General features: G+C 33.9%; 65 protein-coding genes, 4 tRNA genes and 1 other RNA gene (2 of these 70 cut by a window edge). 55 read left to right on the top strand and 15 right to left on the bottom strand.

All coding sequences use genetic code 11. From position 1 onward, the window contains the following. The 7 genes from argJ to P8J93_05555 form a co-directional block, all read right to left on the bottom strand. Nucleotides 1–707: the 5' portion of a bifunctional glutamate N-acetyltransferase/amino-acid acetyltransferase ArgJ gene (argJ, locus tag P8J93_05585; protein ID MDG2061267.1), read on the bottom strand. It extends 466 nt beyond the left edge of the window; only the first 707 of its 1173 coding nucleotides appear in the window; it begins with the start codon at nt 705–707; the stop codon falls past the left edge of the window. Nucleotides 708–714: 7 nt separating this feature from the next. Beyond that, complete coding sequence (secA, locus tag P8J93_05580) at nt 715–3417, bottom strand: preprotein translocase subunit SecA (GenBank protein MDG2061266.1); 2703 nt, start codon at nt 3415–3417, stop codon at nt 715–717. A gap of 67 nt (nt 3418–3484) precedes the next feature. Continuing rightward, the gene (gene lpxC / locus P8J93_05575; GenBank protein MDG2061265.1) at nt 3485–4405 is read right to left on the bottom strand and encodes a UDP-3-O-acyl-N-acetylglucosamine deacetylase; all 921 of its coding nucleotides are present in this window, start codon (nt 4403–4405) and stop codon (nt 3485–3487) included. Nucleotides 4406–4430: 25 nt separating this feature from the next. Further along, complete coding sequence (gene rlmB / locus P8J93_05570; protein ID MDG2061264.1) at nt 4431–5192, bottom strand: 23S rRNA (guanosine(2251)-2'-O)-methyltransferase RlmB; 762 nt, start codon at nt 5190–5192, stop codon at nt 4431–4433. A gap of 12 nt (nt 5193–5204) precedes the next feature. Beyond that, a complete protein-coding gene (locus P8J93_05565; protein ID MDG2061263.1) occupies nt 5205–7151 on the bottom strand; it encodes a VacB/RNase II family 3'-5' exoribonuclease in 1947 nt (648 codons plus the stop codon). 88 nt (nt 7152–7239) lie between these two features. Next, a tRNA-Thr gene (locus tag P8J93_05560) sits at nt 7240–7315 on the bottom strand. 15 nt (nt 7316–7330) lie between these two features. Further along, nucleotides 7331–8125, bottom strand: coding sequence for a biotin--[acetyl-CoA-carboxylase] ligase (locus P8J93_05555; GenBank protein MDG2061262.1), 795 nt, complete (start codon nt 8123–8125; stop codon nt 7331–7333). Between the two features lie 118 nt (nt 8126–8243). On the opposite strand from P8J93_05555, the gene P8J93_05550 reads away from it, so the two are divergent. The 43 genes from P8J93_05550 (at nt 8244) to rplQ (ending at nt 37711) form a co-directional block, all read left to right on the top strand. Then, nucleotides 8244–8328 (top strand) — tRNA-Tyr (locus P8J93_05550). Nucleotides 8329–8503: 175 nt separating this feature from the next. After that, nucleotides 8504–8576 (top strand) — tRNA-Thr (locus P8J93_05545). Nucleotides 8577–8626: 50 nt separating this feature from the next. Further along, nucleotides 8627–9811, top strand: coding sequence for an elongation factor Tu (tuf, locus tag P8J93_05540; protein ID MDG2061261.1), 1185 nt, complete (start codon nt 8627–8629; stop codon nt 9809–9811). Further along, nucleotides 9810–9885 (top strand) — tRNA-Trp (locus tag P8J93_05535). The genes tuf and P8J93_05535 overlap by 2 nt, the downstream gene beginning before the upstream one ends. 22 nt (nt 9886–9907) lie before the next feature. After that, complete coding sequence (secE, locus tag P8J93_05530; protein MDG2061260.1) at nt 9908–10270, top strand: preprotein translocase subunit SecE; 363 nt, start codon at nt 9908–9910, stop codon at nt 10268–10270. A gap of 4 nt (nt 10271–10274) precedes the next feature. Continuing rightward, on the top strand, nt 10275–10808 hold the full coding sequence (gene nusG / locus P8J93_05525) for a transcription termination/antitermination protein NusG (GenBank protein ID MDG2061259.1): 534 nt from the start codon (nt 10275–10277) through the stop codon (nt 10806–10808). Nucleotide 10809: 1 nt separating this feature from the next. Further along, nucleotides 10810–11244 (top strand): 50S ribosomal protein L11, encoded by a 435-nt coding sequence (gene rplK / locus P8J93_05520; GenBank protein MDG2061258.1) that lies wholly within the window; start codon nt 10810–10812, stop codon nt 11242–11244. Nucleotides 11245–11250: 6 nt separating this feature from the next. Next, entirely contained in the window at nt 11251–11937 is a 687-nt protein-coding gene (rplA, locus tag P8J93_05515) for a 50S ribosomal protein L1 (GenBank protein MDG2061257.1), read from the top strand. A gap of 201 nt (nt 11938–12138) precedes the next feature. Further along, a complete protein-coding gene (gene rplJ, locus P8J93_05510; GenBank protein MDG2061256.1) occupies nt 12139–12669 on the top strand; it encodes a 50S ribosomal protein L10 in 531 nt (176 codons plus the stop codon). Nucleotides 12670–12694: 25 nt separating this feature from the next. After that, on the top strand, nt 12695–13075 hold the full coding sequence (gene rplL, locus P8J93_05505; GenBank protein MDG2061255.1) for a 50S ribosomal protein L7/L12: 381 nt from the start codon (nt 12695–12697) through the stop codon (nt 13073–13075). A 52-nt stretch (nt 13076–13127) separates the two neighbouring features. Next, nucleotides 13128–17201: a DNA-directed RNA polymerase subunit beta gene (gene rpoB, locus P8J93_05500; protein MDG2061254.1), complete on the top strand. Its 4074-nt coding sequence runs from the start codon at nt 13128–13130 to the stop codon at nt 17199–17201. Nucleotides 17202–17216: 15 nt separating this feature from the next. Beyond that, nucleotides 17217–21377: a DNA-directed RNA polymerase subunit beta' gene (gene rpoC, locus P8J93_05495; GenBank protein ID MDG2061253.1), complete on the top strand. Its 4161-nt coding sequence runs from the start codon at nt 17217–17219 to the stop codon at nt 21375–21377. 60 nt (nt 21378–21437) lie between these two features. Beyond that, on the top strand, nt 21438–21809 hold the full coding sequence (gene rpsL, locus P8J93_05490) for a 30S ribosomal protein S12 (protein ID MDG2061252.1): 372 nt from the start codon (nt 21438–21440) through the stop codon (nt 21807–21809). Nucleotides 21810–21820: 11 nt separating this feature from the next. Then, nucleotides 21821–22291, top strand: a complete 471-nt coding sequence (gene rpsG / locus P8J93_05485; GenBank protein MDG2061251.1) for a 30S ribosomal protein S7 — start codon at nt 21821–21823, stop codon at nt 22289–22291. 23 nt (nt 22292–22314) lie between these two features. Then, nucleotides 22315–24420, top strand: coding sequence for an elongation factor G (gene fusA, locus P8J93_05480; GenBank protein MDG2061250.1), 2106 nt, complete (start codon nt 22315–22317; stop codon nt 24418–24420). A gap of 192 nt (nt 24421–24612) precedes the next feature. Continuing rightward, entirely contained in the window at nt 24613–24933 is a 321-nt protein-coding gene (rpsJ, locus tag P8J93_05475; GenBank protein MDG2061249.1) for a 30S ribosomal protein S10, read from the top strand. Further along, a complete protein-coding gene (rplC, locus tag P8J93_05470) occupies nt 24933–25568 on the top strand; it encodes a 50S ribosomal protein L3 (GenBank protein ID MDG2061248.1) in 636 nt (211 codons plus the stop codon). The genes rpsJ and rplC overlap by 1 nt, the downstream gene beginning before the upstream one ends. 3 nt (nt 25569–25571) lie before the next feature. After that, nucleotides 25572–26195 carry a 50S ribosomal protein L4 gene (gene rplD, locus P8J93_05465; protein ID MDG2061247.1) on the top strand — a complete coding sequence of 208 codons (624 nt, stop codon included), beginning with the start codon at nt 25572–25574 and terminating at the stop codon, nt 26193–26195. Next, nucleotides 26196–26498, top strand: a complete 303-nt coding sequence (rplW, locus tag P8J93_05460) for a 50S ribosomal protein L23 (GenBank protein MDG2061246.1) — start codon at nt 26196–26198, stop codon at nt 26496–26498. It abuts the gene before it with no gap. A 10-nt stretch (nt 26499–26508) separates the two neighbouring features. Further along, entirely contained in the window at nt 26509–27327 is an 819-nt protein-coding gene (rplB, locus tag P8J93_05455) for a 50S ribosomal protein L2 (GenBank protein MDG2061245.1), read from the top strand. A 12-nt stretch (nt 27328–27339) separates the two neighbouring features. Further along, nucleotides 27340–27615 carry a 30S ribosomal protein S19 gene (gene rpsS, locus P8J93_05450; protein MDG2061244.1) on the top strand — a complete coding sequence of 92 codons (276 nt, stop codon included), beginning with the start codon at nt 27340–27342 and terminating at the stop codon, nt 27613–27615. A 2-nt stretch (nt 27616–27617) separates the two neighbouring features. Beyond that, nucleotides 27618–27956, top strand: coding sequence for a 50S ribosomal protein L22 (gene rplV / locus P8J93_05445; GenBank protein MDG2061243.1), 339 nt, complete (start codon nt 27618–27620; stop codon nt 27954–27956). Nucleotide 27957: 1 nt separating this feature from the next. After that, on the top strand, nt 27958–28614 hold the full coding sequence (gene rpsC, locus P8J93_05440) for a 30S ribosomal protein S3 (GenBank protein MDG2061242.1): 657 nt from the start codon (nt 27958–27960) through the stop codon (nt 28612–28614). A 4-nt stretch (nt 28615–28618) separates the two neighbouring features. Beyond that, nucleotides 28619–29026: a 50S ribosomal protein L16 gene (rplP, locus tag P8J93_05435; GenBank protein ID MDG2061241.1), complete on the top strand. Its 408-nt coding sequence runs from the start codon at nt 28619–28621 to the stop codon at nt 29024–29026. Between the two features lies 1 nt (nt 29027). After that, complete coding sequence (gene rpmC / locus P8J93_05430) at nt 29028–29231, top strand: 50S ribosomal protein L29 (GenBank protein MDG2061240.1); 204 nt, start codon at nt 29028–29030, stop codon at nt 29229–29231. 2 nt (nt 29232–29233) lie between these two features. Beyond that, on the top strand, nt 29234–29500 hold the full coding sequence (rpsQ, locus tag P8J93_05425) for a 30S ribosomal protein S17 (GenBank protein MDG2061239.1): 267 nt from the start codon (nt 29234–29236) through the stop codon (nt 29498–29500). Between the two features lie 10 nt (nt 29501–29510). Then, nucleotides 29511–29879: a 50S ribosomal protein L14 gene (gene rplN, locus P8J93_05420; protein ID MDG2061238.1), complete on the top strand. Its 369-nt coding sequence runs from the start codon at nt 29511–29513 to the stop codon at nt 29877–29879. 2 nt (nt 29880–29881) lie between these two features. Further along, the gene (gene rplX / locus P8J93_05415; protein MDG2061237.1) at nt 29882–30196 is read left to right on the top strand and encodes a 50S ribosomal protein L24; all 315 of its coding nucleotides are present in this window, start codon (nt 29882–29884) and stop codon (nt 30194–30196) included. Next, on the top strand, nt 30197–30736 hold the full coding sequence (gene rplE / locus P8J93_05410; GenBank protein MDG2061236.1) for a 50S ribosomal protein L5: 540 nt from the start codon (nt 30197–30199) through the stop codon (nt 30734–30736). 14 nt (nt 30737–30750) lie between these two features. Then, entirely contained in the window at nt 30751–31056 is a 306-nt protein-coding gene (gene rpsN, locus P8J93_05405) for a 30S ribosomal protein S14 (GenBank protein ID MDG2061235.1), read from the top strand. 4 nt (nt 31057–31060) lie between these two features. Then, on the top strand, nt 31061–31456 hold the full coding sequence (gene rpsH / locus P8J93_05400) for a 30S ribosomal protein S8 (protein MDG2061234.1): 396 nt from the start codon (nt 31061–31063) through the stop codon (nt 31454–31456). 12 nt (nt 31457–31468) lie between these two features. After that, nucleotides 31469–32002, top strand: a complete 534-nt coding sequence (rplF, locus tag P8J93_05395; protein ID MDG2061233.1) for a 50S ribosomal protein L6 — start codon at nt 31469–31471, stop codon at nt 32000–32002. 9 nt (nt 32003–32011) lie between these two features. After that, nucleotides 32012–32362, top strand: a complete 351-nt coding sequence (gene rplR / locus P8J93_05390; GenBank protein MDG2061232.1) for a 50S ribosomal protein L18 — start codon at nt 32012–32014, stop codon at nt 32360–32362. A 6-nt stretch (nt 32363–32368) separates the two neighbouring features. After that, nucleotides 32369–32863, top strand: a complete 495-nt coding sequence (rpsE, locus tag P8J93_05385; GenBank protein ID MDG2061231.1) for a 30S ribosomal protein S5 — start codon at nt 32369–32371, stop codon at nt 32861–32863. A gap of 2 nt (nt 32864–32865) precedes the next feature. Then, entirely contained in the window at nt 32866–33042 is a 177-nt protein-coding gene (gene rpmD / locus P8J93_05380) for a 50S ribosomal protein L30 (GenBank protein MDG2061230.1), read from the top strand. Between the two features lie 15 nt (nt 33043–33057). Next, the gene (gene rplO / locus P8J93_05375; protein ID MDG2061229.1) at nt 33058–33489 is read left to right on the top strand and encodes a 50S ribosomal protein L15; all 432 of its coding nucleotides are present in this window, start codon (nt 33058–33060) and stop codon (nt 33487–33489) included. Nucleotide 33490: 1 nt separating this feature from the next. Beyond that, nucleotides 33491–34822 (top strand): preprotein translocase subunit SecY, encoded by a 1332-nt coding sequence (gene secY / locus P8J93_05370; protein MDG2061228.1) that lies wholly within the window; start codon nt 33491–33493, stop codon nt 34820–34822. Nucleotide 34823: 1 nt separating this feature from the next. After that, a complete protein-coding gene (rpmJ, locus tag P8J93_05365; protein ID MDG2061227.1) occupies nt 34824–34940 on the top strand; it encodes a 50S ribosomal protein L36 in 117 nt (38 codons plus the stop codon). Nucleotides 34941–34949: 9 nt separating this feature from the next. Further along, complete coding sequence (gene rpsM / locus P8J93_05360; protein ID MDG2061226.1) at nt 34950–35306, top strand: 30S ribosomal protein S13; 357 nt, start codon at nt 34950–34952, stop codon at nt 35304–35306. 8 nt (nt 35307–35314) lie between these two features. Beyond that, nucleotides 35315–35698: a 30S ribosomal protein S11 gene (gene rpsK, locus P8J93_05355; protein ID MDG2061225.1), complete on the top strand. Its 384-nt coding sequence runs from the start codon at nt 35315–35317 to the stop codon at nt 35696–35698. Beyond that, nucleotides 35698–36318 (top strand): 30S ribosomal protein S4, encoded by a 621-nt coding sequence (rpsD, locus tag P8J93_05350; protein ID MDG2061224.1) that lies wholly within the window; start codon nt 35698–35700, stop codon nt 36316–36318. Before rpsK ends, rpsD begins: the two co-directional genes overlap by 1 nt. Before the next feature lie 16 nt (nt 36319–36334). Further along, complete coding sequence (gene rpoA / locus P8J93_05345) at nt 36335–37303, top strand: DNA-directed RNA polymerase subunit alpha (protein MDG2061223.1); 969 nt, start codon at nt 36335–36337, stop codon at nt 37301–37303. Nucleotides 37304–37309: 6 nt separating this feature from the next. Continuing rightward, a complete protein-coding gene (rplQ, locus tag P8J93_05340; protein MDG2061222.1) occupies nt 37310–37711 on the top strand; it encodes a 50S ribosomal protein L17 in 402 nt (133 codons plus the stop codon). A gap of 28 nt (nt 37712–37739) precedes the next feature. Here the strand turns inward: rplQ and uvrA are convergent, their stop codons facing one another. Next, on the bottom strand, nt 37740–40580 hold the full coding sequence (gene uvrA / locus P8J93_05335) for an excinuclease ABC subunit UvrA (GenBank protein MDG2061221.1): 2841 nt from the start codon (nt 40578–40580) through the stop codon (nt 37740–37742). Between the two features lie 98 nt (nt 40581–40678). Between uvrA and ssb the strand changes: the two genes are divergently transcribed. Next, nucleotides 40679–41113 carry a single-stranded DNA-binding protein gene (ssb, locus tag P8J93_05330; protein MDG2061220.1) on the top strand — a complete coding sequence of 145 codons (435 nt, stop codon included), beginning with the start codon at nt 40679–40681 and terminating at the stop codon, nt 41111–41113. 3 nt (nt 41114–41116) lie between these two features. Here ssb and fabB read toward each other — a convergent pair whose 3' ends face one another. From fabB to P8J93_05315, 3 genes are read right to left on the bottom strand one after another with little or no spacing between them, the layout of a single operon-like run. Then, nucleotides 41117–42337, bottom strand: a complete 1221-nt coding sequence (gene fabB, locus P8J93_05325) for a beta-ketoacyl-ACP synthase I (protein MDG2061219.1) — start codon at nt 42335–42337, stop codon at nt 41117–41119. A 24-nt stretch (nt 42338–42361) separates the two neighbouring features. Continuing rightward, the gene (gene fabA / locus P8J93_05320) at nt 42362–42874 is read right to left on the bottom strand and encodes a bifunctional 3-hydroxydecanoyl-ACP dehydratase/trans-2-decenoyl-ACP isomerase (protein ID MDG2061218.1); all 513 of its coding nucleotides are present in this window, start codon (nt 42872–42874) and stop codon (nt 42362–42364) included. 60 nt (nt 42875–42934) lie between these two features. After that, entirely contained in the window at nt 42935–43903 is a 969-nt protein-coding gene (locus P8J93_05315) for a polyprenyl synthetase family protein (protein MDG2061217.1), read from the bottom strand. Between the two features lie 106 nt (nt 43904–44009). Here P8J93_05315 and rplU point away from each other — a divergent pair, with 106 nt between their 5' ends. Genes rplU through proB form a run of 4 tightly spaced genes read left to right on the top strand, consistent with a single transcriptional unit; the run spans nt 44010 to nt 46761 of the window. Beyond that, nucleotides 44010–44327, top strand: coding sequence for a 50S ribosomal protein L21 (gene rplU / locus P8J93_05310; protein ID MDG2061216.1), 318 nt, complete (start codon nt 44010–44012; stop codon nt 44325–44327). 29 nt (nt 44328–44356) lie between these two features. Then, nucleotides 44357–44614: a 50S ribosomal protein L27 gene (rpmA, locus tag P8J93_05305; GenBank protein ID MDG2061215.1), complete on the top strand. Its 258-nt coding sequence runs from the start codon at nt 44357–44359 to the stop codon at nt 44612–44614. Nucleotides 44615–44642: 28 nt separating this feature from the next. After that, a complete protein-coding gene (gene cgtA / locus P8J93_05300) occupies nt 44643–45659 on the top strand; it encodes an Obg family GTPase CgtA (protein MDG2061214.1) in 1017 nt (338 codons plus the stop codon). Continuing rightward, nucleotides 45652–46761, top strand: a complete 1110-nt coding sequence (proB, locus tag P8J93_05295; GenBank protein MDG2061213.1) for a glutamate 5-kinase — start codon at nt 45652–45654, stop codon at nt 46759–46761. Before cgtA ends, proB begins: the two co-directional genes overlap by 8 nt. On the opposite strand, the gene rpsT is transcribed toward proB, so the two are convergent. Further along, nucleotides 46758–47018: a 30S ribosomal protein S20 gene (rpsT, locus tag P8J93_05290; GenBank protein MDG2061212.1), complete on the bottom strand. Its 261-nt coding sequence runs from the start codon at nt 47016–47018 to the stop codon at nt 46758–46760. The genes proB and rpsT overlap by 4 nt on opposite strands. A 70-nt stretch (nt 47019–47088) precedes the next feature. Here rpsT and rfaQ point away from each other — a divergent pair, with 70 nt between their 5' ends. The 3 genes from rfaQ to def all read left to right on the top strand — a co-directional run bounded on the left by rfaQ (nt 47089) and on the right by def (nt 49292). After that, entirely contained in the window at nt 47089–48147 is a 1059-nt protein-coding gene (rfaQ, locus tag P8J93_05285) for a putative lipopolysaccharide heptosyltransferase III (protein MDG2061211.1), read from the top strand. A gap of 56 nt (nt 48148–48203) precedes the next feature. Further along, nucleotides 48204–48635 (top strand): nuclear transport factor 2 family protein, encoded by a 432-nt coding sequence (locus P8J93_05280; GenBank protein ID MDG2061210.1) that lies wholly within the window; start codon nt 48204–48206, stop codon nt 48633–48635. Nucleotides 48636–48752: 117 nt separating this feature from the next. Beyond that, entirely contained in the window at nt 48753–49292 is a 540-nt protein-coding gene (gene def / locus P8J93_05275; protein ID MDG2061209.1) for a peptide deformylase, read from the top strand. A gap of 65 nt (nt 49293–49357) precedes the next feature. On the opposite strand, the gene ssrA is transcribed toward def, so the two are convergent. Both ssrA and smpB read right to left on the bottom strand, forming a co-directional pair. After that, nucleotides 49358–49711, bottom strand: a transfer-messenger RNA (tmRNA) gene (gene ssrA, locus P8J93_05270). A gap of 64 nt (nt 49712–49775) precedes the next feature. Beyond that, nucleotides 49776–50249, bottom strand: coding sequence for an SsrA-binding protein SmpB (smpB, locus tag P8J93_05265; GenBank protein MDG2061208.1), 474 nt, complete (start codon nt 50247–50249; stop codon nt 49776–49778). Between the two features lie 525 nt (nt 50250–50774). Between smpB and P8J93_05260 the strand changes: the two genes are divergently transcribed. Further along, nucleotides 50775–52118: a sodium-dependent transporter gene (locus tag P8J93_05260; protein ID MDG2061207.1), complete on the top strand. Its 1344-nt coding sequence runs from the start codon at nt 50775–50777 to the stop codon at nt 52116–52118. Here P8J93_05260 and P8J93_05255 read toward each other — a convergent pair. Next, nucleotides 52099–52437, bottom strand: coding sequence for an outer membrane protein assembly factor BamE (locus P8J93_05255; GenBank protein MDG2061206.1), 339 nt, complete (start codon nt 52435–52437; stop codon nt 52099–52101). The two genes, P8J93_05260 and P8J93_05255, sit on opposite strands and share 20 nt — an antisense overlap. 60 nt (nt 52438–52497) lie before the next feature. Here P8J93_05255 and fur point away from each other — a divergent pair, with 60 nt between their 5' ends. The 3 genes from fur to dnaK all read left to right on the top strand — a co-directional run. Then, nucleotides 52498–52905 (top strand): ferric iron uptake transcriptional regulator, encoded by a 408-nt coding sequence (fur, locus tag P8J93_05250; GenBank protein MDG2061205.1) that lies wholly within the window; start codon nt 52498–52500, stop codon nt 52903–52905. Between the two features lie 59 nt (nt 52906–52964). Then, nucleotides 52965–53558: a nucleotide exchange factor GrpE gene (grpE, locus tag P8J93_05245; GenBank protein ID MDG2061204.1), complete on the top strand. Its 594-nt coding sequence runs from the start codon at nt 52965–52967 to the stop codon at nt 53556–53558. A 63-nt stretch (nt 53559–53621) separates the two neighbouring features. Continuing rightward, nucleotides 53622–55426 carry the 5' portion of a molecular chaperone DnaK gene (gene dnaK, locus P8J93_05240; protein ID MDG2061203.1) on the top strand. The gene runs 145 nt beyond the window's last position, so only the first 1805 of its 1950 coding nucleotides appear in the window; the start codon lies at nt 53622–53624; its stop codon lies off the right edge, out of view.

The following is a 55426-nucleotide window of genomic DNA, read 5'->3' as shown; positions in this document are numbered from 1 at the left end:
TCTTTAAAATTTACTAAAGAACTCCCAGTAGCAACTAACAATGAAGAGTCATTTGTTGAAAGATCTCCATCCACTGATATTGCATTTAAAGATTGATCACAAGCTGTTCTATGAATTTTATGTAAATCTCCATTATTTATTCTTAAATCAGTAAAAATAAAGCTTAAGAGGGTTGCCATATTTGGATGGATCATCGCAGAACCTTTTGCAACAGCAAATATATTTACTTTCTCTTTTTTAACTAATATTGTTTTTTTAATTAATTTTATTTTAGTATCCGTGGTCATGATTGCTTCAGCAAATTCTTTCCAGTTAGAGAGACCGAGATTTTTTTTTCCTTTTATCAGAGCCTTTTTAAGTGCTGGCAAGTTGAGCCTTTCTCCTATGACTCCAGTAGAGAACGGAAGGAATTGATTTTCTTGACAATCAAATTCTTTACCTAGATAGGCATTAATATCTTTGCAGTCTTTTAAGCCGTAACTCCCTGTTGCTGCATTTGCATTACCTGCATTAATTACAAGATACTTCTTACCTTTTTTATTTTCATTTATATTTTCTTTACAAACTATAACAGGGGCTGCTTTTAAATCATTGGTTGTAAAGAGACCTGACAATTTAGTTTTTTCATTCAATTCAATTAATACAGTATCTAATCTATCTCCATATTTTTGCTTGCTAGAAGAAGTTCCAATTTTTATTTCTTTCATATATAGATTACTTTTTCTTTTTAGCCATTTTGGCTTCTATCCTTCTCATTCTTCTATTTCCCGCCAAAGGCTCTTTATTTTTATTTAATTTTTTCGGCTCTTTTAGAGGATCTTCTAAAGCAGAGGGGGCTTGTTCATGTTGAAAAGTTTGAGTAGTATTTTCATCAAGTTTAGATATTTTCTCGGCATCATTAACCTCTATTTGAACTCTCGACAAAAATTTTATTGCTTCAACTCTAATCTCTGCAAGCATTACTTCAAAGAGCTCAAAAGCTTCTCTCCTAAACTCTAGTTTAGGATTTTTATTTGCGTAACCTCTGAGACCTATACTTTGTCTTAAATATTCTGTGGAAGCTAAATGTTCTTTCCAGTTATTATCAATAACTTGAAGAAGTATTTGTTTCTCGAAGCCTCTCATTTGTTGACCTATAGCCTCAGATTTTAATTTATATTTATCTTCAAGATGTTTAACTATTTTATTTGTTATTTCATCATTACTTAGATTTGGTTCTTGGCTAAACCACGATTGAATAGGAAAATATTCCCCAAAATCATTTTGTAAGGTTTTTTCTAAGCTTTTTATATCAAAGTCAATATTTTGTTCTTGAGGAATAAAGCTATCAACCATGTCATGCACCACCTCTAGTCTCATTGAAGAGATGACTTCTGAAATATCTTCACTCTCAAGAATTGTATTTCTTTGAAGATAGATTACTTGTCTTTGTTCATTTGCCATATCATCATATTCAAGAAGCATTTTTCTTATATCAAAGTTTCTTCCCTCTACTCTCTTTTGAGCTCTTTCTATAGCCCCACTTAACATCTTATGTTCTATAGATTCTCCATTTTCAAGACCTAGGTTTTGCATAATTCCAATAAATCTCTTGGAAGAAAATATTCTCATAAGAGAGTCTTCTAAAGATAAATAGAATCTAGAGCTTCCTGGATCACCTTGCCGGCCTGATCTTCCTCTCAGCTGATTATCAATCCTTCTAGACTCATTTCTTTCTGTCCCTATAACATGAAGTCCACCACAATCTATTACCGACTTATTGAGCTCTTTCCATTCGGTTAACTTTTGTTCTTTTGTCTCTAGGTTTTTAATTTCTAATTTTGAGAATTCCACTTCCCAATTTCCTCCTAAAACAATATCAGTACCTCGTCCTGCCATATTAGTCGCTATAGTAATCACTCCTGGTTTTCCAGCCTGACTTATTATCTCTGCTTCTCTGGCATGATTCTTTGCATTTAGAACTTGATGATCTATATTTTCTTTAGAAAGATACTTTGATAGTGTTTCAGAACTTTCTAAAGATGCAGTTCCAACTAGAATTGGATTACCATTATTTTGCGTATATTTAATCTCTTCAACTATGGCCTCAAATTTTTCTTTTTGGGTTAGATATACCATGTCATTTTTGTCCTTTCTTACCATAGGTTTATTAGTGGGGACTTCTATGACATCTAGACTATAAATCTCCTTAAATTCTTGGGCCTCTGTAAGAGCTGTACCAGTCATACCAGCCAATTTTTCATATTGTCTGAAATAATTCTGGAAGGTGGACGATGCGAGGGTTTGACTTTCAGTCTGTATAGGAACATTTTCTTTTTCCTCTATAGCCTGATGAAGTCCATCAGCCAGTCTTCTTCCTGGCATGGCTCTACCTGTATTTTCATCAATAAGGATTACTTGATTATCATTAACCAAATAATCCACATCTTTGTTAATAAGAAAATATGCTCTTAAAGAGGATTGAATATAATGTAACAACCTTAAGTTATTAGAAGAATAGAGGCTTTGATTACTTTCTATTAATCCTTCATCTTTTAATAATTTTTCGATAAAGTCATGCCCACTATCTGTAAGCTCAACTTGTCTAGATTTTTCATCTACAATGAAGTGACCTTCAATAGGTTGAGGTTGAGGTTGATTTGATGAATCGTTTTCTGCCTCAGCGTCTACAAAAGGCTGCTCTATAAGTTTTGGAATGAATTTACCAATCTTCTGAAATATTTTGGATGAATCTTGAGATGAACCTGATATAACGAGAGGAGTTCTTGCTTCGTCAATTAAAACCGAATCAACTTCATCGATAATAGCAAAATAGAAATCATTCATAACTCGATCTTCTTTTCTATAGACCATATTATTTCTAAGATAATCAAATCCGAGTTCATTATTAGTTGCATAGATCACATCAGCTTCATATGCTTTAGATCTATCTTCTGGAGCCATGTTAGAAACTACAAAACTAACTTTTAATCCAAGATTTGAATATATTGGTTCCATCCAATTTGCATCCCTTTCAGCCAAATAATCATTTACTGTTACAAGAACTACTTTCCTGTTACTAATAGAATTTAGGTATACAGGAAGAGTTGCTGCTAGAGTTTTTCCTTCTCCCGTTGCCATTTCAGCTATAAGTCCATTATGAAGAATAATTCCTCCAATCAATTGAGCATCATATGGTCTTAAGTTAAGTGTTCTTTTGCCAACCTCGCGTGCAACAGCAAAAGCTTCTGGGAGAAGTTCATCTAAAGATGTGCCATTCGAGTGCCTTTGAACAAAATCATCTCTATATTCTTTTAATTCTTGGTCAGTCTTTAATGCAATAGACTCTTCTAAAGAATTAATCCTATCTACAATAGGTTTGATTTTGCTTAATTGCTTTTGATTAAATGATCCAAATATTTTTTTTAAAATTCCCATCTAAATAGTTAATTAAACCTAATTCTATCAATCGATAGGCTAAGTGTCCTTCAAAAAAAGATCAGTGCTAGCCTTCGCTAGGGTTTATTATAGGGTCTAGATATGTGATAGGGGAGTCATTTCTATCATCGTAAGATCTGACTTCCCAAGTTTCTGGTCTATTAATTAGTTCTCTTAATAAGGCGTTATTGACTGTATGACCTGATTTATAGCCCTCAAAAGATCCTACAAGATTATGGCCTAACAGATATAAGTCTCCAATAGAATCTAGTATCTTATGTTTTACCATTTCGTCTTCAAATCTAACTCCATCTGAGTTGAGAATAGCATGATCGCCTATCGCAATGGCATTTTTTTGGCTAGCTCCTAAAGCTAGGTTTCTTTGTTGTAAAAGTTCTACTTCGTTATCAAAACCGAAAGTTCTAGCTCTAGATACTTCCTTTACGAATGATGTACTATTGAAATTTATTGTTGCTTTATTTGAATATTTTCTATGCACTGGATGATCATAGACCATTGTAAAGGTTACTTTAAAACCTTCAAAAGGAGAAACCTCCGCCCAAGCACCATTCCATTCAACCCTAACCTTTTCTTTTATTCTAATAAATTTTTTTAGAGCCCGTTGCTCATCTATGCCTGCTGATTGAATTAAAAATACAAAAGGGCCAGCACTTCCATCCATTATTGGGATTTCAGGAGCAGTTACCTCGACATATGCATTGTCTATTCCAAGACCCGCCATTGCAGAAAGAAGGTGCTCAATAGTTGAAATCTTTACTTGCTCTTTTGTTAAAGTAGTAGATAAAGTAGTTTCTCCTACATTTTCAGCGCTAGCCTTAATTTCAACTATCGGATCTAAATCTACTCTTCTAAAGATAATCCCTGTATCTGGGGGCGCTGGCTTTAAAGTTAAGAAAATAGGTTGACCGCTATGCAAGCCAATCCCAGAGGCTTTTATAGAATTGGTTAGAGTTCTTTGAGTCAGCATTTTAGTATTCTATAGAATATAGACTTTAAATTGCATGATTATTTTGCCTTAAATATTCAAAAAGCAATATACCACTAGATACAGAAGCATTAAGACTGTCTATTTTACCTGGCATGTTTATGGAAATTAGAATATCGCAGTTTTTTGCAATATTAGATTTAAGGCCTTTATCTTCAGATCCAATAACCAGTGCAGCGCTACCAGTCATATCAGCATCTAGATAATTAGTATTTGATTCAATGGTAGCACCCATAACTTTAATCCCTTTAGAGCTTATTTTTTTTATTGTTCTTGATAGATTAGTGACAACTATAAATGGAATAAGTTCAGTTGCTCCAGAAGAAATCTTTCTAACAGTAGGCGTTAAATGGCAAGCTCTATCTTTTGGAACAATTACTGCATCCACACCAGCAGCTGAAGCCGATCTTATACATGCGCCTACATTATGAGGATCAGTAATATGATCCAAGATAAGAAGGCATACTCTTGACTTTTCAATAAGTTGATCCAAATATGTTTCTCCTTCATGTGAACGAACATTACAAGTCACTGCTATACCTTGATGGTTTTGTTCTCCATAGTTGTTTGTGAAATATGATTTAGTTTCCTTTAATATTTTTATGTTTGATTTATTAGCTAGAACTATGAGATCAATTATTCTCTTACTTGATTTATTTTCCAGTACAGAAAGTAATTTGACTGAATTTGGTCTAGTCTTGATGATCTCGTAAGCAGCGTTTATGCCTAGGATGGTTTCTTGATTTGGATCAAGCTTGTTAGTTTGCATTATCTTTTTATTTTACAAGATTTCTAAATCTATCATTTGAGAAATTATATCCACTTTCTTTATTCGAACCCGAAGTTTGTCGCCAAGAGAGTATTTATGGCCTGATTTATTACTTTCTAGGGTTTGAGATTTTTCGTCAAAAGAATAATAGCCTTTCTTCGGCAAGAACTTTATATGACAAAGGCCTTCTATATTTAAATCATCTAGAATGATAAATAATCCAAAATTAGTTACAGCTTGAATAACTCCTTTGAATTCTTTACCAATATTGCTAGATGCACATTCGCACTTTAAAGTCTTTAAGGCATCTCTTGTTGCTTTTTCTGCTAATCTTTCTTGATGGGAAGAATGAATAGCTATCTCTTCTAATTCATCTTTATTAAATGGGTTTTTTTCTTTAACAAGAGTATCAGTTTGATTTTTTGATAATGAAAGTCTATTAGAGGTTGAGTTTCTAATCAGAGCTTTAAGACTCCTATGAACAATTAAATCCGGATATCGTCTTATGGGAGAAGTGAAATGGGTATAGGATGGATAACCTAATGCAAAATGCTCAGAAACATTGGTTTCATATTTCGCAAGAGATAATGTCTGAAGGACCTGAAGGTGGATTATGGATTCATCTTCTTTGTCTTTGAAATTATTTACTATTTTTGTAAGGCTTTTTACATTTATTATAGATGGAACTGCTATATTTATATTTTTAGTATTGAGAAAGTTTTTTAGTCTTTCAATTTTTTCACTTTCAGGTTTTGGATGTGTTCTGAAGATGCCTGGTACTTGATATTTAATTAAAACTTCTGCAGCACAAATATTAGTTAGCAACATACATTCTTCTATCATTAAATGTGCTTTTGTTCTGGATGGGCTAATAAATCTTTGAATTTTTTTCCCTTTTACAATAGGGATATATTGAGGAATGTCTAACTCAAGAGCTCCCCTCAGATTCTTTTCTTTTTTTAATATTCCATAAATCTTATTAAGTATTTTTAAGGAATGAAAATAGGGCTTATTTTCTCTCTCTAACTCTTTTTGTATATCTTCATATACTAATCTTGCATTTGAATTTATGATAGCTTCAAAAAATTCAGCTTCTATCAATTTTCCTTCAGATTCGATTTCTATTTTTGCTACCAATACCAATCTATCTTCATTAGGTCTAAGTGAGCATAAGCCATTGCTAATGACTTCAGGGAGCATAGGTATAACTTTCTTATGAAAATATATAGAGGTACCTCTTTTACGCGCTTCTTTATCTAAAATAGAATTTGGTTCAACGAAATGTGATACATCTGCAATCGCCACATAAAGATTAAAATTTCCATTATTATTTTTCTCAGCATAGACAGCATCATCAAAATCTTTAGCACTTCTACCGTCAATGGTTACAAAGTTCTTTTGTCTTAAATCAACTCTGGAATGAGAAATTTTTTGATATTTTTTTGAATCTAAAAGTTTAGTTTCTTCTGATATTTTAGGATCCCAAGCTTCCTCTAAATTATGTTTTATGATTGCTAAATCATTTGCCTTATCAACCACATCAGACGAAGAAATTATTTTTTCAATCTTTGCAGTTGCTTTTGATGATTTTTTTGGCTGAGTGCAAATAATTACCTTTGCAAAACAATTTTCGATCGAATCTTTGAGATCTTCATCTAAAAGGTTGATTTCAAATTTTTTCCCATAGTCTAGGGGAATAGCAATCCATTTCTTAGATTTTTTTTGAATTTTAGCTATTAAAGAAAGAGTATTTGATTTTCTTATTGATTCTATTTTTGCCCAACTATTTTCGGATAAAGAAAATATAACTTCATCTCCAGGAAAAACTTTTTTTAATTCATTTTCTTTTAATTTAAATTTAGTTCCTGTTTCTTCTTGCAGAAGATGACAACTTCTACGAGCATAAATAACTTTACCGACTAGATTCTTTTTTTGTTTATTCTTTTTTGAGAACTTCACAGAGAGTACCTAGTAAAGATTCCTGCAGAGGTATTAAAAGACCTTTTAATAATATTAGATATTTTTCTTAAGTGTAAGTTAAGAATTTTGGAGCTGGCGATAGGATTTGAACCTACGACCTGCTGATTACAAATCAGCTGCTCTACCAACTGAGCTACGCCAGCAATCTTAAAAAACATTTAATTGATATCTCTTATTGTAACTTCTCCACTTCGAAGAGTGTAGGTTTTATCTTTAGAAACAAAAATTAATTCTCCCAAAGAATTTACCTTACTTGCTTTACCTTTAATCACACTTCCGTCAGATAGAAGTGCCATGCAATTTTTCTTATGGAAATAATTAAGGCTATTAAATTCTTCTAAATAGCTTGAAAATCCTTGATTAGGAAAAGTATCTATTAAATTTATTAAATGATTAATTAGATTTGAAGCAATAGTATTTCTTTCGATTTTTTTATTTTTTATATTTTTAATGGATGTCCACTCTTGATCTATTGTTTTTCCTTCCTTTAAGGTCATATTTACATTTATTCCTATTCCAATAACTATATTAAGATTATTTTTCTTCGAAAGTGAAGTCTCAATTAATATTCCAGCTAATTTTTTATTTTCAAAATAAATGTCATTGGGCCATTTAATTTTTAGACCATTTACACTAATTTCTTTAAGTGCCCTTATAATAATTACTCCAATGGCTAAACTTAGTCCATCTAATTTATCTACATTAATTCTTGATTTCCAGGCAACAGAAAGATAAATATTTTTACCTAAAGGGCTGACCCATTTTCTTTTGCGTTGACCTCTACCTGATTTTTGTTGCTCTGCAAAAATAAAAGTTAGTTCATTTTGTGTGCTTAGTAGAATTTTTTTTGCATCATCATTCGTAGAATTTGTAATTCTTTTTATAATAATATTGCTTTTTTTATTTTTATTTTTTTTTAAAATAGACTTAGCTATTAGGCTTTCTGACAACATATCGTAAAAATTTTATACATTTAATAAGTGAGTATATGAAAAAATTATTTAATTTGCTTATTTATTAAAGTTGACAAGGAAACATGTGATCTACAGAATTGCATTCATTTCTTCAAATGGAGGGATTGGGGAGCGGTCAAACCCAGCAGACTGTAAATCTGCCGCCTCGTGCTTCGAAGGTTCGAATCCTTCTCCCTCCACCATTTTTCCGAAAATCTATAACCAAAAAAAACTTCTGAAAAAGCTTGCAAAAAGGCCTCAAAGAGACTATAAAAGCGCTCCTAGTTTGGATTGTTAAAAGGGGTTAAACAATAAAAGTTGAAAATGACGCTCAATGTTAGCTTTTTTGCGTTTTATTTTAAGATTTTTATGAGTTTTGCTCATATAGCTCAGGTGGTAGAGCACTTCCTTGGTAAGGAAGAGGTCACCGGTTCAATTCCGGTTATGAGCTCCGTGATAATTAAATAATAAGTATAATTTTTATAAATAATTGGTAATAAAATGGCTAAAGCAAAATTTGAAAGAAATAAACTTCATGTAAATGTAGGAACAATCGGTCACGTAGATCATGGTAAAACAACTTTGACGGCAGCTCTTACGAAAGTTTCAGCTGATGCTTTTGGAGGAGATGCAGTCGCTTTTGATGGCATTGATAATGCACCTGAGGAAAAAGAAAGAGGTATCACAATTTCTACGAGTCACGTTGAGTATGATTCTGAGACTAGACATTATGCCCATGTAGATTGTCCAGGACATGCTGATTACATTAAAAATATGATAACTGGAGCTGCCCAAATGGATGGAGCTATTTTAGTTGTTAGCGCTGCTGATGGTCCTATGCCCCAAACAAGGGAGCATATACTGTTGGCTAGACAAGTAGGCGTACCTCACATAGTTGTTTTCCTCAATAAGGCAGACATGGTAGATGATGATGAGTTAATTGAATTGGTTGAAATGGAAATAAGAGAATTACTCACAGAATATGAATTTCCAGGTGATGATACTCCTATTATAGTTGGTTCAGCCCTTAAGGCACTTGAAGGAGATGCTGGTCATATTGATAAAGTTAAGGAATTGATAGGATCTCTAGATACTTTTATACCAGAACCTGTTAGAGAAACAGATAAACCTTTTTTAATGCCTATTGAAGATATTTTTACAATTCAAGGAAGAGGAACAGTCGTAACTGGAAGAATTGAGAGAGGAGAAATTAAGGTTAACGAAGAAATAGAGATTGTTGGTATAAGAGATACTCAAAAAACAGTTTGTACTGGAGTTGAAATGTTTAGAAAACTTTTAGATGAAGGTAGAGCTGGAGAAAATGTAGGGATACTTCTTAGAGGCACGGAGAGAGATGAAGTGGAGAGAGGTCAAGTTCTTTGTAAGCCAAGCTCTTTAAATGCTCATACAAAGTTTGAAGCGCAAGTATATATTCTAAGCAAAGAAGAAGGTGGTAGACATACTCCTTTCTTTAAAGGTTATAGACCGCAGTTCTATGTTAGAACGACAGACGTTACGGGAGCGGTAGAGCGTCCTGCAGATGTTGAAATGGTAATGCCAGGTGATGATATTAGTATGACAGTGGAATTAATATCGCCTATAGCTATGGAAGATGGCATGCGTTTTGCTATAAGAGAAGGTGGCAGAACGGTTGGTGCTGGTGTGGTTTCAAAAATTATTGCTTAGGCCAGTAGCTCAATTGGCAGAGCGGCGGTCTCCAAAACCGCAGGTTGGGGGTTCGATTCCCTCCTGGCCTGCCAGATGCTTTCTATTTTAAATTTTATGAAAAATAAAGTTTCGTCATCAGCAACAAACTATATCAAATGGCTACTAGGTATTGGGCTGGCTCTTTTTTCAGCTTTGATTAACTCTTATTTTGGTTCAGAACCATTATTTTATAGAGTTTTAGCCATTATATTTATTTTGGTGTTAGCTTTTATTTTTATCTTCAGCACTGCAGAAGGAGCAAGTGCTCTTAAAATAATTTTAGAATCTAGAAATGAGATTAAACGTGTTATTTGGCCAACACGCTCTGAAACTACTTCAACATCTTTTATAGTTATAGGAGTGGTGACAATAGCTGGTTTGATTTTATGGGGTCTAGATTCACTTTTTTCTTGGGCCACAGCATCAATTTTAGGTTAACTTAATGAATAAAGAATGGTTTGTCATACATGCTTACTCAGGTTACGAGTTTAAGGTGCAAGAAGCTCTACTTGAAAGGATTAAAAGATTTAATATGGATGATTTCTTTGGTGAAATTATGATACCAGCTGAAGAGGTTATTGAGTTGAAGGGTGGTGTAGAAAAAAAATCACAAAGAAAGTTTTTTCCAGGATATGTTCTTATAAATATGGAACTTAATGAAGAGACTTGGCATTTAGTAAAAGACACACCAAGAGTTATGGGTTTTATAGGCGGAACGAAAGATAAACCATCTCCAATTTCAGATGCAGAGGCTAATGGCATTATGAATAAAATCGAAGCAGAACCAGGCTCTTTTGCTCCAAAAGTTACTTTTGAAATTGGGGAAATGGTAAGAGTTATTGAAGGACCCTTTAATGACTTTAGTGGAGTTATTGAAGAAGTAAATTATGAAAAAAGTAGGGTGAAATTAGCAGTGCTGATTTTTGGAAGATCAACTCCCGTAGAATTAGAATTCACTCAAATAGAAAAAGGTTAAAATGGCAAAAAAAGAATTAGATACTTTTATAAAGTTACAGATACCTGCTGGCCAAGCTTCCCCTAGTCCTCCAGTAGGGCCCGCTTTAGGTCAACATGGATTACCTCTTATGGATTTTTGTAATCAATTTAATGCAAGGACTAAGGAGTTAGAACAAGGACTAACAGTCCCAGTTGTTATCTCTGTATTTAAGGATAAATCTTTTGAGTTTGTTATTAAATCAACTCCTGCTTCAGTATTAATTAGAAAGGCGGCAGGTATACCAAAAGGTAGCGGAACTCCAAATAGTTTAAAGGTAGGAAAAGTCACTGTTTCTCAGCTTGAAGAAATAGCTAAAATTAAAGATGCAGACTTAACAGCAGCAGATATGCAAGCTGCAGTAAATACCTTAAAAGGCAGTGCTCAAAGTGCTGGAATAGAAGTTGAAGAATCATAGAATGATATGAATAATAGAAGAGAAAAAATAGAAAAAATGGTTAATGATGGAAGTCTTTATTCAATAGACTCAGCTATAGAAGAAATACAATCTCTACCTGCATTGAAATTTAAAGAGTCAATAGATGTTGCCATCAGGTTAGGAGTAGATCCTCAAAAATCAGATCAGAATATGAGAGGAGCTCTATCTCTTCCTGCAGGATCTGGAAAACCTTGCAAAGTTGCAGTTTTTGTAGATGGAGACCAAGCTAAAGCTGCAGAAGCTGCAGGTGCAGATAAAGTTGGTATGGAAGATCTAGTTGAAAGTATTAAAGCTGGAGATCTTGACTTTGATGTTGTCATAGCCACACCAGAGACTATGAAGTTAGTAAGTCCGTTGGGTAAACAATTAGGTCCAAAAGGGTTAATGCCAAATCCAAAAGAAGGTACAGTCACAAAAGAGGTTGGTAAAGCAGTTGAGATGGCTAAAGCAGGACAAATAAGATACAGATCTGATAAAAATGGGATTATTCATGGACGTATTGGTGATATTTCTTATGAACCTAATCAAATAAAAGAGAATTTAGAAACTTTGTTATCAGATTTAAAGAAAAATAAACCACCTAGCTCAAAAGGAATATTTATAAAAAAAGTTTCTTTATCATCAACCATGGGTCCAGGTCTTAATCTGGATCTTTCAACCTTGAATTTTTAATTCTATGAAGTATTTATTTAATTTCTTCATAAGAAAACTTCTTCAAGATGATGCAAATTTTTTGCATCTATCGAAGACCGTAGGAACTTGTCGTATTGACAGGTTTAAAAATTATCCTACGCAGATTAGGGCTTTATCTTTTATAAGGTCCAAGATGTCTAATCTTTTTCTATAATTTTATAGAGGGAGGAGGATAAACATATGCCAATGCGCTTAGAGGAAAAGAAATTAGCAGTTGAGAAACTGCATGGTATTGCAGAGTCAGCTATTTCAGTTGTTGCAGCAGATTATCATGGTAGTTCAGTCTCTGAATTAACTCTCCTTAGAGAAAAAGCTAGAGAAACAAAAGTTCATCTAAAAATTATCAGAAATACCTTGGCTAAACAAGCCCTTAAAGGTACTAAATTTGATTGTTTTGATGATCTTCTTGTCGGACCTACAATGCTAGCCTTTTCTTTAGATGATCCAAGTAGCGCAGCAAAACTAATGAATGATTTTAGGAAACAAAATTCTTCATTTGTGGTGAAAGGACTTTCTTTTGGTGAAGATCTTTTAGATCTAAGTAGATTGACTGATATAGCTAATCTTCCTTCAAAAGAAGAAGCGATAGCTCAGTTGTTAGGTATTTTAAATGCTCCAGTTACAAAACTTGTATCTAGCCTGAATCAGGTTCCTTCTAAACTTGTTAGAGTATTAGAATCTATAAAACAACAAAAAGAACAGACATCTTAATTAAATATAAATTTTGGAGAAAAAAATGGCATTAAGTAAAGAGGATATTTTAGAAGCAATTTCAGAAATGAGTGTTATGGATGTAGTTGATTTAATTGCAGCCATGGAAGAAAAATTTGGAGTCACTGCTGCAGCCCCGGTAGCCGCAGCAGCTCCAGCAGCAGCATCTGATGCTGCAGCAGAAGACGAAGGTCCTACTTCTGTAGATCTTCATTTAGCTGCAGTTGGAGAGAAAAAAGTAGATGTTATAAAAGCTGTAAGAACCATTACAGGGCTGGGGCTTAAAGATGCTAAAGCATTAGTGGACGAAGCTCCTTCAACCATCAAGGAAGAAGTGGATAAAGCTGAAGCAGATGAATACAAAAAGCAATTAGAAGATGCAGGAGCAACGGTAGAACTTAAATAAATTGCTTAGTTTTTCGGTATTAAATTTTTTAAATAAAACCTAAGAGGTATTTATGACTTTTTCTTACACAGAGAAAAAAAGAATAAGAAGGAATTTTGAGAAGATTTCTTCAGTAATTGATCTGCCTAATTTATTAGCTACTCAAACCGAGTCTTATGCTGATTTTCTTCAAGCGTTTACCTTGAAAGAAAAAAGAAAAGAAGAAGGTTTAGAGAAGATTCTTAAATCAATTTTTCCTATAGAAAGTCACAATAAGAATGCAAGAATGGAGTATTCTGGTTATGATTTAGGTTCTCCTAAATTTGATGAAAGGGAGTGTAAGATTAAAGGGATCACCTATGAAGCGCCATTGCATATAGACTGCAACATCTTATTTTTTGACAAAGATACGGGTAAATTAAAGGAAGGAAAGGCTCAAAAAGTTTACATGGGAACTGTTCCTTTAATGACAGAACATGGTCAGTTTATTATCAATGGTACAGAAAGGGTTGTGGTATCTCAATTACATAGATCACCAGGATTATTTTTTGATCATGATAAAGGGAAAAGTCACTCCTCAGGGAAGGTACTTTATGGTGCTAGGATTATTCCTTACAGAGGATCTTGGTTAGATTTTGAATTTGATTCCAAAGATTTAGTCTTTGTCAGAATTGATAGAAAGAGGAAATTACTAGCAACGATTCTTTTGAAAGCTTTGCAATATTCAAGTCAAGAAATTTTAGATATTTTTTACGAAAAACAGCAATTTAAAGTAAAGGGCGAAAATCAATTTGAATTACAATTGATTCCTAAAAGGCTCATGGGACAAATTTGTCCAGTAGACATTTCTCATAAAGGAGAAAAATACGTTACTGCGGGCGATAGGGTTAGCGCAAGACATATTAGAAAGATTGAGGGTGCTAGAATAAAAACCTTAACTTATGATCAGTCTTCTCTTGCTGGGTTAGTGTTAAGTAATGATATATTTGATAAGTTAACTGGTGAGGTTGTAATTCCCTGCAACACTATAATAGATGATGATGTCATTCTTAAGATGCAGGAATTAAAACTTAAGGATTTCCAAGTTTTATATATTAATGACCTCGAGTCAGGTCAGTACATGTCTGACACTCTTAGAAGTGATCAAACTACTAATGATTTAGAAGCATTGGTAGAGATTTATAGAATGATGAGACCTGGTGAGCCGCCAACTAAAGAAGCGGCTAGTACATTATTTCAAAGTTTATTTTTTAATCCTGAAAGATATGACCTTTCTGCAGTAGGTAGGATGAAATTTAATAAACGCCTTGGTAGGGACGAGATTGAAGGTAATAGTGTATTAGAACATACAGATATTCTAGATGCTTTAAAAACTTTGGTTGCTATTAGGAATGGTAAAGGATCTGTTGATGATATTGATCATTTAGGAAATAGAAGAGTTAGGTCTGTAGGTGAAATGGTTGCAAATCAATTTAGGATCGGATTAATCAGAGTAGAAAGAGCAGTAAGAGAAAGATTAGGGACAGCTGAATTGGAAGGACATGGACCTCAAGATTTAATAAATGCTAAACCTATTTCAGCTGCAGTTAGAGAATTCTTTGGTTCAAGTCAACTTTCACAATTCATGGATCAAAATAATCCTTTATCTGAGGTAACTCACAAAAGAAGAATTTCAGCTCTAGGTCCTGGCGGACTCACTAGAGAAAGAGCAGGTTTTGAAGTCAGAGATGTTCATCCAACACATTATGGCAGAGTATGTCCTATTGAAACCCCAGAGGGGCCAAATATTGGACTTATAAATTCTTTATCGGCTTATGCAAGGACAAATGAATATGGCTTCTTAGAAAGTCCTTTTAGGAAAGTAATTAATGGATCTGTTACAGAAGAGTTTGATCACTTATCTGCTATTGAAGAATCGAAATATGTGATAGCTCAAGCTAGCGCTTTAATAGGTAAAAAGAATGAATTAACTGAAGAATTAGTAGCAGTTAGATTTAATAATGAGTTTACTTTGATGTCTCCAGAAAAAGTAGACTATATGGATGTATCTCCTCAACAAGTCGTATCTATAGCTGCTTCTTTAATACCTTTTTTGGAGCATGATGATGCTAATAGAGCCCTGATGGGATCTAACATGCAGAGACAAGCTGTTCCAACTTTAAGGACAGAAAAACCGTTGGTTGGTACAGGAGTTGAAAGTCTTATCGCTAGAGATTCAGGATCTTGTGTCACGGCTTCTAGATCTGGATTAGTTGAAACTATTGATGCGAGTAGGATTGTAATAAGAGTTGATGAGAACGAAATCAATCAGGGCGACTCTGGTGTAGATGTATATAACTTAATTAAATATACAAGGTCTAATCAGAATACGTGTATAAATCAAAAGCCCTTAGTTTCAGTCGGAGATAGAGTTAAAAAGCAAGATATATTAGCAGATGGACCATCTGTAGATTTAGGTGAATTAGCTCTAGGACAAAATGTAAGAATGGCATTTATGCCTTGGCATGGTTACAACTTTGAAGACTCAATTTTAATTTCAGAAAGAATTGCAAGGACTGATAAATTTACTAGTATACATATTCAAGAATTAACCTGTATAGCTAGAGATACAAAGTTAGGTGCAGAAGAAATTACAGCAGACATTCCTAATGTAGGAGAAGCTGCTTTATCTAAATTAGATGAACACGGCATTGTTTATCTTGGTGCAAAAGTTAAACCAGGAGATATTCTAGTTGGAAAAGTTACTCCTAAAGGAGAAACCCAATTAAGCCCTGAAGAAAAACTCTTAAGAGCAATCTTTGGAGAAAAAGCATCTGACGTAAAAGATTCCTCTCAGAGGGTTCCGGGAGGAGCAACGGGAACAGTAATAGGAGTGCATGTATTCACTAGAGAAGGCCTAGAAAAAGACGGTAGAGCTCTGGCCATAGAAGAAGACCAACTTTCTCAAATTAAAAAAGATATTGATGATGAGTTGAAGATAATTGAAGATGCAGCTCAAAATAGAATAGCAACTCTCTTACAAGGTAAGAAAGTACTTTCTGGAAAGGGCCTCACCAAAGGTTCTTCTATAAGTAAACAAGCTCTAGATGACTTGAATCTAAATGATCTTTTAAAAGTAAGATTATCTAATGAAAAAATAAATTCTCAGATAGAAAATATAGGATTAGATCTTGAAGCCTACAAAAAATCATTAAAAGATAGATTTTCAGAAATGAAAGAAAAAGTAATCTCTGGTGAAGATCTTCAGCCGGGTGTCCTAAAGATTGTAAAAGTCTATCTTGCAGTAAAAAGAAGGATCCAGCCAGGGGATAAATTAGCAGGGAGGCATGGAAATAAGGGTGTCATTTCAGCAATAGTTCCCATGGAGGATATGCCTTATGATGCAGATGGAGAGCCTATAGATATAGTTTTAAATCCTCTCGGTGTTCCATCTAGAATGAATGTAGGGCAGATTCTCGAGGTACATCTTGGAGCGGCAGCTAAAGAGCTCGGAAAGAAAGTGTCATTAATGCTTGATGAACAGAAAAAAGTATCAGACGTTAAAGATTTTTTAAAGAAGATTTATCCTCAAAAAGACTCTGAAGAATTAACTAAATTTAAGGATGAAGAAATCTTTACTTTAGCTAATAATTTACGAGAAGGTGTGCCAATGGCTACTCCAGTATTTGACGGAGCTCACGAAAGTGAAGTGAAGGACATGCTTGATCTAGCAGGTCTGGATAAGAGCGGCCAAATGCAACTTTATGACGGAAGAACTGGGGAAATGTTTGATAGGCTTACTACAGTGGGGTATATGTATATTCTTAAATTAAATCATTTGGTTGAAGATAAAATGCATGCAAGATCAACTGGTAGTTATAGTTTAGTCACACAACAACCACTAGGAGGCAAGGCTCAATTTGGCGGCCAAAGACTAGGTGAAATGGAAGTTTGGGCTTTAGAAGCGTATGGAGCTGCTTATACATTACAAGAGATGTTAACTGTGAAATCAGATGATGTAGTTGGAAGAACAAGAGTATATAAGAGTCTAGTTGATGGAGATTTTGAAATGGAACCAGGAGTACCTGAATCCTTCAATGTTTTAACTAAAGAAATTAGATCTTTAGGTATAGATTTAGACTTAAAAGAGACCTCAGGGTCTGAATAAAATTAGGAGATATAATTGAAAGACTTACTTAATATTTTAAGAGATCAAGGGCGAAGCGTTGAATATAATTCAATAAAAGCTTCTTTAGCTTCTCCTCAACAAATCAGATCATGGTCATATGGTGAAGTTAAAAAACCAGAAACTATTAATTACAGAACCTTTAAACCAGAAAGAGAAGGTCTATTTTGCTCTAAAATTTTTGGACCTGTAAAAGATTATGAATGTATTTGTGGTAAGTATAAGCGAATGAAACATAGAGGAGTAGTTTGCGAGAAATGCGGAGTAGAAGTAACTTTATCTAGAGTTCGAAGAGAAAGGATGGGTCACATAGAGTTAGCAGCTCCAGTTGCCCATATTTGGTTTTTAAAGTCTTTACCTTCAAGGATTTCATTAAGTCTTGATTTAACATTAAGAGACCTAGAAAGAGTTCTCTATTTTGAATCATATATAGTAACTGATCCTGGGATGACTGAGTTTGAAGTTTGTCAACTTTTAACTGATGAAGAATACTATGAAGCCTTAGAGCACTGGGGAGATGAGTTTGAAGCTGGTATGGGCGCTGAATCAATTCAAAAATTATTAATTGATTTAGATCTAGAAAGTGAAATGGCTGATCTTCAAGATGAACTCCTTCAAACTAAATCAGAAGCCAAAATTAAGAAGATATCAAAAAGGCTGAAGCTTTTAAAATCTTTTACTGAATCAGGAAATAAGCCTGAATGGATGGTTCTAGAAGTTTTACCTGTCCTTCCGCCTGACTTGAGACCTCTAGTCCCTTTGGAAGGAGGACGGTTTGCTACTTCTGATTTAAATGATCTATATAGAAGGGTTATTAATAGAAATAATAGACTTAAACGTCTTTTGGATTTAAACGCTCCTGACATAATTGTTAGAAATGAAAAAAGAATGCTTCAAGAGTCTGTAGATGCTCTTATAGACAATGGCAGAAGAGGAAGGGCAGTTACTGGCTCTAATAAAAGAGCTCTAAAATCTTTAGCAGATATGATCAAAGGAAAACAAGGAAGATTTAGACAGAACTTACTAGGTAAAAGAGTAGATTATTCTGGAAGGTCTGTAATTGTTGTTGGGCCAACTTTGAAACTTCATCAATGTGGAATACCTAAAAAGATGGCCTTAGAGTTATTTAAACCTTTTGTATTAGGTAAATTGCAGGCTTTGGAATTATCTACAACTATAAAAACAGCCAAGAGGCTTATAGAACAAGAAGATCCAGTTGTTTGGGATATTCTTGCAGACGTCATAAGAGAGCATCCTGTTCTTTTAAACAGAGCTCCTACTTTACACAGACTTGGTATTCAAGCCTTTGAACCTCTTTTAATTGAAGGAAAGGCTATTCAACTTCACCCTTTAGTATGTAAAGCCTTCAATGCTGATTTTGATGGAGATCAAATGGCAGTTCATGTTCCTTTGACTTTAGAGGCTCAAATAGAAGCTAGAGCTTTGATGATGGCATCTAATAATATCCTTTCTCCTGCCAACGGAAAACCTATCATTGACCCTTCTCAAGATGTTGTTTTAGGTATTTACTATATGACAAGAGAAAAGATAAATGTAAAGGGAGAAGGAAAGATATTTTCTTCTTTAGAGGATGCTCATAAATCTTACTATGCAAATCTTATAGATCTTCATGCAAAGATAAAGGTAAGAATATCATCAAATACAGAAGAAGAACGATCTTCTAAAATAATTGATACTACATTAGGAAGGTCGCTTTTATTTAGCATATTACCTAAAAATCTTTCTTTTGATCTTGTTAATAAAACTCTAGATTCTAAGGCTATATCTTCTTTGATCGATATGTCTTATAGAAAAGCAGGTCTTAAAGATACAGTAATTTTTGCTGATCATCTCATGTATTTAGGATATGAGTTTTCTACTAAATCTGGAAGTTCAATAGGAATAGAAGATTTTATAATTCCAGATAATAAAGAAGCCGTTGTTAAGACTGCAGAAAAAGAGGTAAAAGATATTGAAGCTCAATTTTCATCTGGTCTAGTAACTCAAGGTGAAAAATATAATAAAGTTATTGATATTTGGTCGAGAGCAAATGAAGTCATAGCTAAATCTATGATGGATAATATATCTAAAGAATCCGTAATAGACTTTGAGGGAAATAGTGTAGAGCAAGATTCTTTTAATTCTATATTTATGTATGCTGATTCTGGGGCTAGAGGTTCTGCAGCTCAAATAAGACAGTTAGCCGGAATGAGAGGCTTAATGGCAAAACCAGACGGATCTATTATAGAGACTCCAATCATAGCTAATTTTAGAGAAGGTCTTTCCGTATTAGAATATTTTACTTCTACTCATGGAGCTAGAAAAGGTTTAGCTGATACAGCACTAAAAACAGCTAATTCAGGGTATCTAACAAGAAGGTTAGTAGACGTTGCTCAGGACTTGGTTGTTACGGATTATGATTGTGGCACACAAAAAGGAATCTTGATAAGGCCTGTTATAGAGGGAGGTCAAGTATTAGCTCCACTTGGTGAGAGAGTGCTAGGAAGGACTGTTATAGGAGATGTTAATTCGGATTCAGGGGAAAAGATTTTATCTGATGGTGATTTGATAGATGAGGATTTAGTAGACTTACTTGATGAAAATGGAGTTCAAGAGATTACAGTTCGTTCTGCAATATATTGCGATATAAATTACGGATTATGTTCAAAGTGTTATGGACGTGATTTGGGTAGAGGACATCTTGTTAATATAGGAGAAGCAGTAGGAATAGTTGCAGCCCAGTCTATTGGTGAACCGGGAACACAGCTTACTATGAGAACTTTTCATATAGGAGGAGCTGCTTCCGGAACGGCATCAGAAGATAATATAACAACAAATTTCGAAGGAAATGTTAGTTATGATTTTAGAACAGTAAAGAAGAAAGATGGCTCCCAGGTAGCTCTTTCCCAATCATCTGAAATCTCAGTGTTGGATAAAGAAGGTAAAGAAAAAGAAAGATTTAAAATCCCTTATGGCACAACTATTAATTTTAAATCTGGGAGCAAAGTGTCTCCTGGAGATACTATTGCAAGATGGGATCCTCTTACTAGGCCAATAATTGCAGAGATTAGTGGTAAAGTAAAATTTAATGATATTGAAGATGGAACCACAGCTAGAATTTCTCAAGATTCTTTAACTGGTCTTACTAATATAGAGATAATTGATATCAATGAAAGAAAAAAAGGAGAAGCTCAGGAAAAGAAACCATCTCTTTCAATTGTTGATAATAAAGGTAATGAAAAGCATCTTTCAGATTCTAAAGTTCCAGCTTTATATCCTCTTCCAGGAAATGCAATAGTTCAACTTACTGAGGGATCAACAATAGAAGTGGGAGATGTTGTAGCTAGAATTTCTCAAGCATCTGCTAAGACCAAAGATATTACTGGGGGTCTTCCTCGTGTAGCTGACTTATTTGAAGCTAGAACTCCTAAAGAAGAAGCTATTTTAGCTAGCGCTTCCGGTATAGTCTCTTGGGGTAAACCAACTAAAGGAAAGGAGCGCCTTATTATTACTAATGACTCAGGAGAAGAGGTAACAAATCTTATTTCTAAAGTTCGACACCTAAATGTATTTGAAGGTGAAAGAATAGAGAAAGGAGATATAGTTTCAGACGGACCTATGAGTGCTCATGATATTTTAAAATTAAGAAGCTTAGAGGAATTAATAAATTATATAGTTGATGGAATCCAGGAAGTCTATCGATTGCAAGGAGTTTTAATTAATGATAAACATATTGAAGTAATCTTAAAACAAATGCTCCGAAAGGTAGAAATTATAGATCCAGGCAACTCTGACTTCATAATAGGAGAACAAGCTGAATATTCCAATGTTCGTGAAATAAATGCTAAGCTAAAATCAGAAAAGAAATCACTTATTGATTATCAAAGACTTCTTTTAGGTATCACTAAAGCTTCTCTTGCAACTGAATCTTTTATTTCTGCAGCTTCTTTCCAAGAAACCACTAGAGTTCTTACTCAGGCAGCTATAACTGGAAGAGTAGATAGCTTAAGAGGTTTAAAAGAAAATGTAGTTGTAGGAAGACTTATCCCAGCAGGAACTGGCTACTCTAAGACTCAAGAAAGTTTTGAAGTAGAAGTTGAAGAAGAAGAGATAGATTTTGAAGAAGCTTTAGCGGAAGCTTTAAAGGAGGAAGAATAGGTTGACCTTAACTCTTCGTCTCTTTAGAATTCGCGTTCTCAACAACATTGCAAAAGATATATGGCAACAGTAAATCAATTAATAAGGGGTGCAAGGAAAAGAAAGTATGAAAAAACTGGAGTACCTGCATTAAAAGGCTCGCCTCAAAGGCGAGGAGTGTGTACAAGGGTTTATACTACTACCCCCAAAAAGCCTAATTCTGCATTGAGAAAGGTATGTAAAGTCAGGTTAACTTCTGGATATGAAGTGATCTCATATATAGGTGGAGAAGGACATAATCTTCAAGAACACTCAGTAGTTCTAATAAGGGGTGGGAGAGTTAAAGACCTTCCAGGGGTCAGATATCATACTGTTAGAGGTACTCTTGATACTGCAGGAGTGGATGATAGAAAGCAAAGAAGATCTAAATATGGTTCAAAAAAATCTAAATAATTCGTAAAATTATGTCAAGAAGAAAAGCGGCTCCAAAAAGAAAACCTTTACCTGATCCTAAGTATAAAAATACTAAAGTTGCTAAGTTTATGAATCAGATAATGTTAGATGGAAAGAAATCCATAGCAGAAGGCATATTATATGGAGCTTTTAACATAATTGAAGAAAAGACAAAAAAACCACCATTCGAGATTTTTGAAGCGGCTTTAGAGGGTGTAGCACCAGTTGTTGAAGTTAAATCTAGGCGAGTAGGTGGAGCTACTTATCAAGTTCCAATCGAAGTAAGACCTTCAAGAAGTCAAGCTTTAGCAATGAGGTGGTTAGTTAAGTCAGCTCGTTCTAGGTCGGAGAAGAATATGTCATCTAGATTAGCTCAAGAATTAATAGATGCTTCAGAAGGCAAAGGGGAAGCAATAAAGAAGAAAGAAGATGCGCATAGAATGGCTGAGGCTAATAGAGCCTTTTCCCATTTCAGATTTTAATCAACCCAAGAAAATTTTAAATCATGTCTAGAACTACACCTATTAATTTGTATAGAAATATTGGTATATGTGCTCATGTTGATGCTGGTAAAACTACCACTACTGAAAGAGTACTTTTTTATACTGGTATATCTCATAAAATTGGAGAGGTTCATGATGGCGCTGCAACAATGGACTGGATGGAACAAGAACAAGAAAGAGGAATCACTATTACTTCCGCTGCAACAACTTGTTTCTGGAAGGGAACTTCACAACAATACCCGGAACATCGTGTAAATATAATTGATACTCCTGGACATGTTGATTTTACTATTGAGGTTGAGAGATCTTTAAGAGTTTTAGATGGAGCAGTTGTAGTTTTTTGTGGGAGTTCAGGGGTTGAGCCACAATCAGAGACTGTTTGGAGGCAGGCAGATAGATATGAAGTTCCTCGCATAGCTTTCATTAATAAAATGGATAGAACTGGAGCTGACTTTTTAAAAGTAGTTAAACAGATGAAAGTTAGATTAGGGGCAAATGCAATTCCAACCCAGCTGCCAATAGGAGCAGAGGATACCTTTAAAGGAGTTATTGATCTTATTCAAATGAAGGCAATCTTTTGGAGTGAAGAAGATAAAGGTACTTCTTTCTCTCTTGAAGATATTCCCGAGGACATGATTTCTCAAGCAGAACATTGGAGAGAGAATCTTTTGGAGTCAGCTGCAGAAGCTAATGAAGAAATTATGGATAAGTACCTTGAAACTGGAGACCTTTCCATAAAGGATATTAAAGAAGGTCTAAGAATTAGAACTCTAGAAAATGAAATAGTGGTGACTCTTTGCGGATCAGCATTTAAGAATAAAGGAGTTCAAACTATGTTGGATGCTGTGGTAGATTTCTTACCCGCTCCAAATGAAGTAAAGCCAGTTAAAGGCACTCAAGAGGATGGAGAAACGGAGGATTATAGAAAAGCAGAAGATGAGGAACCCTTTTCAGCTTTAGCTTTTAAGATTGCTACTGATCCTTTTGTTGGTTCCATAACTTATGTAAGAGTTTATTCAGGAACATTAAGCACAGGAGATTCTGTTTATCTTCCAACTAAAGGTAAAAAAGAAAGGATAGGAAGAATGTTACAAATGCATGCAAATGATAGAACAGAAATATCTGAAGTAAGAGCTGGAGATATTTGTGCTGTAATTGGATTAAAACAAGCAATTACAGGAGAAACCCTTTGTGAAGAAAAGAAAACAATTATTTTAGAAGCAATGAACTTTCCTGAACCAGTTATATCCGTAGCAGTTGAACCAAAAACTAAGGAAGATCAAGAAAAAATGGGACTTGCCTTGGGAAGATTATCTGCCGAAGATCCCTCTTTTAGAGTTAGAACAGATGAAGAGTCAGGTCAAACAATAATATCAGGAATGGGAGAGTTGCACTTGGATGTCCTAGTGGACAGAATGCGAAGAGAGTTTAGTGTGGATGCTAATATAGGAAAACCTCAGGTTGCATATAGAGAAACGATAAGGAAGATAATTGAGTCAGAAGGAAAGTTTGTCCGTCAATCAGGTGGTAGAGGTCAATATGGTCATGTATTCCTTAAAATGGAGCCTTTAGAAGAGGATTCAGAAGAAAATTATAAATTTGTTAATGAAATTGTAGGCGGCGCAATTCCTAGAGAATTTATTACAGCAGTAGACAAAGGGTGTAAAGAACAGATGGAATCAGGAGTGTTAGCAGGCTATCCTTTAGTAAATGTTAAGTGTACTGTTTTTGATGGTTCTTATCATGATGTAGATTCAAGTGAAGTTGCTTTTAAGGTAGCAGCATCAATGGCTTTCAAAGATGGTGCCTTGAAGGCTAATCCGGCTTTATTAGAGCCTGTTATGAGTTTAGAGGTTGTTACCCCTGAAGATTATATGGGTGATGTAGTGGGAGACTTAAACAGAAGAAGAGCTATAATATTAGGTATGGAAGATGGGCCAGGTGGAAAAATAGTAAATGCTGAAGTCCCTTTAGCTGAGATGTTTGGATATGCTACAGATGTTCGTTCTCAAACCCAAGGAAGAGCAACTTTTACTATGGAACCCCTTAAGTATTCTGAAGTTCCTCCTAATGTAGCTGAGACGGTTATAAGTAAAAACTCTAGATAAATCTAGCTTTCTAGTAAAACTCTATTTTTATTGGGCTTTTACTAATATTAGTGTTGACAGTTTGGGGCCTAAAACCTAGAATTCACGCTCTTTTACATAGAAGAAACCTTAAATTCTTTAAATTGAAGGGATTTAAGATTTTTTGTCTGGAAACTTACTTATTAAGGCGTTGAAAAGAAAAGAAATATAGAAATGAATAAGCAAAGCATAAGAATAAGATTAAAAGCTTTTGATCATAAATTAATAGATCAGTCAGCAAGAGAAATTGTTGAAACTGCTAAGAGAACAGGTGCCATTGTAAAGGGACCAGTTCCTCTTCCTGTGAAGAAACACAAGACAACAATTCTTATTTCTCCTCATAAAGATAAAGATGCCAGGGATCAATACGAAATAAGAACTCATAAAAGAACTATGGATATCTTTGAACCTACAGATAAGACTGTGGATGCACTGATGAAGCTTGATCTTTCAGCTGGAGTAGATGTGCAAATTAGTCTTGATGAGGTTAGCTAATGTCTATAGGAGTCATTGGTAAGAAGGAGGGAATGACACGATTATTCTCTGATGAAGGAGTATCTGTTCCGGTAACAGTAGTTTCAGTTTTTCCTAATTCTATAACTCAAGTTAAATCAGAAGAAATTGATGGTTATAATGCAATTCAAGTAACCTTCGGTACAAAAAAAGAAAAAAATTTAACAAAATCTGAATTAGGTCATTTCAATAAATCAAAAGTAAACCCTGGCGAAGGCCTTTGGGAATTTCAAGTAGAACCAGAAAATGTTGAAAGTCTATCTCTGGGAAGTCAAATTGGACTAGATCAGTTTGAAGTAGGGCAGAAATTAGATGTTTCTGGCACTTCAAAAGGAAAAGGTTTTGCGGGCACTGTAAAAAGATGGAATTTTCAAATGCAGGACGCAACTCACGGAAATTCATTATCTCATAGAGCTCCAGGTTCAATTGGTCAATGTCAAACTCCAGGAAGAGTATGGAAAGGAAAAAAGATGTCAGGACATATGGGATTTGAAAAGAAAACTATACAAAATTTAGAGGTAGTTGGAATATACCCAGAAACAAATACAGTTTTAATAAAAGGGAGTATACCTGGAGCAAATGGTACTCATGTGATTTTGAGACCATCTGTTAAATAAGTGATGGAAATTAAATTATATAATCAGCTAGGAAAAAGTACTTCAGATATAGATCTGAACTCATCTGTTTTTGAGCAACCTTTTAATTCAGATTTAGTCCACCAACTTATAAGTATTTATATAGCTAATAGCCATCAAGGAACTAAAGGGCAAAAAAATAGATCAGCTGTTCAAGGCGGTGGGAAAAAGCCTTGGAGACAAAAGGGTACAGGTAGAGCAAGAGCAGGCACTTCCAGAAGTCCTATTTGGAGAGGTGGAGGTATAACTTTTGCTCATGTTTATACAAAAACAAGACCTAAATCAATAAATAAGAAGATGTATAGATTGGCTATGAGGTCTATCTGGTCAAAAGTTTTGAAAGAAGAAAGGCTAGTTGCATTATCTGAATTGGTGATTGAAGTTCCTCCAAAATCTTCAGAGGTCAATAATATCTTAAAGAATCTAGGTTTAGAATCTGCATTATTTGTTCTTTCTGAAAAAAATGAAGAACTTCTTAAAGCTTCCAAGAATTTAAAAGACATAGATGTGCAAACTGTCCATGGTATAAACCCTTCAATGCTTCTAAGAGCTAAGTCTGTGGTAGTAACATCATCTAGTCTAGAATCAATATCAGCCTCTTTAAATTAGATGAGTAAAAGTAACATACAATTTTTAAAAACACCTTATGTTACTGAGAAAACATCTAGGCTTACTTCGGAGCATAATCAATATGTTTTTAAGGTTACTTTACCTGCCACTAAATTATCTATAAAAAAAGCATTGGAAGAATACTATTCAGTCAATGTTGAGAAAATTCAAGTAGTTAAGATGAAAGGAAAAACAAGGAAAGATAGAAAAAGTAATAGGTTAAGAAAGAAGCCGGATTGGAAAAAAGCTTATGTTAAGTTAAAAGAAGGCCAATCTATAGATATAGCTGTGGGGGGTGAATAATATGGTAAGTATGATAAAAAGAGCGAAACCTACTTCCCCTGGTAGGAGATTTAGATCATGGACATCTAGAGATAATTTACATAAAGGTGATCCGTTTCATAAATTAGTCGAGAAAAAGAAACAAAAATCAGGTCGTAATAATTTAGGAAGAATTACAGTAAGGCATAGAGGTGGGGGCCATAAACATCATTACAGGATTGTTGATTTTAAAAGAGACAAAGATGGGATACCTGCAACAGTAGAGAGGATTGAGTATGACCCCAATAGGTCAGCTAGAATTGCTTTAATCCTTTATGCTGATGGAGAGAGGGCTTATATTATAGCGCCAGAAGGTCTCACGAAAGGAGATACAGTTCAATCAGGGCAATCTTCACCAATAAAAGACGGTAATTGTTTAAAATTAAAAGATATACCTCTAGGTTCAGTTATTCATTGTGTAGAACTTTTTCCAGGTAAAGGAGCTCAACTTTCAAGAAGTGCTGGGTCTTCTTTACAAGTAATAGCTCAGGAAGGAAGATTCAGCACCTTGAGATTAAAAAGTGGTGAAATACGAAGGGTATTAGCTGATTGCAGGGCTACTATTGGTTCGGTTTCTAATCCTGAACATCAACTAAGATCTATAGGCAAAGCAGGTGCTAAAAGATGGTCAGGAATTAGGCCAACAGTTAGGGGGGTAGCTATGAATCCTATAGACCATCCTCATGGAGGAGGAGAAGGTAAAACATCAGGAGGAAGACATCCGGTAACTCCCTGGGGAGTGCCAACTAAAGGTTATAAGACAAGAAAAAATAGAAGAAACGAACATTTAATTGTAAGACATAGGTACTAATAGGAATTTATCATGCCAAGATCGCTTAAAAAAGGACCATTTATTGATTTACATCTTGAAAAAAAGGTAGATATAGCTTCTGCTAATAAGGATAAGAAACCAATAAAAACTTGGTCAAGAAGGTCAATGATTACTCCTACAATGGTTGGGTTGAACATAGGTATACATAATGGAAGACAACATGTTCCAATATTTATCCAAGAAGATATGGTTGGACATAAATTGGGAGAATTTGCTGGAACTAGAACCTTTAAAGGTCACTCCGGAGATAGGAAGACCAAGGAATAAATATGACTGAAGTAAATGCTAAACTGAAAAGTGCTAAGATTTCACCTAGGAAGGTTGCCCTCGTAGCAAATCAAATAAGAGGAAAAAATGTAGGTCAGGCTTTAGATATTTTAACTTTTGAGCCTCAAAAGTCAGCACGTATTATTAAGAAAGTTCTAAATTCAGCTATTGCTAATGCTCAAAATAACAATGGCTTAGATGTTGATAGTCTTTATGTATCAAGTATTTCAGTAAATGATAGTTTTACCTTAAAAAGAATTAGACCTAGAGCCAGAGGTAGAGCAGATAGAGTGTTTAAAAGATCATGCAATATTTATTTAACAGTTAGTAACGGAAATTAAAATGGGCCAAAAAGTTAATCCAATAGGTTTTAGACTCGGAATTGTGAGAGATCATAATTCTATATGGTATGCAGAAAAAAACCAATTTAGAGAAAATTTACTTACAGATATCCTAGTGAGAGAACATTTATTAGGTCAATTATCTCATGCTTCGGTTAGTAAAGTTACCATAGAAAGAACAGCTGATAATGCAAGGGTATTGATTCACACTGCTAGACCAGGTGTTGTGATAGGAAAGAAAGGAGAAGATATAGATCGTATGAGAAATGAAATAACTCAGATTATGAAAGTTCCTGTAACTTTAGGTATACAAGAAATAAGAAAACCAGATCTTGATGCACAATTAGTTGCAGAAAGTGTTGCCCAGCAACTTGAAAAAAGAATAATGTTTAGAAGAGCTATGAAAAGAGGAGTTCAAAACTCTATGAGACAGGGAGCAAAGGGAGTAAAAATCCAAGTAGGTGGAAGATTAGGTGGAGCAGAGATAGCAAGATCGGAATGGTATAGAGAAGGTAGAGTTCCACTTCATACTTTAAGAGCAGATGTAGATTATGGGTTGGCAGAAGCTGAAACTCAATATGGAATTATAGGTGTGAAGGCCTGGGTATTTAGAGGAGAAATTTTAGATTTCAAAAGAGAACAACTCGATAGGAGTTAATTAAATGTTACAGCCAAAAAAGACTAAGTATAGAAAGCAACAGAAATTAAGAAATACTGGATATGCACAAAGAGGCAATAATCTAGATTTCGGTATTTATGGTTTAAAGGCTACTTCTAGAGGCGCAATAACTTCTCGTCAAATAGAAGCAGCTAGAAGAGCTATGACTAGAAAAGTTAAAAGAGGAGCAAAGATTTGGATAAGAATTTTTCCTGATAAACCTATAACAAAGAAGCCTCTAGAAGTAAGACAGGGAAAAGGAAAAGGAAATGTTGAGTATTGGGTATGTCCTATTAAACCAGGAAAAATTTTATATGAAATGGAAGGAGTTGATGAAGAGCTAGCAAGAGAAGCTTTTAAATTAGCTTCATCTAAGATACCTGTTTCAACCTCATTTATAAAGAGAATTTAACATGGCTAAAGAAGGTTTACTTTCAAGACTTAGAAAAGGAGAAGTAGATAATGTTTCTGAGAATTCAAAACTCGAGAAAGAGTTGGTAGATCTTAAATTTAATTTAAAAACAGGACAATTAAAAGAAACTCATAAAATAAAATTAGTAAGAAGGCAAATAGCGAGGCTTAAAACTTTAACAAATGAATCAAAAGATTCTAAATAGTTATGAAAGAAGAAAAAAATTCTAAACAAAAAAAAGGATTAGTAATAAGCAGTATTAGGGACAAGACTTTAACAGTTCTCATAGAAAGAACTGTTACTCACCCTATATATAAAAAGATTATAAGAAAATCTTCTAAGCTGCAAGTCCATGATGAAACGAATCAATCAAATAAAGGTGATACTGTTTTGGTTGAAGAGTGTAGGCCATTTTCTAAAACTAAATCTTGGAGGTTAGTTTCTGTTGTTAGTAAAGGAACTGATTTTTCTTAGAGGATAAAATATGATTCAAGAGTTAACATATCTCAATGTAGCTGATAACAGTGGTGCTAAGACAGTTATGTGTATTCGTGTTTTGGGTGGCTCTAAAAGGAGATATGCCAGAGTAGGAGATGTGATCAAAGTCTCTATTAAAGAGGCTTCGCCTAAGGGAAGAGTAAATAAAGGAGATGTTGCTGATGCAGTAGTAGTTAGAACTAAGAGTAAAATTAGAAGACCAGATGGATCTGCCATCAGATTTGATGAAAATGCAGCCGTTCTGATTAATCAACAGAAGCAACCAATAGGAACTAGAGTATTTGGGCCTGTTTCTAGAGAACTCAGGAGTGAGCAATTCATGAAAATAGTTTCACTTGCTCAAGAGGTGCTTTAAAAATGAAAAAGATTTTGACAGGAGATAAGGTAGTTGTGATCGCTGGAAAAGATAAAGGGAAACAAGGGACTTTAACGAAATTACTTAACAATGATAAAGCTTTAGTTTCGGGAGTAAAAATTATCAAGAAACACACTAAAGCTAATCCTCAACTAGGAATTGAAGGAGGAATAATAGAGAAAGAATCCCCAATATCTATATCTAATTTAATGGTTTTTAATCCTTCAACAAAAAAAGGAGAAAAAATAGGAATTAAGACTCTTGAAGATGGAAAAAAAATAAGAATCTTTAAGTCTACTGGAGGAGAGGTAAAGTAAATGATTCAATTAAAGGAGCATTACAAAAAAGTTGTCATACCTGAATTGAAAGAAAGTTTAGGGTTGAAGTCTTATATGGCAGTTCCCAAGATAACTAAGATTACTCTAAATATGGGAGTTGGAGAAGCCAATCAAGATAAAAAAGTTCTAGAGAAAGCTTTTGAAGATTTAACTTTAATAAGTGGCCAAAAACCTCAAATTACTAAAACAAGAAAGTCAGTAGCGAGCTTTAAGATTAGAGATGGAGTTCCTATTGGCTGCAAGACTACATTGAGAAAGGATAGAATGTATGATTTTATACAAAGGCTTTTAGGAATAGCGATTCCAAGAGAAAGAGATTTCAGAGGGCTTGATATTAAATCTTTTGATGGTAAAGGGAATTATTCCATAGGGATTAAAGAGCATATTATTTTTCCTGAAATAGATTATGACAAAATTGACAAGATAAGAGGTATGGATATATCTATAACCACTTCTGCTAAAACTGATAAAGAAGGAATATTGCTTTTGAAAGCAATGAAATTTCCATTTAAAGACTAAAGAAAGAGGACTGTATGGCAAAAAAATCAATGATAGCTAGAGAAGCAAGACGTATAAAAACTGTTGCTAAATATGCTGCTAAAAGAGCTGCTTTAAAAGAGCTTATCAGAAGCCCTAAAACTTCTGATGAGGATAGGTATAATGCTCAAGTTAGTCTTCAGAAACTTCCTAGAGATGCTAGCCCTTCAAGAGTTCAAAGAAGGTGTGCAATGACAGGAAGACCTCATTCTGTTTATAGAAAATTTGGACTTTGTAGGAATAAAATAAGGGAATTGGCCATGAAAGGTGATATTCCAGGGTTAGTTAAATCTAGTTGGTAAAAATATGAGTATGCACGATCCAATTTCAGATCTTCTTTCGCAGATAAATAATGCTTATTCCAGGAATAAAGATAGTTTGTTAGTGCCTTCTTCTTCAAAAAAGAAAGCTTTAATAGAAATTTTGATAAAAGAGGGCTATTTAAAAGATATGATTGTTGAGGAGCATTCTAATAAACCTTTCTTGAAGGTTTCTTTAGGATACTACAAAGGAAAGCCTGTTATAAGAGAATTAAAGAGACTTAGCAAACCAGGATTAAGGAGATATGCTGATCACAAGAATCTTCCTTCAATTAAAGGGGGTTTAGGTGTAGCAATAGTTTCGACTAATAAAGGTTTATTAACTGATAGGCAGGCTAAGGAAGCAGGTATAGGCGGGGAACTACTTTGTTCAGTTTTTTAATATATATTTAATATGGCAAGAACTTCGATAAAACCAATATCTATTCCTGAAGGAGTAGATATTCAGCAAAATGATGAGATACTCTCTTTTGAAGGGAAGGCGGGTTCAATTTCTTTATTGCTTAATAAATTAACTTTTCTTAAATTAGAAAAAGAGAATATGAGTTTTGAGCCAGTTAACGACTCTAAGGAAGCTTTGGCTATTACAGGCACTATGAGGGCGCTTTCTCTAAATAATATAGTAGGTGTGACTCAAGGTTTTGAACGTAAGTTAGAAATAAATGGTGTTGGATATAGAGCTAATCTACAAGGAAAAACTTTAGAACTAAGTTTAGGTTTTTCTCATCCGGTAAAATATGAAATTCCAGAAATAGTCCAAGTCGAACTCCCGTCACAAACAGAGATCACTTTGAAATCAATTGACAAACAGGTACTTGGTCAAGTTGCTGCAGAGATACGATCTATAAGGCCACCAGAGCCCTATAAAGGTAAAGGCGTTAAATATGCAGATGAACATATCCGAAGGAAGGAATCAAAAAAATCTTAAGAAATGGCAATTATAAATAAACAATTAAAGAGAGAAAAAAGATCTGTAAAAACAAGATCAAAGATTAGGTCTAGAGAAATAAATCGTTTGACTGTCTTTAGATCTAATCAGCATATTTATGCTCAAGTAACTTCTTTTGATGGATCTAAAGTCCTTGTTTCAGCATCGTCTTTAGAGTCTGATATAAGATCTGATAAAACAGGTGATAAAGGTGCAGCGGAGAAAGTTGGTAAATTAGTTGCCCAAAGAGCAATAGAGCAAGGAATTACCGAAATAGCTTTTGATAGGTCAGGATATAAATTTCATGGAAGAATTAAAGCTTTAGCTGAAGCAGCTAGAGAGCAAGGTTTAAAATTTTAAGAGATTATGCAAAAAGAAGATATTAATAATAATGTAGGCGGCGAAGTTTTAGAAGAAAAGCTAGTTCAAGTTAATAGAGTAGCTAAAGTGGTAAAAGGAGGCAGAATATTTGGTTTTACTGCTGTAACAGTCGTTGGAGATGGAAATGGAAAGATAGGTTATGGAAGAGGAAAGGCAAGAGAAGTGCCTCTAGCGATACAAAAAGCATTAGATTCTGCTAGAAGGAATATGACATCGGTTGAATTAAAGGGAGACACGATTCAGTATCCTATAAAATCTAAACATGGCTCTTCTTATATTTATATGGAACCAGCAGCTCCAGGAACTGGGATAATTGCAGGTGGTGCTATGAGAGCAGTATTAGAATTAGTAGGAGTTAAAGATGTTTTAGCCAAATGTTATGGATCTACTAATCCTGCGAATGTCGTGAGAGCAACCTTAAAAGGATTAGAGCAGATGGAATCTGCTTTAGATGTTGCAAAAAGGTTAGGAAAAAATTAGATATGGCTAAGGAAATATCAATTAAGTTAACGAAGAGCTTAATAGGCTCAAAAGGGGTCCATAGAAAAAGTGTGCATGGATTAGGTCTTAGTAAAGTTGGACAAGTTGTAACTGTGAAAGATACTCCAGAAAATAGAGGGATGATAAATAAGGCACATCATCTTGTAACCTTAATTTAAAAGAAAGATTAAAAAATGAATTTAAGTGAGTTAAAACCAAATCCTAAGAGAAATAAGCTAAAAAAGAGGCTTGGAAGAGGACCGGGAAGTGGTACAGGAAAAACTAGTGGAAGAGGACATAAAGGCTTGAAATCAAGATCTGGTGGACGAGTAAGACCAGGTTTTGAAGGCGGACAAATGCCCTTACAAAAGAGGGTACCTAAGTATGGATTTACTTCAAGAAAAAATAATTATACTGAAGAGCTTAGATATAGTGAGTTATTAAAATTAGACCTTGAAGAGATATCATTATCAACTCTTATTGAGTCTAAAGTTGTAAAGAAATCCACTAAAAAGGTAAAAGTATTTTTAGATATTCAAGAATCAAAGAAATTGAAGCTTAGCGGTATAAATGTAACCAAATCAATTAAAAAACTTATAGAAGAAGCGGGCGGAAGTATAAATTAAGATGTCATTTAGTAAGCAAACAGAATCAGGTAAAGGACTCTCAGAGCTTTGGGCAAGACTCCGTTTTGTATTGCTTGCAATAATTATTTATCGAATAGGAACGCATATTCCTATCCCTGGAATTGATCCAGATAGGTTAGCAAGTTTGTTTGAGCAGAATCAGGGAACATTAATTGATATGTTTAATATGTTCTCAGGAGGAGCGCTTGAGAGAATGAGTATTATGGCATTGAATATTATGCCATATATTACTGCATCAATTATCATGAGTCTTATAGAGGGAACGACTCCTTCTGTTAAAAAGAGGTTTAGAGAAGAAGGTGGTTCAGGTAGGAATCAAAGAACTCAATATGTAAGGTATGGAACAATTTTACTAGCAATCATTCAATCTTCAGGTTTGGCTTTAGGTCTTCAAAATCAAGATTTAGCCTTAGAACCAGGAATTATATTTCAAATTACAGCAGTAGTATCACTTGTTACAGGAACTGTGTTCTTGATGTGGCTTGGAGAACAGGTCACAGAAAAAGGAATAGGTAATGGTATTTCTATAATCATATTTTCTAGTATCGTTGCTGGCTTACCTAGAGCAATTGGTCAAGTTTTCGAGCAAGCTAGACAAGGAGATCTTAGTTTAATAATGCTTTTAGTAATCGGAATAGTGGCATTAGCTGCAATAGCTTTTATTGTTTGGATAGAGCGAGGACAGAGAAGAATAACAGTTAATTATGCCAGAAGACAACAAGGTCGAAAGATGGTTCAAGGTCAAGCCTCTTATCTACCTATGAAAATAAATCAAGCAGGCGTTATTCCTGCTATCTTTGCTAGTAGTTTATTACTTTTCCCAGCATCTGCTTCAACTTGGTTTGGACAATCAGATGGATTTGAATGGTTACAAGAAATTGCTTTGGCTCTTGGACCAGGACAACCACTTTATGTAATTACTTTCGCTTCATTGATTGCTTTCTTTTGTTTCTTTTATACAGCTCTTCAATTTGATCCAAAAGAGATGTCTGAAAATTTAAGAAAATCAGGTGCATATATGCCTGGAATTCGACCTGGTGAGCAATCAGCAAACTACATTGATTCTGTAATGACCAAGTTAACTGTTTGGGGATCAGCTTACTTAATTCTAGTTTGTCTTCTTCCTCAATTTCTAATAGTTTCAGCAAGTGTTCCATTTTATTTAGGAGGTACCTCTCTCTTGATTGTGGTTGTTGTAGTTATGGACTTTATGGCCCAAGTTCAGTCTCACTTAATGTCTCAACAATATGAGTCACTCCTTAAGAAAGCAAATTTAAAAGGGTATGGGAATAATTCCATGCTTGGGAGATAAGATGAAAGTAAGAGCTTCAGTAAAGAAAATATGTAGAGATTGTAAGACTGTGAAAAGAGGAGGAGTTCTTTATGTTATTTGTAAAACTGAACCAAGGCACAAACAAAGACAAGGTTAGGAGAAATATATGGCACGTGTAGCAGGCATTAATATTCCAGATAATAAACATACAGTAATTTCATTGACTCATATTTATGGTATTGGAAAGACTAGAGCTTTGAAGATATGTAAGGACCTAGATTTTGATCCTTCTATAAAAATATCTGATTTGAATGAAGAACAGATTGAGCAATTAAGACAAGAAGTAGGTAAATTTCTAACAGAAGGAGATTTAAGACGAAAAGTGACTCTGGATATTAAAAGACTTATGGATTTAGGAACTTATAGAGGAATTAGACATAGAAAGAATTTACCAGTTAATGGACAAAAAACAAAAAATAATGCTAGGACTAGAAAGGGACCTACGCGTCCTATAAGAAGGTAAGAATTATTATGGCAAAAAATACTACAAAAAAGAAAAGTTTAAGAAAAATTAGTGAAGGAATAGCTCATATCTCAGCAACTTTCAATAATACTTTAATAACTATAACAGATAAGCAAGGAAATTCCTTGGCCCAATCAAGTGCAGGAGCCCAAGGCTTTAAAGGTTCAAGAAAAAGTACTCCTTTTGCTGCTCAAAAAGCTGGTCAAGCAGTGGCTGAATTAGTTCAACCTTATGGTATGCAAAGTTTAGAGATTCAAGTAAGAGGTCCAGGCTCAGGAAGAGAATCGGCAATAAGATCTTTAAATGGAGCTGGTTTTAAGATAACTAAAATAACTGATGTCACTCCCATACCGCATAATGGTTGTAGACCTCCAAAAAAGAGGAGAGTTTAATGGCTAGATATATTGGACCAAAATGTAAGCTTTCTAGAAGAGAAGGCAAAGATTTATTATTAAAAGGGGGTATTCGCTCTTTTGAAGATAAATGTAAGGCAGAGGTTTTACCAGGGCAGCACTCAAAAAGAAGAAATAGACTTTCAGATTATGGTGTGCAGTTAAGAGAAAAACAAAAAGTAAGAAGAATATATGGAGTAATGGAAAAGCAATTTCGCAATTACTATAAAAAAGCTACTAGAGGTAAAGGTGTTGCTGGAGATAAATTATTGCAGATGCTAGAAAGTAGGTTAGATAACGTAGTTTATAGAATGGGTTTTTCTCTTACGAGAGCAGAAGCAAGACAATTAGTAGCTCATAAATCTATTTTAGTAAATGGAATTAAGATTAATATTCCTAGTTATCAACTAAATGCTGGAGATGAGATTGCCATTGCTCCAAAGGCTCAGGCACAAGCAAGGATTAAATATTCAATAGAAAATTTTTCATTACGTGAAGATTGTCCATGGTTGGCAATAGACCATAAATCTTATTCGGGAGTTTATAAAGAACTTCCAGCTAGAGAGTTTTTAGATTCAGATATAAATGAGAATCTAATTGTAGAGTTGTATTCAAAATAATTTGAAGAGGAAAAAAATGGATGATAATTATGACATTATAAAGGACTTTTTAACACCAACTGAAATAGTTGTTGAGGAGTTAGGGGCTAATAGATCTAAGATCATTTTAGAACCTTTAGAACAAGGTTTTGGTCACACTTTAGGCAATGCATTAAGAAGAATTATGCTTTCTTCCATGCCCGGAAGTGCCATCACTGAAGTTAACATAGATGGAGTTTTACATGAATACAGTACTATAGAAGGTGTTCAAGAGGATGTAATGAATATCCTTTTAAATCTTAAAGAAGTTTCTGTAAGACTTTTTGATACTAATGATGCTGAAATAAGACTTAATAAAAAAGGAGAAGGAGCAATAACAGCTGGAGATTTTGAAGTACCTTCAGGGGTAGAGATAGTCGACCCCACTCAGCATATAGCGCACTTAAATTCTAGTGGAGAAATATCTTTGGTAGCTAATGTTAAGAAAGGTAGAGGCTTTGAATTAGCTTCCAATATAGATGAAGACGAGAAAGTAGGAGGTTTAAAAATAGATGCATTATTTAGTCCTATCAATAAAGTAACTTATACGGTAGAGAATGCAAGAGTAGAGCAAAGGACTGACCTAGATAAATTAATAGTTGATATAGAAACTAATGGAACTTTAGATCCAGAAGAAGTATTAAAAATTTCGGCTACTATACTGCAACATCAACTAACTGCTTTTGCTGAATTAGGAGCTTTAGAATTTGTAGATGAAGAACCTGAACAAGATCCTATTGATCCTGTCATGCTAAGGCCTGTTGATGAGCTAGAATTAACTGTTAGGTCAGCAAATTGCTTAAAAGCTGAGAATATCCATTACATTGGAGATCTGGTTACTAGAGCTGAGAGCGATTTACTTAGAACTCCAAATTTAGGAAAGAAGTCTTTAAATGAGATAAAGGAGGTGCTTTTAGCTAGAGGGCTTTCTTTGGGATTAGTTCTTGAGAATTGGCCGCCAAAATAATAGATTATGAGACATAAAAAATCAGGAAGAAAATTTAATAGAAATAGCTCTCACAGAGCGGCTATGCTTCGTAGTTTGGCCTGTTCTATTATTGAATACGGATCTGTAAAGACTACATTAGCTAAGGCTAAGGAAATAAGAGGTTTTTTAGAGCCATTAGTAACTAAAGCTAAAGAAAATAACCTTTCTAATCAACGCCAAGTATTTAGAAAACTTCAGAATAGAAGTTCTGTAGCTAAATTATTTAATGAATTAGGGCCTCATTATATGAATAGACCAGGAGGGTATCTTAGAGTGATTAAAAGAGGCTATAGAGAGGGTGATAAAGCTCCTATAGCCCAAATAGAATTTGTAGATAATAATGATCTTGGAAAGATATCTGATGACGAGAAAGCTCTCGAAGTTTAAAAGGATATTTTAAAGAATAATATTGCTTCTATATCAATATCTTCTTTAGTTCATTTCCTGTGTGAGATTTTTTCTCCTTAATAACTTCTTCTGGTGTCCCAGATATAATTATTTCTCCACCTCCACTTCCTCCTTCAGGACCCATATCAACTATCCAGTCAGCACATTTTATAACTTCCATATTATGCTCTATAACTATTATTGTGTTGTCTTTATCCCTTAATTTTTCAAAAACTTTAAGAAGTAATTGAATATCATGAAAATGAAGACCAGTAGTAGGCTCATCAAGTAAATATAAGGTATGCCCAGAAGTATTTTTAGAAAGTTCTTTGGCTAATTTAACTCTTTGAGCTTCTCCTCCTGATAAAGTAGTTGCTGGTTGCCCTAATTTTATATACCCAAGGCCAACCTCAGACAAAGTAACTAATTTTCTAGATATAGAAGGTATATTTTTAAAAAATATTTCCCCTTCTTCAACAGTCATATCTAAGACTTGGAAAATTGATTTCCCTTTATATTTTATCTCTAATGTTTCTCTATTATATCTTTGTCCATTACAGGCATCACATTTAACATAGACATCTGGAAGAAAGTGCATTTCAACTTTAATAACTCCATCACCTTCACAAGCATCGCACCTACCTCCTTTCACATTAAAACTAAACCTTCCAGGTTTATATCCTCTAGAGCGAGATTCTTGTGTATTAGCAAATAATTCTCTAATTGGAGTAAATAGTCCAGTGTAAGTTGCAGCATTAGATCTAGGAGTTCGTCCTATTGGGGACTGGCTAATTTCAATTATCTTAGTGATTTCTTCAACACCTTTTAAATTTTCATAAGCCTTAGGCGACTGTTGTTGATCATTATTCATTGAATTTAAAGTAGCTGGAAGAAGTGTTTGATTGATTAGAGTAGATTTTCCTGACCCAGAAACTCCTGTTACACAAGTTATCAATCCTAAAGGAACTTCGAGGTTTACTTTTTTAAGATTATGTCCGCTGGCTCCTATTAATTTAATTACTTTACCTTTTACCTTTTTGTTCCTTTTTTTAGGAACCGCTATATATCTTTTATTAGATAAAAATTGTCCTGTAATTGATTCAGATGCTTTGCATATATCTTCTTTATCTCCTATTGCACAAAGTTTTCCGCCATGCACGCCTGCTCCTGGTCCAATATCAATGATATAGTCTGCTGATAAAATTGTTTCTTCATCATGCTCTACAACAATAACTGAATTTCCAAGGTCTCTTAGTTTTCTTAAAGTACTCAATAATTTCTGATTGTCTCTTTGATGAAGTCCAATGGATGGTTCATCTAGAATATAAGTTACGCCAACAAGTCCCGCCCCAATTTGACTAGCTAAACGTATTCTCTGAGATTCTCCACCACTAAGACTTTCTGCACTTCTATCAAGGGTTAAATAATTTAATCCAACATCTATTAAAAATTTAAGTCTCTCTTGAATTTCTTTAGTTATTCTATCGGCTACTTCTTTCTTTGAGCCTTTTAACTTAAGATCTTGGAAAAAAATATTTGCATCATCAATAGTCCTAGCAGTTATGTTTGGTAAAGATTGATTATTAATAAAAACATTTCTAGACTCTTTCCTTAGTCTAGTTCCAAAGCATGTTGAACAATCCTGCAAAGAAATTAATTTCGTTAGATCCTCTCTTATATAACTTGATTCTGTTTCTTTATATCTTCTTTCAACGCTACCAAGTACTCCTTCAAAAGCTAAAAACCTATCAATCGTGCGTCCAGATTTTGTTCTCCAACTAAAATCTACAATTTCTCCTTCCGAACCTTCAAGTATTATTTTTTGAATTTCTTTTTTTAACTTATTAAAAGGTTGATCTAAAGAAAAATTATACTCTTTAGAAAGACATCTAAGAATATGAAAATAATATTTATGATTTTTATCCCAACCTCTAATTGCTCCCTCATTAAGACTTGCACTGCAATCATAAATTACTTTATTTTTATCAACATAAGATTTAATTCCTAAGCCATCACATTCAGGACATGCTCCTGAAGGGTTGTTAAATGTAAAAAGTTTAGGTTCAAGATCTGGGATACTATACCCACATTCAGAACAGGCCATTTTAGATGAAAAAATCAGTTCACTAAATGTTTCTTCTAGACTAGATATTTTAATTACACTATCAGATAAGTTTAAGGCCTGTTCAATAGATTCTGATAATCTTAACCTCATATCATTATCTTCTTTTTTTAAACTCGGTATTTTAATTCTATCTATAACAGTTTCTAAAGTATGTTTCTTATTCTTATTAAGAGAAGGAGTTTCATCAATATCGATTACAATTCCATCAACTCTAACTCTAACAAATCCTTGAGCCTTCATTTCCTCAAAGAAATGAAGATGCTCTCCTTTTTGATCATTAATGATTGGAGCAAGAATCATTATCTTTGCACCTTCTGGTAATTTTAATATTTGATCAGCTATCTGGTTAACTGTTTGTCCTTCTAAAGATATATTATGATCAGGACATCTTGGAGTGCCTGCCCTTGCAAACAATAGTCTTAAGTAGTCATAGATTTCAGTCACCGTACCTACAGTAGATCTTGGGTTATGCGAGGTAGATTTTTGCTCAATAGAAATAGCTGGTGATAAACCTTCTATATGGTCAACATCGGGTTTTTCCATCATAGAAAGAAACTGTCTTGCGTATGAAGACAAAGATTCAACATATCTTCTTTGACCTTCAGCATAAAGAGTATCAAAAGCTAGTGAAGATTTTCCTGAACCTGATAAACCCGTGATAACTACTAATTTATCTCTTGGTATATCTAAATCTATATCTTTTAAGTTATGTTGTTTTGCGCCTCTGACTTTTATATATTTCAATTTATTTTTTTGGTTATAAATCTTTTAGACCAATTTAAGAAAAACTGATTATAATCCTATTTAGTATTAAATAACTTAATTAAATAAAAAGGTTTCATATGGCTAGAAGTGGTATTAACAAAGTAATTTTAGTAGGAAATTTAGGTCAAGATCCTGAGGTCAAGTTTACGGCTGGTGGAGCTGCAGTTACAACTTTAAGTATTGCAACTTCAGAGTCTTGGAAAGACAAAGAAACTGGCAATGATCAAGAAAAAACAGAATGGCATAGAGTTGTTCTGTGGAGACGATTAGCTGAAATAGCAGGAGAATATCTAAAAAAAGGATCTAAAATTTACATAGAAGGTCAGCTTCAAACTAGGAGTTGGGAACAAGAAGGCCAAAAGCGGTATACAACAGAAGTGGTAGCTAGAGACATGCAATTCTTAGACAGTAAAGGTAGTGTAAATCAGGAAGATAATGTCTCTGACATTAATCCTAAATCTGAAGAATCTAATATGCCTGGAGAAATTAATGATGATGATATTCCATTTTAGAAATTAATCCTTAAAAGTTTCGAATATCAAAGAGCCATTTGTTCCGCCAAAACCAAAGCTATTACTTAAAATCCTTTTAATTTTAGGCGATTCTTTATTTGATAACAAAATTGGCATATCTTTAGCTTCTTCATCTAAGGATTCAACATTAGCTGAACCAACTAAGAAATTATTTTCAAGCATTAATAAAGAGAAAATAGATTCATGTACTCCTGCTGCGCCTAGTGAATGGCCTGATAAAGATTTAGTTGAGCTTATAGCTGGCATATTTTCTTCGAACAATTTTTTTATAGCCTTGAGCTCTACTAAATCTCCAGCAGGAGTACTAGTTCCGTGAGCATTTATATAGTCTATTTTACTTTTTTGTGTCATTTCCCATGCAGTGCTCATTGATCTGTATGCACCATTTCCAGAAGGGCTAACCATGTCTTCTCCATCTGATGAAGCTCCATAACCGCTGATTTCAGCATATATTTTAGCACCCCTTTGTTTTGCATGTTCTGACTCTTCTAGGATTAATGTTCCTGCTCCTCCAGCTATAACGAATCCGTCTCTTTTTGAATCAAAAGCTCGTGAGGACTTCTTTGGTGTCTCATTAAAATTAGAAGAAAGGGCTCCCATAGCATCAAAAAGAGATGTCATTCCCCAATGTTCAGCTTCAGCTCCACCTGCTAACATTACATCTTGTTTCCCTAATTGTATTTGTTCCATAGCATTCCCTATGCAGTGAAGACTAGTCGTGCATGCAGAAGAAATAGAATAATTTACACCTTTTATCCCTAAGAAAGTTGAAAGACAAGCCGAAACAGTACTACCCATAGCTTTTGTTACTCGATATGGACCAATTCTTTTCACGCCTTTTTCTCTTAAAATATCAGCTGATTCTATCTGGTCTTGACTAGATGCCCCGCCTGATCCCATTATTAGTCCAGTTCTATTATTTGATAAAATATTATCTGGTAATTTTGCATCTTTTATTGCTTCAAGGGCGCTTATGTATCCATAAGCTGCGGCATCTCCCATAAACCGTAGTTTTTTTCTGTCTATAAAGTCTTCTGTATTTATTTGAATGCTTCCACTTACATTACTTCTTAAGCCTAGTTCTTTATAGATATCGTTAACTCTTATCCCTGAAATAGAATTTTTGAGGGAATTTAAGACTTCTTCTTTAGAGTTTCCTAAGCTAGAAATTATGCCTACACCTGTTACAACTACTTTTCTCATTTAAATATTATTAGGCTGCATAGATTAAAATGCGGATGTATCTTTAAAGAGTCCCACTTTCAGATTTTCAGCTGAATAAATTTTCTTATCATCTACAATTAATGAACCATTTGCTAGACCTAAAGTTAGTTTCTGATTTAGGACTCTTTTAATATCAATCTCATATATTACTTTCTTTGCTGTCGGTAATACCTGGCCAAAAAATTTGATATTCTGAGCTCCTAATGCTCTTCCTTTTCCTGGATGACCAAGCCAGCATAAGTAAAAACCTATGAGTTGCCACATTGCGTCTAAACCTAGGCAGCCAGGCATGACTGGGTCTGATTCAAAATGACAATCAAAAAACCAAAGTGAATCAGATATATCAAGTTCAGCTATAATTTTTCCTTTATTAAAGTTACCTCCGGTCTCTTCAATCGAAGAAATCCTATCAAACATCAACATATTTGGTTTAGGAAGCCTTCCATTCTCTTGTCCAAAAAGCATTCCCCTTCCACATTCAAGTAATTGTGAACGTTCGTATTTATTATCTTTTATAAAATCCACTAAATTAATTATTATTAGTACTAAGTATATATCCAATAGGATTCATTTTCTTTAGAAATCAATTTGAACTAATTCATTTATAGTGTTTTCTAATAGCTTTCTAAAATTTGAGGAAGGAAGTTTTTTAGTATTCCTTATACAAGTTTTGTAGTATTTATCTCGAATATCTAAAACTTCTTTTAAGGCACCCGAAGATTGAATTAGGTTTTTAATAAGAGTTATATTCTTTTTGGTTGAGTTACCTAAAGAATTTTTGATAATTTTTTTTTCTTTTGTAGAGCTAAGATTATAAGTTTTAATTAAAGGCAATGTTATTTTACCTTCCGAAAGGTCCTGACCTATTTGCTTACCAGTTCTTTGAGAATCACCGAAGTAGTCTAAAATGTCATCATTTATTTGAAAAATAATTCCTAATGAAAAAGCTAGATGCTTTACAAATTTGAGTTCTTCAGTCGAAGCATCAGAAAGTAATGCAGCACTTACTGCAGAAGCTTTGAATAATTCAGCTGTTTTATTGCTAATAATTTGAAAGTAATCTTTTTCGCTCAAAAAAGAGGCTTTTAAAGAAAGTTGCATAACTTCTCCTTCTGAAATCATATTTGTAGAATTAGCTAATACTTTTATTATTTCAGGATTTTTTAAAGATGACATATTTTGAAAAGCTTTTGAGTAGACAAAATCTCCCACTAAAACGCTATGCATTATGTCCCATTTTTTATTTACACTCGGTTTACCTCTTCTTGTATCACTCTCATCTACAACATCGTCATGAATTAAGGTAGCTGTATGAAGAAGCTCAATTGCAGTGCACAACTTAATTAACTCTTTTCCTGAATAATTAAGGCATCTAGCTATAAATATGGAAAGGAGGGGTCTTATTCTTTTGCCTCCAGAGCTTACTGTATAACTTGAAATTTCAGTAGCTAAGTTAATTTTAGACTTTAAAGATTTATTGAGGCTCTTTTCTAGATCTTGTAAGTCCTTCTCAATTTTAATTTTAGCTTTTTTGATCTTGTCCATAAAAAATATTTTTGTTTAAAACAACAGTAATTTCACTTATGTATTGCGGAGAAGGAAGGTTTTTCGTATAGTGCATATCCTTAATTTTCCATTAATGGAGTTTTTTATGCATGCTGTAATCCAAACTGGCGGAAAACAACATAAAGTTTCTGAAGGCGAGAGCATTGATGTTGAGCTATTGCCTCTTAAAGAGGGAGATTCTATTGAATTTGACAAAGTTTTGCTAATTTTTGACGGAAATAATTCAAAAATTGGCTCTCCTTACCTAGAGAATGCAACTGTAAAAGGGGAAATAGTGTCTCATGACAAAGGAAAAAAAATAAAAATTTTTAAAATGAAGAGAAGGAAAGGGTACAGGAGGTCTATGGGACATAGGCAAAATTTTACAAAAGTTTTGATTAAGACTATAAAGTCACCTGTTTAAGATTATAAAATAATTAAAAGAGAGAAGTTATGGCACATAAGAAAGCAGGCGGTAGCAGCAGAAATGGTAGAGATTCAAATTCTAAGAGATTGGGTGTCAAGGCTTTTGGAGGAGAAACTGTATCTGCAGGTTCAATTTTAGTTCGTCAAAGAGGGACAAAATTTAATCCTGGAGTGAACGTAGGCTGTGGTAAGGATCACACTTTATTTGCAAAAGTTGATGGACTTGTTTCTTATATCAAGAAGGGGCCAAAACTTAGACAGTTTGTTGACATAACGCCTTCCTGAGAACCTTAATTTTTTTGTCTAGAAGTCAATGAATTTCATTGATGAAGCCGTCATATCTATTACAGCAGGAAATGGTGGAAATGGATGTTCTAGTTTTCGTAGGGAAAAAAATGTACCACGAGGAGGTCCTGACGGAGGTAATGGTGGATCGGGTGGAGATTTAATACTTAAGTCTACAAATAGGTTAAATACCCTTTCACTTTTTAGATATAAAAAATCATTTACTGCTCAACACGGCGGAAAAGGTCTTAGTAGAGATAAAACAGGTGGAAGAGGTGAAGACCTAATTATTGAAGTGCCAGCAGGTACAATGATTTTCGACACAGCATTAAATCAGCAAATAGCAGATTTAAGTCTAGACGGAGATGAATTATTAATTGCAAAAGGTGGAGAAGGCGGAACCGGTAATGCTGCTTTTAAGACCTCTACCAACAGAGCTCCTACAAAAATTACTCTGGGAAAGGATGGAGAACAAAAAGAAGTTAGGCTTGAATTAAGGTTGTTAGCTGATGTTGGCTTATTAGGCTTTCCAAATGCAGGAAAATCTTCTTTAGTTAACTGTCTTTCAAGCGCTAAACCTAAAGTAGCAGATTATCCTTTCACAACCTTGAAGCCAACCCTAGGTGTGGTTGAATACTCTCAAGATAGGAGTTTTGTTATAGCAGATATTCCTGGATTAATATCTGGCGCTTCAAAGGGTTTAGGTTTAGGTATTCAGTTTTTAAAACATCTTTCTAGAACTGAGTTAATTCTTCAAGTGATAGATGTATTTGATAAAAATGTACAAGAGATCATTAAAGAGATGAAAGAGCTAGTAGAAGAAATGCAAAATTATCAAGCTAATTTAGCTTCAAGAGAAAGGTGGTTAATACTAAATAAGATAGATCTACTGTCGGAATCAGACCAGTTGACTTTAAATAAAGAAATTTTTTCCTTACTTGGACATGATGTTATTGTTAAATTAATATCTTGTATAAGCAGGCAAGGAGTGGAAGATTTAGCTAAAGAAATTGGAAAATATTTGGAGACAAGTAGAAATGAGTAAAGAGAGATGGGTTGTTAAAGCAGGAAGTTCTTTGGTTGCTAGTTCTGATAATACTTTTAACCAATCTTTTATCAAAGAATTATCCTCTCAAATTAATGAACTTACTAAATCAAATATCGAAGTAGTTATAGTTTCCTCTGGAGCAGTAGCTAAAGGTATGGATGAACTAAATTTTACAGAAAGACCTAAGGCTTTACATTTATTGCAAGCAACTGCGTCTATAGGTCAAGTCGGCTTAATAAATTCCTACAAAAAAGAATTAGATAGTTTTAACATTAAAACATCGCAAGTACTAATCAGCCATAATGATATGGCAGATAGGACAAGATATTTAAATGCCAGAAGAAGCTTACAAACTCTTTTAGAACTCGGAATAGTTCCAATAGTGAATGAGAATGATAGTGTAGCTACAGAAGAGATCAGCTTTGGAGATAACGACACTTTAGCTGGTATGATTGTGGGCTTGATTGATGCATCCAAATTTATAATGCTAACAGACCAGATTGGAATTTGTGATAGCAATCCAAATGAGGACCCGCTGGCTAAGTTAGTTCCTTTGATTAATTTAGATATGGATGATTTAAGTAGCTATACTAAAGGAAAGTCGGGAGTTCTTGGAAGGGGAGGAATTAAAACGAAAATAAAAGCAGCTAGGTTAGGGCTTGATGCCGGTTCAGAAGTGAGAGTGATGGATGGAAGAGATCCCGAAACTTTAATACGGATTCTACAAGAAAAAGAAGAGGGGACTTTAATAACTTCAAATCAGGATCTGCTTCCTTCTAGAAAACAATGGATATCTAATCAATCTTCACCTAGAGGAGTGCTAATAATTGATAAGGGCGCATGTATAGCTTTGAGTTCAAGAGGAGGAAGCTTATTACCTGTAGGAATAATCAAATTAGAAGGAAATTTTAAGAAAGGAGACTTAGTTTCGTGTAAAGATGAAGATTCAAATGAAATAGCAAAAGGTTTAATTAACTTTAGTTCTCAAGAGGTTAGATTAATTCTCGGAAGTAAATCTAAAGATATTTCTAATATACTAGGTTATTCAGTTGAAAATGAGATTATCCATAGAGATAATCTTGTTTTAAAGAGAGACTAAAGAGTTTGAATTTTTTTAATTAACCTAGACTTAACCCTAGAAGCTTTATTCTTATGTAAAACTCCTTTATTAGCCATTTTATCAATGGTTTTTTCAGCAATTTTAAAAGTACTAACAGCAATATCTTTCTTTTTATCATTGATTGCGGTTTCTACTTTTTTTATAGCTGTTCTTGCAATAGCTCTTTGAGAACTTTTAAGCTCATTACGTTTATTGTTTTGCCTAGCTCTTTTTTTAGAAGATTTTAAATTTGCCATAAACTTGTTTAAGTTATAGAGTCGCGCATAATGATGGTTTGAAGCACTCCTGTCAAGGTTCTTTGTATTTATGAATCCTTCTAAAAAAAATTTTTTAATATCTATTCTTCGTTTTCATGGAGATGTTCTTTTAATTGAACCTATGTTGCATGTGATTAAAAGAGAATTTCCTGATAGTGAAATAGACCTTTTAGTTTATAAAGGAACCGCCTCTCTTCTTTTAGCGGATCACAGAATAAACAAGATAATTGAATCCGAACCTTCAGAAGGGAAGTCTATTTTGAATAAAATTAAAAATGAATATAGATTATATAAAGAGCTTAGATCTAAGAAGTATAGTTTTTCAATCTTTCTGACTACTCAATGGAGACAGGCTCTCATAAGCTTGTTGATTTTTAGTGAAATATCTGCGGCAGTTGACGATAAAAAAAGGCAAAATTATTTATGGAAAAAAAGTTTCTCATTTATATTTCCAGAAGCAGGTCCAAGACATATGATCGAAAGAAATCTAGATACTTTAAATCTGCTTGGTTTTCGAGTGCTTGAAGAAGATAAAAAGTTATCTTTGGTGATACCTGATAAAGTTAATCAATCAGTTCAAAAAATATTTAATAACAAAGAAATTAATGGTAGATATTGTGTTGTTCATCCTTGCTCTGGAAAAGATTACAAACTTTGGTCTGAAAAAAAATTTTCTAAAGTAATAGATCATTTAACTTCAAAGAATATTATTGTAATCCTTACTTGCGGACCTGATGAGAGGGAAGTAAATTATTTAAGAGAAATTGAGAGACTATCTCCAGAACTTATTAATTTAGGCGGAAAGACTTCTCTATTGGAACTGGCTTCTCTTATAAAAGGTGCAGAAATATTGATAGGTCTAGACTCTGTAGCTGGTCATATTTCTGCGGCTGTTAATACTCCATCCGTTGTATTATTTGGACCAACTAATCATCAAAATTGGAGACCTTGGTCTGATACATCAACAATCATTTCAAGAGATAATAATGAGGAGTATTGTAATTTGCACGGCATGAATTCAGGAAAATCTGGTAAATGCTTGTGTTATATATCTGAGGAAAGAGTTATTGAGTCTGCTGATAAAATCTTAGATAAAGTAAAAGGTTAGATGCTTCTTTTAAGATCTTAACTTATTATAATAAAATAAATTAGAAAGGTTGAAGTATGGAAAGTTTAAAAGATAAGTTAGAAATAAGTGATGTAATGACAAAGTACGCAGCTGGTATTGACTCACTTAATTTTGATCTTTACTCAAGTTGTTTTTCTGAAAATGTAGAATTATATGGTTTTGGGGGAAGTGATGATGACGGTCAACCAAAAGTTATAAAAGGAATTGATGCTTGGATAGTTTATGTAAAAGAAGCTATAAGCAAGTATAGTGCTACTCAGCATCTATTAGGGAACCCTCTTATAGAGTTAAAAGAAAATACAGCTCATGTTAGAACCGATGTTCAAGCTAGGCATTATTTAAAGGATCCTGAGGGAGAAATGTTTTGCCTCTGGGCTGTTTATGATACTCAGATGGAAAAAAATGATGGAAAATGGAAAATCATAAATCATAGATTAACATCCATAGGATCTAAATTAGAAACATAGAATAGATGAGAAAGATTTTTCTTTTACTATTAGGCTTAATATTAACTACTCTTTTTTTTCTTTTTTTAGTTTTTCTTTCTTCTTTAGTAGGAGTTTAAGTGGGATGATCTTTCTTTTATGAGCATTCGAAAGATAATTAAAATGGGTAATCCTGTTTTAAGAGAAATTGCAAAACCAATTCTAAAGGAAGATATTTTGTCTGAAATAACTAAGGAGTTAATTTTAGATATGAGAGAAACCCTAGATTCTTTAGACGGTATAGGGATAGCCGCTCCTCAAATAGGCGTATCTAAGCAGTTGGCTATTATAAAAATTCCTGAAAATTCTGAACGCTATCCGGAATCTGTAGCCTCTAAAGAATATATCATTATAAATCCAAAACTATCTTATATAGATAAAACCATGCAAGGTTTTTGGGAAGGTTGTTTAAGTGTTCCTGGTCTTAGAGGTTATGTAGAGAGACCTAAGAAAATACAGATAGATTATTTAGATAATTCAGCTTCAAATTACACAATCGAAGTAGAAGATTTTTTAGCTACTGTATTTCAACATGAATTAGATCATCTTTTTGGCTGTCTTTACGTTGATAAAGTAAAAGACATAACCAAATTAGTCTATGAAGATGAGATGTTCAATTTTTTAGATATAGAAGAATGAAATCTAAAGAATAAAATGATATTTGTACTTCAAGAGATCTTTAAGGAGATTAAGTGAAGAAAATATGGTGGAGGCGGCGGGAATTGAACCCGCGTCCACCAGTACTCTGCTACAAGCTCTACATGTTTAGTTTCATCTATTAGTTTTATCTTAGAAGACCCGATGAACAGGGTTTAGAAGACGATCTCAATTTATTCTTAAGAGTTTACTAATGAGAAGAGGAAACTCAGCAGTCCGTGAAGTCGACTGTTGTTACAATGGCACGGACACCAAGTAAAAACAGTTAGCCAATTAAGCGGCTAAAGCGTAGTCTGCGTTTTCGCCAACTAACAAGTTTGTAGTTTTTTATTAACGAGAATTACTACCTTCTCGACATGCACTTGAAGGTTCATATCTGCTGTCGAAGCCAGTTCGCCCCCAAAAGTATTTAAATTATACATTCAACTACGATTAATTTAAAAATCAATTGTCAAAAAGTTTATTTTATTTCTTGATTCCTTCTCTTAATTTTCTCTCTTTTTGTCTTTGCCAATCTCTTGATTTGATTGAATCTCTTTTGTCATGTCCTTTCTTGCCAACTGCTAAAGCAATTTCACATTTAATCAGGCTATCCTTCCAAAACAGTTTTGTGGGAATACAAGTTTGACCTTTTTGTTGGATAGCTTTAAAGATTGAAGCAAGCTCCTTTTTGTTTAAAAGCAGTTTTCTTGTTCTTGTTGGGTCATTTTCTAAATTGCTATTAGCTAAAGGGTTAACATAAGAGCCTATAAGCCAAGCCTCCCCTTTCTTAAGTACTGCATATGATTCTGCAATTTGTGCCTTTCCATCTCTTATACTTCTTACCTCCCATCCTTCCAATGAGAGTCCTGCTTCAAACTTTTCCAGGAGCTCAAAATCAAATCTTGCTCTTCTATTTTCTGCAATAATGTTAGGAGATTTTCTTTTTCTTTTATTCATTTATGACTAGTATAAGCACAAGATATAAAATTCCTATTAACAGATAATTAAATTGCAAATCGTAAGAAAAAATATTAAAAATATTTCATATATTATTTTTATCCCAATATTAATTTTATCCTCCGCTGTTTGGTTTTCAGATGATGAAATGGCACTGATGCTCACAAGAGCTTTTTTAAAATATTCAACTTTCATTTTATTTATTTCAATCTCTTTGTATTGGAAATTTTCAAATAGACTCATAAGGAATCTATACGAAAGAATTCTTTTTTTTTCTTATATTCTTATCCTATGCACTGGTTTTTTATTAGGCATTCAAGGTTATTTAGTTATTAGTTTGAGTTTCTTTTTTGTTATCACTTTTACTCAACATTTGAGGCAAGACTTTTTGAAGATTGAATCACAAATTAGCTCAATTAGAGTTTTAAGTGAATTAAATTTAATTTTTTGTATTTGTTTAATTTTAATGATAGTTTTTTTAATAAATCCTTATACTAAACCCTTTTTAAATTATTAAATATAATAATGAAAAATTCAGATCAATCTATTCATGGAACTTGGAAAGGACGTTGGACTTTTATCCTAGCTGCAACTGGTTCAGCTGTTGGTCTAGGAAATATTTGGAAATTTCCCTATATGGCTGGAGATAATGGTGGTGGTGCCTTTGTTCTTATTTATTTAGCTTGTATTTGTTTCATCGGCATTCCTATTATGATTGCAGAAATTACGATAGGTAGAAGAGGCAGAAATAGTCCAGTAAATACAATGAAGAAATTGTCTTTAGAAGCACAGACAACCACTCATTGGACTCTTCTAGGCTTAGCAGGGGCGGTAGCAGGACTTTTAATTTTATCCTTCTATAGTGTAGCTGCAGGTTGGGCAATAGCTTATATATTCAGTGCATTTAATTATTCAGATTCCTCAATTGTGACTTCTACTTTTGATAGTTTTCTTGCTTCACCTGGAAAACTAATTTTTTGGCACAGTGTTTTTATAGTTTTAACTATTGCTATTGTAGCTAGAGGAGTGATTGAAGGCTTAGAAGTTTGGATAAGTAAATTGATGCCATTATTATTTATTCTTTTAGTTTTTCTCTGTCTTTATTCTATGCAGTCAGGTGCTTTCTTAGAGGGGTTGTCTTATCTTTTTAAACCGGATTTTACTAAGATAACTGGATCAGTAATTCTTGCTGCTCTTGGACAAGCGTTCTTTACTTTAAGTTTAGGAATGGGAGCAATTATGGCTTATGGAGCTTATATGCCTTCTAAACAATCAATAATATATACCGCTTTTTCAGTTGCTTCCTTAGATACTTTAGTAGCTTTATTAGCAGGAATAGCAATTTTTCCCATAGTATTTGCAAATGGTTTATCACCTTCTGGAGGGCCTGGATTAGTATTCATAACTCTACCTTTGGCATTTAGTAGTATGCCTTTAGGGGCATTATTTGGGATAGTATTTTTTGTCTTATTAAGTATTGCTGCACTAAGTTCTTCTATTTCTCTTCTAGAGCCCAGTGTAGCTTGGCTAGTTGAATCTTTAAAATTTAAAAGAAAAACAGCAGCTTTAATACTCGGAACTATTGCCTGGAGTTTAGGCTTGTTGAGTGCTTTATCATTTAATTTATTATCAGAATTTAAATTGTTTGGGAGAAATTTTTTTGATTTGACTGACTTCTTTACCAATCAAATAATGCTACCTTTAGGAGGAATATTCATAGCTATTTTTGTTGGGTGGGTTATGAAAAAAGATTCTATTTTGGAAGAGTTATCCATAAAAGAAAATATCCTCTATAAAATATGGATATTTATTTTAAGATACGTAGCACCTTTTTTGGTGGCAGTAGTATTTATTGGATATTTTTTATAGAAGTAGGAAGTTCGTCTATCCATTCTTTGAGTTCTCCATCTTCAAAGTAAAGTGTTATTTTGCTCTCTACTATTATTTTTTCGCCTTGTGAAACTCTACTTTGGTAGATCCATATATCTGGTTCAAAAGTATCTTTAATCAAAGGAGACCCCATCACAAATCTTACTTGGGATTCAGTCATCCCCACTTCAAGCTTTTCTACCATTTCTGCTTCTACAATATTACCTTGTCTTATAACAACTTTATAAGTTTTAGGGATGCTACAACTTATAACAGAAAGCATAAGGATTATTGAGATTAGTTTTAGTGAATATTGCATAAATAATTATGATACTCTATTACAGTTTATACTAGTAAGTATATTTTGAAGGAGGTTAGTTTGAACGAAGAATCAGATTTAAAAAAAGCTGGTCTAAAAGTAACTTTGCCAAGATTAAGAATTTTGGAGTTACTTGAAGAAGAAAAAGGAGGGCACTTAAGTGCAGAAGATATTTATAAAAAACTTCTTGAAGCAAAAGAGGATGTAGGATTGGCTACAGTCTATAGAGTTTTAACTCAATTTGAACAAGCCGGCATTGTAGAAAAGAATAATTTTGAAGAAGGAAGAGCAGTCTATGAACTTCATCATGATCACCATCATGATCACATGGTGTGTATAGATACTGGTAAGATTATAGAGTTTAATGACGAAATAATAGAAAGAAGACAATCAGAAGTAGCAGCAGAATTAGGTTATGAGATCAAAGATCACAGCATGGTTTTGTATGTTCAAGAAATAAAAAAATAATTACTCAAGACTCTTGTTCCTTAGAATTTTATCCCCATATTTAGGTATGGAGATTAATAATGACAAAAAAAACAAAACTTAAAGAAGATCTTGCCAACAAAGAACAAGAGTCTATTTCTGAAGGCAAAGAAAAAATAGGGCATGAAGATGATCAACAGCCTGAATCAACTCATGAAGAACCAAAAGAACTTAATTTACAACAAGAGATCACTGACTTAAAAGATAAATATTTAAGAGCTGAAGCAGAAGTTCAGAATATTAGAAGAATTTCAGATCAACAGGTAACAAAAGCTAGATTATATGGAATTGAAACTTTTGCTAAAGCAATACTAAGTGTTGGCGATAATTTGGAACGAGCACTAGATTCTTTAAATACAAATCAAGATATCAAGGCGGCCCTTGAAGGTATAGAGTTAACATTAAAAGATTACGAAAAAAGTTTAGAGTCTTCAGGGATAACTTACATAAACCCAATCAACGAAAAATTTAATGCAGAACAGCATCAGGCAATGTCTATGGTTGAAGATGATAAATTGGAAGAAAACTCAATAAAGCAAGTCATTCAAAAAGGATATTTACTTTACGATAGAGTTTTAAGACCTGCTATGGTAGTGGTTTCAAAAAAACCTAAAGACAAAAAAAATAATATATAAACTTGAAAATAAAGGAGATGGCCCCATCTGCTTTATATAAACAATTTTTATTCGGAGAATTACATGGCTAAAATAATAGGAATAGATCTAGGAACAACTAATTCCTGTGTATCTGTTATGGATGGAGAGAAAGCTAAAGTTATTGAAAATTCTGAAGGTTCAAGAACTACACCTTCAGTTGTTGCTTATGGAGAAGAAATGTCTGTTGGTGCAGCAGCTAAGAGACAGGCAGTAACTAATCCCAACAATACTTTGTATGCAATTAAACGTCTTATCGGAAGAAAGCATGATGATCCAGCGGTAAAAAAAGATATGGATATAGTCCCTTATAAGATAGTTCCAGCAGATAATGGTGATGCTTGGGTCGAAGCTAATAATGAAAAGTTAGCTCCTCAGCAAGTTTCAGCAGAAATCCTTAAGAAGATGAAGAAAACTGCTGAAGATTATTTGGGGCATTCCGTTCAAGAAGCTGTAATAACTGTTCCAGCCTACTTCAATGACTCTCAACGCCAAGCAACCAAGGACGCAGGAAAAATAGCAGGCTTGGAAGTTAAAAGAATAATTAATGAACCTACAGCTGCAGCTTTGGCTTATGGTCTTGATAAAGGAAAAGGTGACCAAAAGATTGCTGTGTATGATCTAGGTGGAGGAACTTTTGACATATCAATAATAGAAATTGCAGAAGTTGATGGAGAACATCAATTTGAGGTTTTATCTACAAATGGAGATACTTTTTTAGGTGGAGAAGATTTTGATTTAGCATTAATAGATTACTTGGCAGCTGAATTTAAAAATGAATCTGGCATGGATCTTCAAAACGATCCTTTAGCCTTGCAGAGACTAAAAGAAGGTGCAGAGAAAGCTAAAATTGAATTATCTACTAACCAGCAAACAGAAGTTAATTTACCTTATATAACAGCTGATTCTTCAGGTCCTAAGCACTTAGTTCTCAAATTAACGAGAGCTAAATTAGAGGCTTTAGTTGGGGGTCTTGTAGAAAGAACTTTGGAGCCAGTAAAAGTAGCGCTTGATGATGCTAAATTGAAGCCTACAGAGATAGATGAGATAGTTGTTGTAGGCGGCCAAACTAGAATGCCGCTGGTGCAAGAAAAAGTTAAAGCTTTCTTTGGAAAAGAACCACGAAAAGATGTGAATCCAGATGAAGCAGTAGCTGTTGGAGCAGCAATTCAAGGAGCTGTTCTAGCTGGAGATGTTACAGATGTTTTACTATTAGATGTTACACCTTTAACTTTAGGTATTGAAACTATGGGTGGAGTTATGACTCCATTAATTGATAAGAATACTACTATTCCAACTAATAAATCGCAGATCTTTTCTACAGCAGAAGATAATCAAACTGCAGTTACAGTTCATGTTCTTCAAGGTGAAAGAAAGCAGGCGGCAGAAAATAAAACTCTTGGGCAATTTAATTTAGCAGATATACCTTCTGCTCCAAGAGGTATGCCTCAAATAGAAGTTAGTTTTGATTTAGATGCGAATGGAATATTAAATGTTTCTGCTAAGGATACAGCGACAGGTAAAGAGCAGTCTATTGTTATCAAATCTTCTAGCGGCCTCTCAGATGAAGAGATAGAGAAAATGGTTAAAGATGCTGAAGCAAATGCAGAAGCAGATAAAAAATTTGAAGAATTAGTTCAGACTAGGAATATGGGAGAAAATTTAGTTCATAGCTGTAAAAAAACTTTAGAAGAAGCAAAGGATAAAGTAGAAGATCAAGAAAAAGAATCTATAGAGAAATGTATAGTAGATTTAGAGGAAGTTCTAAAAGCAGATGATCAGGATAAAGAAGCTATTGATGAAAAGATAAAAGCTTTAAGTGAAGTTTCAACCCCTTTAGCTCAAAGACT

The organism is SAR86 cluster bacterium, assembly GCA_029268615.1.
In the GTDB taxonomy this organism is placed as follows: Bacteria; Pseudomonadota; Gammaproteobacteria; order Magnimaribacterales; family Magnimaribacteraceae; genus JAQWNM01.
The sequence above is the reverse complement of the archived record's forward strand: the minus strand, read 5'-3'. Positions and strand labels throughout refer to the sequence as shown.

What these genes read in the sequence shown, in the direction of transcription:
- rpsN (MDG2061235.1), top strand. Translation starts at nt 30,751, where the DNA reads ATGGCAAAAAAATCAATGATAGCTAGAGAAGCAAGACGTATAAAAACT.
- rplD (MDG2061247.1), top strand. Translation starts at nt 25,572, where the DNA reads ATGGAAATTAAATTATATAATCAGCTAGGAAAAAGTACTTCAGATATA.
- rfaQ (MDG2061211.1), top strand. Translation starts at nt 47,089, where the DNA reads ATGAATCCTTCTAAAAAAAATTTTTTAATATCTATTCTTCGTTTTCAT.
- rplQ (MDG2061222.1), top strand. Translation starts at nt 37,310, where the DNA reads ATGAGACATAAAAAATCAGGAAGAAAATTTAATAGAAATAGCTCTCAC.
- P8J93_05255 (MDG2061206.1), bottom strand. Translation starts at nt 52,437, where the DNA reads ATGCAATATTCACTAAAACTAATCTCAATAATCCTTATGCTTTCTGTT.
- P8J93_05315 (MDG2061217.1), bottom strand. Translation starts at nt 43,903, where the DNA reads ATGGACAAGATCAAAAAAGCTAAAATTAAAATTGAGAAGGACTTACAA.
- fusA (MDG2061250.1), top strand. Translation starts at nt 22,315, where the DNA reads ATGTCTAGAACTACACCTATTAATTTGTATAGAAATATTGGTATATGT.
- secA (MDG2061266.1), bottom strand. Translation starts at nt 3,417, where the DNA reads ATGGGAATTTTAAAAAAAATATTTGGATCATTTAATCAAAAGCAATTA.
- rplX (MDG2061237.1), top strand. Translation starts at nt 29,882, where the DNA reads ATGAAAAAGATTTTGACAGGAGATAAGGTAGTTGTGATCGCTGGAAAA.
- rplU (MDG2061216.1), top strand. Translation starts at nt 44,010, where the DNA reads ATGCATGCTGTAATCCAAACTGGCGGAAAACAACATAAAGTTTCTGAA.
- rpsT (MDG2061212.1), bottom strand. Translation starts at nt 47,018, where the DNA reads ATGGCAAATTTAAAATCTTCTAAAAAAAGAGCTAGGCAAAACAATAAA.
- rlmB (MDG2061264.1), bottom strand. Translation starts at nt 5,192, where the DNA reads ATGCAAACTAACAAGCTTGATCCAAATCAAGAAACCATCCTAGGCATA.
- rpsD (MDG2061224.1), top strand. Translation starts at nt 35,698, where the DNA reads ATGGCTAGATATATTGGACCAAAATGTAAGCTTTCTAGAAGAGAAGGC.
- rpsM (MDG2061226.1), top strand. Translation starts at nt 34,950, where the DNA reads ATGGCACGTGTAGCAGGCATTAATATTCCAGATAATAAACATACAGTA.
- rpsG (MDG2061251.1), top strand. Translation starts at nt 21,821, where the DNA reads ATGTCAAGAAGAAAAGCGGCTCCAAAAAGAAAACCTTTACCTGATCCT.
- rplN (MDG2061238.1), top strand. Translation starts at nt 29,511, where the DNA reads ATGATTCAAGAGTTAACATATCTCAATGTAGCTGATAACAGTGGTGCT.
- smpB (MDG2061208.1), bottom strand. Translation starts at nt 50,249, where the DNA reads ATGAATAAAAGAAAAAGAAAATCTCCTAACATTATTGCAGAAAATAGA.
- rplC (MDG2061248.1), top strand. Translation starts at nt 24,933, where the DNA reads ATGTCTATAGGAGTCATTGGTAAGAAGGAGGGAATGACACGATTATTC.
- rpsE (MDG2061231.1), top strand. Translation starts at nt 32,369, where the DNA reads ATGCAAAAAGAAGATATTAATAATAATGTAGGCGGCGAAGTTTTAGAA.
- rpsL (MDG2061252.1), top strand. Translation starts at nt 21,438, where the DNA reads ATGGCAACAGTAAATCAATTAATAAGGGGTGCAAGGAAAAGAAAGTAT.
- def (MDG2061209.1), top strand. Translation starts at nt 48,753, where the DNA reads ATGAGCATTCGAAAGATAATTAAAATGGGTAATCCTGTTTTAAGAGAA.
- rpsS (MDG2061244.1), top strand. Translation starts at nt 27,340, where the DNA reads ATGCCAAGATCGCTTAAAAAAGGACCATTTATTGATTTACATCTTGAA.
- rpsQ (MDG2061239.1), top strand. Translation starts at nt 29,234, where the DNA reads ATGAAAGAAGAAAAAAATTCTAAACAAAAAAAAGGATTAGTAATAAGC.
- rplE (MDG2061236.1), top strand. Translation starts at nt 30,197, where the DNA reads ATGATTCAATTAAAGGAGCATTACAAAAAAGTTGTCATACCTGAATTG.
- nusG (MDG2061259.1), top strand. Translation starts at nt 10,275, where the DNA reads ATGAATAAAGAATGGTTTGTCATACATGCTTACTCAGGTTACGAGTTT.
- tuf (MDG2061261.1), top strand. Translation starts at nt 8,627, where the DNA reads ATGGCTAAAGCAAAATTTGAAAGAAATAAACTTCATGTAAATGTAGGA.
- P8J93_05260 (MDG2061207.1), top strand. Translation starts at nt 50,775, where the DNA reads ATGAAAAATTCAGATCAATCTATTCATGGAACTTGGAAAGGACGTTGG.
- rplA (MDG2061257.1), top strand. Translation starts at nt 11,251, where the DNA reads ATGAATAATAGAAGAGAAAAAATAGAAAAAATGGTTAATGATGGAAGT.
- P8J93_05280 (MDG2061210.1), top strand. Translation starts at nt 48,204, where the DNA reads ATGGAAAGTTTAAAAGATAAGTTAGAAATAAGTGATGTAATGACAAAG.
- rpmJ (MDG2061227.1), top strand. Translation starts at nt 34,824, where the DNA reads ATGAAAGTAAGAGCTTCAGTAAAGAAAATATGTAGAGATTGTAAGACT.
- rpsJ (MDG2061249.1), top strand. Translation starts at nt 24,613, where the DNA reads ATGAATAAGCAAAGCATAAGAATAAGATTAAAAGCTTTTGATCATAAA.
- rpsK (MDG2061225.1), top strand. Translation starts at nt 35,315, where the DNA reads ATGGCAAAAAATACTACAAAAAAGAAAAGTTTAAGAAAAATTAGTGAA.
- rplJ (MDG2061256.1), top strand. Translation starts at nt 12,139, where the DNA reads ATGCCAATGCGCTTAGAGGAAAAGAAATTAGCAGTTGAGAAACTGCAT.
- fabB (MDG2061219.1), bottom strand. Translation starts at nt 42,337, where the DNA reads ATGAGAAAAGTAGTTGTAACAGGTGTAGGCATAATTTCTAGCTTAGGA.
- rpmA (MDG2061215.1), top strand. Translation starts at nt 44,357, where the DNA reads ATGGCACATAAGAAAGCAGGCGGTAGCAGCAGAAATGGTAGAGATTCA.
- rpsH (MDG2061234.1), top strand. Translation starts at nt 31,061, where the DNA reads ATGAGTATGCACGATCCAATTTCAGATCTTCTTTCGCAGATAAATAAT.
- secY (MDG2061228.1), top strand. Translation starts at nt 33,491, where the DNA reads ATGTCATTTAGTAAGCAAACAGAATCAGGTAAAGGACTCTCAGAGCTT.
- proB (MDG2061213.1), top strand. Translation starts at nt 45,652, where the DNA reads ATGAGTAAAGAGAGATGGGTTGTTAAAGCAGGAAGTTCTTTGGTTGCT.
- ssb (MDG2061220.1), top strand. Translation starts at nt 40,679, where the DNA reads ATGGCTAGAAGTGGTATTAACAAAGTAATTTTAGTAGGAAATTTAGGT.
- rpoA (MDG2061223.1), top strand. Translation starts at nt 36,335, where the DNA reads ATGGATGATAATTATGACATTATAAAGGACTTTTTAACACCAACTGAA.
- rplP (MDG2061241.1), top strand. Translation starts at nt 28,619, where the DNA reads ATGTTACAGCCAAAAAAGACTAAGTATAGAAAGCAACAGAAATTAAGA.
- rplB (MDG2061245.1), top strand. Translation starts at nt 26,509, where the DNA reads ATGATAAAAAGAGCGAAACCTACTTCCCCTGGTAGGAGATTTAGATCA.
- grpE (MDG2061204.1), top strand. Translation starts at nt 52,965, where the DNA reads ATGACAAAAAAAACAAAACTTAAAGAAGATCTTGCCAACAAAGAACAA.
- cgtA (MDG2061214.1), top strand. Translation starts at nt 44,643, where the DNA reads ATGAATTTCATTGATGAAGCCGTCATATCTATTACAGCAGGAAATGGT.
- rplL (MDG2061255.1), top strand. Translation starts at nt 12,695, where the DNA reads ATGGCATTAAGTAAAGAGGATATTTTAGAAGCAATTTCAGAAATGAGT.
- P8J93_05555 (MDG2061262.1), bottom strand. Translation starts at nt 8,125, where the DNA reads ATGTTGTCAGAAAGCCTAATAGCTAAGTCTATTTTAAAAAAAAATAAA.
- rpmC (MDG2061240.1), top strand. Translation starts at nt 29,028, where the DNA reads ATGGCTAAAGAAGGTTTACTTTCAAGACTTAGAAAAGGAGAAGTAGAT.
- rplF (MDG2061233.1), top strand. Translation starts at nt 31,469, where the DNA reads ATGGCAAGAACTTCGATAAAACCAATATCTATTCCTGAAGGAGTAGAT.
- rplK (MDG2061258.1), top strand. Translation starts at nt 10,810, where the DNA reads ATGGCAAAAAAAGAATTAGATACTTTTATAAAGTTACAGATACCTGCT.
- rplO (MDG2061229.1), top strand. Translation starts at nt 33,058, where the DNA reads ATGAATTTAAGTGAGTTAAAACCAAATCCTAAGAGAAATAAGCTAAAA.
- lpxC (MDG2061265.1), bottom strand. Translation starts at nt 4,405, where the DNA reads ATGCTGACTCAAAGAACTCTAACCAATTCTATAAAAGCCTCTGGGATT.
- rpsC (MDG2061242.1), top strand. Translation starts at nt 27,958, where the DNA reads ATGGGCCAAAAAGTTAATCCAATAGGTTTTAGACTCGGAATTGTGAGA.
- rpoB (MDG2061254.1), top strand. Translation starts at nt 13,128, where the DNA reads ATGACTTTTTCTTACACAGAGAAAAAAAGAATAAGAAGGAATTTTGAG.
- rplV (MDG2061243.1), top strand. Translation starts at nt 27,618, where the DNA reads ATGACTGAAGTAAATGCTAAACTGAAAAGTGCTAAGATTTCACCTAGG.
- rpmD (MDG2061230.1), top strand. Translation starts at nt 32,866, where the DNA reads ATGGCTAAGGAAATATCAATTAAGTTAACGAAGAGCTTAATAGGCTCA.
- secE (MDG2061260.1), top strand. Translation starts at nt 9,908, where the DNA reads ATGAAAAATAAAGTTTCGTCATCAGCAACAAACTATATCAAATGGCTA.
- rplW (MDG2061246.1), top strand. Translation starts at nt 26,196, where the DNA reads ATGAGTAAAAGTAACATACAATTTTTAAAAACACCTTATGTTACTGAG.